Raw genomic sequence first — 57,671 nt, 5'->3', positions numbered from 1 at the left:
CATTTCGTAAGCATGCCCCATAAGTCCAAAACCTGTTACATCAGTACAAGCATTAACCTTGTATTTAATCATAATTTCCCCTGCATATTTATTCAATGTTGTCATAACTTCAACAGTATTATTATATGCTTCCTTAGATGCTTTTTCTTTTTTTATTGCTGTATTTACTATGCCTGTTCCCAATGGCTTTGTAAGAATAATTAAATCTCCTTCTTTAGCTCCATAATTCTTCATTACCTTATCTGGATGAACTATTCCTGTTACTGACAACCCATACTTAGGCTCATTGTCTTCAACCGAATGTCCCCCAACAACAACAGCTCCAGCTTCTAGGACTTTGTCTGCTCCACCTCTTAGTATTTCTCCTAATATATCTATAGATAAACAATTAGGAAATCCTACTATATTTAATGCAACTGTAGGTTTTCCTCCCATAGCATATACATCGCTTAGTGCATTAGCTGCTGCCACTTGACCAAATATATATGGATCATCCACTACCGGAGTAAAAAAGTCTAAAGTTTGAATTATTGCTATTTCATCACTTAACTTATATACCGCTGCATCATCGCTGGTTTCAATGCCAACCATTAAATTTTTATCTTCCATTTTAGGAAGTTTACTCAAAATTTCTGAAAGAGCCCCCGGCCCTATTTTAGCCGCTCAGCCAGCTTTTTTAGTCATTTCAGTTAATCTTTTATATTTCATAGGCTTTAAATTCACTTGATTTCCTCCTTTACAAAAAACATTAATGCTTTGAAATAATACAAATTTTTCTTACATTATGTATATCATTTTATTACAAGTTTTCATAAAAGTCCATTAACTAAATTTAATTCTTCTAATGCCTAACCAACTAAACCCTAATCACTTCATCTTTCACCTTTATCTTTCATCAAATTATTTAACACAAATATCATCCTTAAACTCCAAAAAAGTTTTATCTCCTATTCCACTAACATTTTTTATATCTTCAATACTTTTAAATAATCCATTTTGTTGTCTATATTCGATTATTTTATCAGCTGTTACTTCTCCGATTCCTTTTAAAGTTATTAATGATGTTTTGTCTGCAGTATTTATATTTATCAGATTTGATTCAGATGTTTTGGTACTTCCCCCTGTAATCTGTACATTATTTTCATTTACGGAAGTACTATTGGTGAATATACTAACCAAATCATCACCCATAGATTTTGCTTCTTCTGAAGAATATACAATTATAGTTTCTTCATCATATAATTTTTCTGCCAAATGAAGATTTTTTGTATATGCTGAAGGCTGAAAACCTCCTGCCATTTGAACTAAATCATAAAGTCTACTTCCTTCTTTTATTGTGTATACATTTGGATTATTAACACACCCTTTAATTTCTACAACAATTTGATTAAAATTTTCTTCATTATTAATTTTGTTTGAATTATCCACAATTATTTCTTCATTAATAGTATCGTTTATTTGTATATTTTCTGTTTGTTCTTCTTGAAATATGTCTTCGTTATTAATATTCTCTTTTTTATAACTTGGAGCTTCACTATTTGTTATAAAATAGCCTACAACTAAAAATATAGTAAATATAATTCCTATAACTATGGAACCAATTGTTTTGTTTTTATCCATTTAACGACAACTCCTACAGATATTTTACCATTCCTTAGTAATTATTAACATTTTTTTCATATAATAAACTGAATTTTTCAAAATGGTTTTGATAAAACAAGTTTTTTTTGATATACTTATACCATAATGGCTAGGAGGTATTATATGCGAAAATCTATAAAATTTATTTTGACTTTAATTCTTGTTATTAATATGTTAGCAACAACTATACTTGCAGCAGGCACTGAGCCTCCCCCAGCATCCGCTGATGGTGTTGTTTTAATGGATGCAAACTCTGGAACTATTATTTATTCTAAAAATATGGATACCCAATATCCGCCCGCTTCAACAACAAAAATCATGACGGCTTTGTTGGCTTTAGAAAAAAGCAACTTAGATGATGAAGTAGTAGTGAGCAAAACAGCTCCTTTTGCAGACGGAAGTAAAATATACATAGAAGAAGACGAAAAATTTACAATGAAAGATTTACTTTATGCTCTTATGCTGCAATCTGCAAACGATGCAGCGGAAGCAATTGCTGAGCATATTTCAGGCTCTACTGAAGAATTTGCAACACTTATGAATGAAAGAGCAAAAGAACTAGGATGCACAAATACAAACTTTGTTAATCCCCATGGGCTTTATGATGAAAATCATAGAACATCAGCTCATGATTTAGCTCTTATATTAAAAGAGCTTTCTTCACACCCTGAATACATAGAAATAGCAAAAACACCAATGTATTATATTGAACCTACAAATAAGCAAACAGAACAACGTCCTATTTGGAATAAGAATAGACTGATTCAATCTAGTGATAAATATTACTACGCAGATGCTTTAGCTGGTAAAACTGGTTACACCGTAGAATCAATGCATTCATTTGTTGCTGTTGCCGAAAGAGATGGGGTTCGATTAATAGCCGTTTTATTACACGACTCAGCTCATACATATTGGGATGATGTAAGATCTCTTTTTGATTGGGGTTTTGATAATTTTTCTCTTGCCACATTTATAAAACAAGATGATTCATTAGGTACTTACAGTGTATCAAACGAAATCTCAATTCCAATTGCTGCTGCTACAGATTTTAATTATTTAAAAGATAATAGTTCAACTGATGTACCAACCTTGAAAATACTGGATAAAGACATATCTCAACAATCTTTTAAAAAAGGTGATTTAATTCTCAAAGGACAGATTCTCTTAGGAGAAGAAAGTCTAGGAGAGCTTGATATTTGTGCAGAAGAAGATTATACTTTCAATTCCTCTATTTTTCAAAAAAATGATTCAGAAGAAAGTAAAAAAGAAAATTCCACAAATATTTTTATGTCAGTTTTAAAATATGTTGGTATTGTTTTATTAATCTTAGTTGTGTTGCTTAGAACTAGAAAAGTTATTATTGATAAAAAAAGAAAAAAAAGAAAACTAGAGACTATGAAAAAAAATATGTACTTTCAAAGATACTATAAAAAATAAAAAAATAAGAAAAAGCACCTTTACTTATAACGGTGCTTTTTCTAATTCTAATTTTTCAATTAAATTTTTCATATCATTTGGAATCTGGCATTTAATTTCCACAATCCTATTTTCTAAAGGATGAGGAAAATTAACATAATAAGCATGTAAAGCTTGTCTATCTATAAATTCTGGTTCTTCTTCACCATACAAACTATCTCCATACAATGGATGACCCACACTACTCATATGAAGCCTTATTTGATGTGTTCTCCCCGTAATAAGGTTAAGTTTAACTAAAGAAGCTTTTTCATTTTTAGAAACCAAGTTATATTCGGTAACACTTTTCTTGCCATTCTCATCTATTATTCTCTTGATACCATCTTCATTTTTGCCAATTGGTTTATCAATTATTTCTTTCGATTTAATTAATGCTCCATGCACAATTGCAATATATTCTTTTTTAAATGATTTATTCTCCATTGCTTTTGCTAGTTTCATATGAGCAAAAGAATTCTTGGCAATTACTATAACCCCAGAAGTATCTCTATCAAGTCTACTTACCAACCTAGGCATAGTTTTTATACCTTTTTCATTAAAATAATAAGCTATCCCATTAAGTAAGGTTTCTCTTGGACACTTTAGTGTTGGATGCACCACCATAAATGGTTTTTTCTCAACAGCAATATATAAATCGTCTTCATAAAGAATATTTAAATCAATTTTGTCTGGTTCTATAATACTTTTATCTTCTTCTGGCAAATCTATTGAAACTGTGTCTCCTTCAAATAACTTAGTATATAAAGTTGCTTTGCCATTATTTATCTTAACTCTTCCTTCTCTAGTAGATTTTGTACAAAATCTACTAGAGAAATCTAATACTTCTCGCATAAACACTTGTAACTTATAGCCATCATACTTTGAATCAACTTTTACATTAATAAAACTATTCAACTATTGCAACCAATTCTATTTCAACTAATGCATCCTTAGGTAATTTAGCAACTTGAACACATGATCTAGCTGGTTGATTTTCAGTAAAGAATTTTGCATAAACTTCATTAAAAGGAACAAAATCATTTAAATCCTTTAAAAATACTGTTGTTTTAATAACATTATCAAAAGAAGTTCCTGCTTCATCTAAAACAGCTTTTAAGTTCAAAAAAACTCTTTCTGCAGCCATTTCTATAGTATCATTTAAATAATCGCCTGTAGCTGGATCTATAGGAATTTGACCTGATGTAAATAGTAAATTACCTACTTTTACTGCTTGTGAGTATGGTCCTAATGCCGCTGGTGCTTTTTCTGTAGTAATAATTTCTTTATTCATAATAACCTCCTAAAGTATGTTTATAATATATTTATTGTTGATTGTAAATGATTAACTACTATATAACCTATTATACTCCAAGAAAATAAAGTTTGCTAGATTATATTTCTTCCTAGTTTCACTATTAAATCATTCCTTGCATTAATAGTATCCTTATGAATTAATTGGCCTCTATCAATAATAAATTTAATGCTATTATCAAAACTAAATAATAATCCTTCATCTAAATTATTATAAGTTTTTTCCCTAAGCAGCTCTATAGTTGGAAATTTTCTTCCTGGTTCAATATAATCCGCAAGGTAGATTATTTTTTCTAACTTGCTCATATTTTTTCTACCTGTTGTATGATAAATAATTGCATTTAAAATATCTTCATCCTCAATGCCCATTTTCTTTTTAGCTATATTTGCCGCGGCCACACCATGTAATAAGGATGGATTTGCTTTAGAAACAGAATCAATTTTATAACCCCATTCTTTGCTATGTTTAATTAAAATTTCATAATCTAAATATTTAGCACAATCATGTACCAAAGCAGCAATAGAAGCTTTTTTCTCGTCTACCCCATATTTTTTTGCAAGGCTAATAGCAGTATCTTTAACCCTTAAACTGTGGTCGTATCTTTGTTTTTTTAATTCACTTTTAATATATTCTGTGATTTTATCTTCACTCCACATAATCTTCACCTACTAATCTATTTATATAATTCTAATTTTTTAATTTCCTTTTGTAAATTCCAAGGCAATAAATAAGATACTTCTTTACCCTCACTTATTTTTTCTCTTATACTGGTAGAGGATATATCAATTATTGGAAGATCCAAAAAAATAATTTCTTTATCATATTTTCTTTCAACTAAGTTTTTTTGTGTTAATAATTCTTCTTTTTTATATCCTGATCTTGTAAAAACTACAAACTTGGAATTCTCAAAAATACCTTCAACATTTTTCCAAGAGTCTAGCTCTATTAAGCAATCCGCACCTGTTATAAAATACCATTCCGTTAAAGGTTCTTCTGCTTTAAAATGTTTAAGAGTTTTGTATGTATAACTATATCCTTCATTCTTAATTTCATAATCGCTAACGGAAAACTTTTTTTCTTTTTCAATAGCTTTTTCTACAAGTGATAATCTTATAGAAGCCTCAGTTACCTCTTTTTCACGTTTATGCGGAGGATTACCTGAAGGTATAAATAAAATACTATCTAAATCCAACCTATACATAGCTTCATAAGCAATATGAATATGTCCATTATGAATAGGGTCAAACGTTCCTCCTAATATACCTTTTTTCTTCATTGTAGATATCATTCCTTTTTTTCAGGTTTAAGTAATCTTTGTCTTTATAAGTTTCATAGTGGAATCCCTATATTATACCACAAAATGAATTTTGTTTTAATTCTAATAATATATTGCCTATATTTCTAATCCCATATGATATGAACTAAAATACTCTCCATTGATACAGAATTCTCTAGTAACTACTCCCTCTTCCTTAAATCCTAATCTTTTATATAATTTAATAGCTTTATTATTATCTTCTTTTACTCTCAAGTTAATTTTAGTTACAACAGCTCCCGACTTAGCCCATTCTATCAAATATTTAATAAGTTCAAGTGCTATTCCATTACCCCAGTACTTCTTAAGAACGCTTACGCCAAATTCGCCTGTATGCGCAATTCTCGGCCTATTACCTGCTGTAAAATGCAAATTACCTATTATTTTGCCATCAATTACCGCTATAATAAAAAGCTTATTCTCAGTTTTATTTACATTCTGAATAAAATTTTGTTCTTCTTCAATTGTAGTATGAAACTCTCCATGTCCAAAAGTTAAATTATCTGACTCTTCTGCTATGGTATTTATGTATTCTATCATTTCACTTGAGTCCTCAGGTATTCCAGCTCTTATAGAATATTCTTTCCCATCTTTTAAAATATAATTTTTATTCATTTTTATCACCTATTTCATAAATTTATATGGTTTTACATTATCATACCAACCCATTTTTCTCCAATATTCTTTATCAATATGTCCATCTTCAAAACCTTTTGTCATGCCTTTCATCATAGAAAATAATAATTTTGTTTGTATATAATCTCATAGCTTTTTACTATATGCTTTGCGAAAAACATATGGAATGAATACTGTTTTTAGTTTATAATATATAAAGCAATTAAAATTTAATTATTTGCTATACTTTAAACACAAAAATCTGGAGGAAAAATATATGTCTCAAACTTGGTATCCAATAGTTGATTATTCTTTATGCGAAAAGTGCGGAGCTTGCATTGAGATTTGTGAGCATGATGTATATGATAAAGCAAAAACCACTCCTTTTGCAGTTAATGCTGAAAACTGTGTGGATGGATGTAGGGCTTGTTCCATGGTTTGTCCTGTACAAGCTATAGAATATCCTGAAGGATCTAGCGATCATAAATGTAGTGGTTGTGGTTGCTGCTCATAAAACAAACTATAGCTAGCTTTCAGTTGACAATTAACAGTGTACAGTTGACAGTAATGGAAACCTTTCGTTCTGTCAATTGTAAATCGTCAACTGTTTTTTACACTAAAAGACTTATTATCAATAGCTCTCATAACTGCTAATATGCCATCTAAGTGATCATATTCATGTTGTATTAATTCTGATAAATCATCCTCTAATTCTAAAACACAATCTTTCCACTCCATATCTTTATAATGTATATTGCATTTCTTATATCTATTTACTTTAACCAAAAGTCCTGGAAAACTCATGCAATCATCAATAACTACCATAGTTTCATCCCCTATGAATTGAAGGGTTGGATTTATAAATATATAGGGCTTATCCACATTCATATAAATAAGCCTTTTAAATACACCTATTTGTGGTGCTGCTATAGCTCTACCACAATTGTATTTTTCACGAAAATTCATCATAGTATCATGCAAATCCTCTACTATATACTTTATATCCTTTAGCTCTTCCTCTTTTATAACTTCAGATTTATTATACAGTTTTTCATTTCCTAATAATAAAATTTCTTTAGCTGCCATAAATACCCTCCCTTAATACTTGATTCTATTAAACAATTCTAAAAAAATGAAAGTTGATTTTTCTCATAAGGTTGCTTATATGCTTTAATTATATCTTGCATTTTATAAATCATTCCAACTTTTTCGCATTCGCTTTTGAATACTTTCCATAAAAATGCTGCTTTTGGTGAACCACAACTATATTCATTTCCAAATTGCTTTATATATTTTTCTTTCAGCCCCGGAAACTGTTCATCCAGCTTTTTATAATACCAATCTCGTTGGTTTTGTCTTAAAGTTACTCCAAAGGCCCCATAAATGAATTTTGCTCCACTTTCATGGGCTAACTTTACTATACCTTTTATATTTTCTTCATCGTCCTCTAAAAATGGCAATACAGGCATAAGTAATACTCCTGCAAATATTCCTTCTTTTGAAAGTTCCTTGATTCCTTGAAACCTTTTTGATGATAAAGAAACATTAGGCTCTACCTTTTTACACAACTCATCATCGCAAGTAGTTATAGTTATTTTAACTAATACAGGAGAATGGCTTTTTATTTTCTTAAGTATATCTATATCCCTTAGAATCAAATCACTTTTCGTTACAATAGAAACCCCAAAACCATGTTTATTTATTAACTTTAGTGCTCCTCTTGTTAAAAGATATTCTTTTTCAAAGGGATTGTATGGGTCGCTCATGGAGCCTGTACCAATTATTCCTGTTTTACGTTTTGATTTAAGTTCTCTTTCAATTATTGTCAAGGCATTTTCCTTGCCTCTTACTTCATCAAAATTCTCTACTCTATAACACTCACTTCGGCTGTCACAGTAAATACATCCATGACAGCAACCTTTATAAATATTCATATTATAATTATTTCCAAACCATGAACTATTAGCATTGAAATTGGAGATAATTGTTTTTGATTTAATAAACTCCATAAAACAAACCCCTTATAAATAATTTGTTTATTTATTCTTTATGATTTTTTTTCACTAAAAATATTTCTCTATTTCCTTTATATCATTAATTTCAAATATATCTATGGTTATTATATCTATACTATCTTCTGACAAATTTCTGATTTCACTTTCATAATCCTTTGATACCTTACCAAATTTTTTGGTTAATAATTTTATTAAAGTATCTACCTTACCTTTTTTCAATCCTTCTTTTACGCCTTCTTCTTTTCCTTCTCTTATACCTTCTCTTATACCTTCTCTTATGCCTTCTTCTCTAATCATTTTCCCTATTTCTGTCACCGAAAAAACCTCCTTAAATCTTTTTTTGCTTAAATCATCTCCAAATTTTTCTAATAAAGCATATAACAAAGTTAAACTTTGTGTTTTATCTTCACTATCTTTTATTTTATCAGCCAGTTCTATGCTTCTTAATGTTCTTTGGCTTCGACCTTCTTCACTATTCATCAGTGGAAGAAATGTTAGTGTTAGAATATCTTCTCTTGTTAAATTTTCATTTTTCTCGATTTTTTCTTTTAGATATTCTAGTTTTTCATCTCCATCTATCTTTTTCATATAATAAGGTTCTATATTATATTTTATAGTCCCTGCATCAATGAAGGAAACAACATTTTCTATATCCGAGGAATATATAACTATAGTCCTAACTTTTCTCTTTTCTTTATAAAATAAGGAAGCGTCATAATATAAAAATCTTTTTATATCATCTTTTTTATCAGTTGTTTGAAATTCAAAATGAAGATAATTGCCATCATCTGTATGAAATAAATAATCTGTATAATTGGTTTTGATTTCAATATTTTTAATCTCTGTTTCAGCTGGCGCTATTATTTTTGCATCTATTCTAAAAAAATCCACTGCACTTTGCTGAAATATGTCCATAGCTTTTTTCAAAACTGTATCCTCTATTTTATTATAATCCATAATGTACACCTCTTTCCACAAGAAAATTTTTATATTGCTAGTATTTCCATGGTGTAGAATAATATACAATTTTTCGAAACATTTGTTCTTAAATATCTAAAGTAAAAAAGGGATACAGATAGGTTTATTTTTAACAAACTTATCTATATCCCTCTCAGCAATAATATTTGAATTCATTATAGAGAAAAGGGCGGGCATGGAAACCCGCCCCTACAAGTACATATTGATTGTGGTTCTAACAGCTCCTGGTTCTTTTATCATTTTTAAAAACATATTTTCAATCTTATTTCCTAATCCTATCTCATATAAATTAACTCCAAAAATATCTTTATTAGATAGAATCTCACTTAAGTCTGCTGATGTATCCCGCATTTTGATTTTATCCATGGTGTTTTTAAGAGTATCAATCATAGGATCTGAACTCAAAATCATTTCATTTCCTTTATCATCTACACCCATCAAATATCTGCACCAACTAGCTATTGCTAGTGGAATACCCACAAGATTTTTAGCATCAAGAGATTCGTCTTTAACATAAGATTTTATAGTTTCTCCAAATCTTATGCCTACCTTTTGAGATGTATCTGTAGCTATTCTTTGAGGTGTATCTGGAATATATGGATTTGCAAATCTTTCATTTACTACCTCATCAATGAATTTTTTAGGACTTAAAATTTTAGGGTCTAATACTACAGGTAATCCTTCATCATAACCTATCTTTTCAACAAGTTTTTTAAGAGTATCATCCTTCATCTCATCTGCAATTAGAGTATGTCCTAATAAACATCCTGTTACTGCTAATGCCGTGTGAAGCGGATTTAAACAAGTTGTTACCTTCATAGTCTCCACATTATTTACTGTTTCTCTATCTGTAAATAAAATCCCTGATTCTTCAAGGGCTGGTCTTCCATTTGGAAATTTATCTTCTATAACTAAATACTCACATACTTCCGCATTTACAAAAGGAGCCATATAAGTATTTTTAGAAGTTATAACTACCTCTATATCTTCAACCCCATCTTTTTCTAAAGCTTCTTTAACCACCTCTGCAGGCCTTGGAGTTATTTTATCTATCATTGATAAAGGGAATGTTATTTTTTTTTCATCAGTGATATAATCTACAAATCCTTTTTCTACAAAACCTCTATTTTGCCATTCCTTAGCTATAGTAATTACTGCTTCTTTTACTTTATCTCCATTATGAGAGCAATTATCCATGCTTACAAGAGCCATTGGGTATTTTCCTTTTAAGTATCTTTTGTAAACAAGAGCAGTAACAACACTCATGGCATGAGTTGGACTAGCTGGTCCTTTTTCAAGATCACTTTTAACAAAGGAAAAGAATTGTCCTGAAAAATCTTTAAGCGCATAACCTTTTTCAGTAATAGTAAAACTAGCCATTTGCAAACTAGGATTTTCAAAAGCTTTTACAAGCCTATCATAATCTCCATTGTCCATTTTGGTAGTTATACCTTCTACGATACTAGCAACCACAGTTTTATCAAAGCTTCCATCACTATTCATTAGAACAACTAAAGCTAAGTTATCACAAGGTTCATATACCTTTTCAATCACTTCATAATCAAAAGTTTCTACAGCTATTATCCCAGTATCAGCCAATTTTTTATCAAGGAGATTTTGATGTGCTTTAGCCACAAATCCTCTAAATATATTTCCAGCTCCAAAATGAACCCATGTAGGATTTTCTTTTGTACTAGCTTTTATTTTATCATAATCAAATTTTGGCAAAATTATATTTGCTTTTTCCCAACACTGAGTATTTTTTAATTCATTTAAGTTTAGTTTCATTATTTGTTTTTCTCCTTTTCAAGAGTGTCCCATATCCCAAGAAGGTACATAACTCCTAGAGCTCTATCATATAAGCCATATCCTGGTCTACAATTCTTTTCTTCACCCCAAAGATGTCTTCCATGATCAGGTCTAGCATAGCCTTCAAAGCCAATTTCATGATAAGCTTTAACAACTTCTACAATATCTACACTTCCATCACAGGCTCTGTGAGAAGTTTCTATAAAATCTCCATTTTCAAAAACTTTAACATTTCTGATATGAGCAAAGTGAATTCTATCTCCAAATTCTCTTATTATAGCTGGAATATTATTAGAAAGATTAGGACCTAAAGATCCTGTACATAATGTAAGTCCATTATATGGGCTATCTACAAGCTTTAAAAATTTCTCAATATGGTCTCTACTTCTAATGATTCTAGGAAGACCAAATATAGGCCATGGTGGATCATCCGGGTGTATTGCCATTTTAATATCCTCTTCCTGACAAACTGGTATTATTCTTTCAAGAAAATACTTTAAATTATCAAAAAGCATATCTTCACTTATACCACTGTAATCATCAAAAAGTTTTTCAAGGTGGGCAAGTCTTTCTGGTTCCCAACCAGGCATAGTTTTTTCTCCAGCACCTTCTAATATTCTGTCTACAATAGATTGCGGAGAAGCTCCTTCTACTAATTTCTTTTCATAAAACAAAGCATTAGATCCATCCTTTGTTTCTTTATAAAGATCAGTTCTAGTCCAATCAAACACAGGCATAAAGTTATAGCATATTACTTCAACTCCTACTTTTGAAAGTTTTCTTATTGTATCTATATAAATGTCAATATACTTATCTCTTGAAGGTAAGCCCATCTTTATGTCATCGTGAACATTTACACTCTCAACCACAGCTGGGCTAAGTCCTTTTGCTGCTAATTGATCTGCCACCTCTTGTATTCTTTCCATTTCCCATACTTCACCGGCAACTTTATCATGAAGAGACCATACTGCTCCCATAACGCCCGGTATTTGTCTTATATGGTCTAGGGTTATATCATCATTACCTTCCCCATACCATCTCCAGGTCATTTTCATTTTTCTACTCCTTTCACTACTATGATATTTTAAAAATAATGCCTCATTAAAACAATCATTAGTTCAATAGTTCAATCATTAATTCCTAACATCTATGCCAAAATACTCTTTTGCATTATTGAAGCAAATGCCTTTTATTATTTTCTCTAGCATAATATTATCATCAGGATATTCGCCCTTCTCCACCCATTCTCCAATCATATTACATAAAATTCTTCTGAAATATTCATGTCTTGTGTAAGAAAGAAAACTTCTTGAATCAGTTAGCATACCTAAAAATCTTCCTAAAACTCCAAGATTTGAAAGAGCCTTCATTTGGCTTTCCATTCCATCTTTATTATCATTAAACCACCATGCAGTTCCAAATTGAATTTTACCTGGTATTCCATCTCCTTGGAAATTTCCAGCCATTGTACCTAAAACATAATTATCTTTTGGATTCAAAGTGTATAGTATAGTTTTGGGTAAACTATTGCATGAATCCAAGGAATTAAGAAGTTTAGACAAATTTTCTGCAATAGCCAAATCATTTATAGAGTCAAAGCCCACATCAACACCTAATGCATTATACATTTTGCTATTATTGTTTCTCATAGCTCCTAAATGAAGCTGCATAGTCCATTCTTTATTTGAGTACATTCTACCAAGTTCATTCATTGTATAAGTCTTAAATTTTTCTTCCTCTATTTTTTCAACATATTCATTGTTTAAAGCCTTGCTAAATATTTCTTGTATTTCACTGAAAGTTCCTCTCTCATAGAAAACCGCACTTAATGAATGATCAGAAATTCTGCATCCAACTTCATGAAAATACTCAACTCTTGATTTTAATCCATCAATAAATTCATCATAAGTATTTATTTCATTACCCGAAACCTGTGATAATTTCATCACCCATTCCTTAAATAAAGGACTATTTATTTCCAAAGCTTTATCTGGTCTAAAAGTTGGTAAAACTTTAGTTTCAAAATCATCAAGATTAGCTATCTTTTTATGATATGCAAGATCATCTGTAGGATCATCTGTGGTACAAATACCTTTAACTTTTGATTTTTCAATAATCCCTCTTGCACTAAAATGCACTTTTGCTATAACTTCATTAGCTTTATCCCATATAATCTTAGCGTTTTCTTCACACAATACCTCATAAATATCAAAATATCTTTGAAGTTCTAAGTGTGTCCAACTATATAAAGGATTTCCTATAAGGTATGGCATAGTCTTAGCCCATGCCTCAAATTTTTCGTAATCACTTCTATCTCCTGTTATATAATCCTCAGTTACCCCATTACTTCTCATGGCTCTCCATTTATAATGATCCCCATAAAGCCAAGCCTCTGTAATATTGGTAAATCTTTTATCTTCCCATATGTCCTTAGGATCTAAATGGCAATGATAATCGAATATAGACATATCTGCTGCATAATTTTCAAATAACTCAATTGCTTTATTATTATAAAGCAAGAAATTTTTATCCATAAACTTATTCATATCATAATCACCTCTTATGTAAATGGTACCATATAAAACTTTGCTTTATTTGTTTAAAACATTGCAAATATTGCTGTATAATATATGTATATAGAATATCTACAAAGAAAGGTGGATTTTATGGAAACTAATTCTTCACTCCAGCATATTAATAACAATTTATGGTTCCATCATAGTATTGACAATGCCCCTTATGAATATTCCACCCATGTTCACGATGGTTATGAAATATACTTCCTCATTTCAGGAGAGGTTACCTCCTACATTGAGGGAACTTGTTACTCTCTTGTAAAAAATGATATTTTAATTATTAACAACAAAGAACTTCATAGGTTATTTATAAATTCAGACACTATATATGAACGCAAAGTACTTCATTTCAAACCTGAGATTTTAAATATACTTGATTTTAACAAATATAATTTGCTATCTTGCTTTGAAAACAAAAAATTAGGTCACAACAATTTACTTAAGGCAACAAATGAGGATTTAAATGAGCTTGATTATATATTAACTAAAGTTGAAATATGCAGCAAAGTAAATAATATTGAAAACCAGTTACTTTTAAAAACATATCTCATTCAATTGCTTATACTTATAAATAAGCTTTATGCAAAACAAGAAATAGGTTCCAATTTTATATCTAGCGATGATTTAACTTCAAATCTGCTAAATTATATAAATCTAAATCTTGGTTCTAAAATCACCCTTGACTTGCTTGAGGAAAAATTTTTCCTTAATAAATATTATCTAAGTCATTATTTTAAAGATAATACTGGATTTACTTTGATGGAATACTTAACCTATAAAAGAATAATGAAAGCAAAAGAACTTATGTTAAAAAACAAGCCTATTAATCAACTTTATATGACAGTAGGATTTAAGGATTACTCAAATTTCTACAAATCTTTCAAAAAAATAACCGGCTTATCTCCTCGTGAGTACAAGAAAAAAAACTAGTTTAAAGTTAAGTAAAACTTCATTACTAATAACCATTTATCTGTCCCTATCATATTTTAGTATAGATAAAGTTTTTAATACTAAAGGGGCGCTATTTTTATATGAACAATTATTACATTACACTTAACACTTTACCCATTGGTAAAAAATGTAGAGTAAAGAAACTTATTTCTCATGGACTTTTAAGAAGAAGGCTTTTAGACTTGGGATTGATTGATGATACTATTGTAGAAGCTTTGCATAAAAGCCCCTCTGGAGATCCAGTTGCTTATCTTATAAGAGGAACTGTTATCGCTCTTCGTTCTGAAGTAGCTTCAACTATTTTAGTAGAGACCCTTTAATTTATTATTTATACTTCTATTTATAAATTATATAAATATCACTGTTTTTCAGGAGGTAATTTATGGGTCTACCCAATAAAATAAATGAAATAAACGTTCTTGAAAAAGAACTTAGAATTGATAAAACTTCTTCTGAAGATAAAATTATTGCTTTAGGCGGTAATCCAAACGTAGGCAAAAGCACTATTTTTAATAATCTAACAGGTTTAAAACAACACACCGGCAACTGGCCTGGCAAAACTGTTACAAATGCTCAGGGCAATTATGCTTATAAAAATACTAATTTTATTTTAGTTGATATTCCCGGCACCTACTCTTTGATGTCAAATTCCGTTGAAGAAGAAGTTGCTAGAGATTTTATTTGCTTTGGCAATCCAGATGCAACAGTAATTGTAGTAGATTCTACTTGTTTAGAAAGAAATTTAAATCTTGTTTTACAAACACTAGAGATTACTTCTAAAGTTGTTGTATGTGTTAATTTAATGGATGAAGCAAAACGAAAGGGAATATATATTGATTTAGATAATTTATCTAGTCAGCTTGGAGTTCCTGTGGTAGGAACCAGTGCTATTAGTGGCAAAGGATTAAATGAATTAATGGATAAAGTTCTTCTTATTTCATCAAATAAAATCAATCCAAATATTATCAAGATTTGTTATGATTCTTCTATAGAAAAAGCTATAGCTAAGCTTGAAATTGTACTTTCATCTAATCTGCAAAACAAACTTAATGCTAAATGGGTAGCTTTAAAACTTATAGATGGAGATGAAACCTTACTAACTTCTATTAATAAATATCTTAACTTTAATCTTACTAAATATGAGGATATGATGAATGAAGTTTATGAAGCAAGAAATTTTCTTAAATCTGAAGGTATTGATGCTGATGCATTAAGGGACTCCATTGTTTGCCACCTAGTTAAAACGGCTGAAAAAATTAACAGCACTGTGGTTTCTATTAAAGATACAAACTATAATAAAACAGATAGAAAAATAGATAAATATCTAACCTCAAAAAAATTTGGAATTCCAATTATGATTCTTCTTCTTGCTTTAATATTTTGGCTTACTATTACAGGTGCAAACATACCTTCTCAAATAATTTCCAGTGGATTATTTTGGGTAGAGAATAAACTTACAGATTTTTTCACTTGGTTAAATGCACCACCATGGTTACATGGATTATTAGTTGAAGGGATTTATCGAACTCTTGCTTGGGTAATTTCGGTTATGTTACCCCCCATGGCTATTTTCTTTCCCCTCTTCACATTACTAGAAGACCTTGGATATCTACCTAGAGTTGCTTTTAATCTTGATAACTATTTTAAAAAAGCTTGTGCTTGCGGAAAACAAGCTTTAACAATGTGTATGGGTTTTGGGTGTAATGCTGCTGGTATAATAGGGTGTAGAATAATTGATTCTCCTAGAGAAAGGCTAATTGCAATTATAACCAACAACTTTGTTCCTTGCAATGGAAGATTTCCTACACTTATAGCAATTATAATTATGTTTTTTTCAGGGGTAATAAAAGCTCCCTTTCAATCCGTAGTATCTACCTTAATTCTAACTGGAGTAATTCTTCTAGGAATTATGATTACATTAATAATATCCAAAATATTATCAAAAACGATTTTGAAAGGATTGCCCTCCGCTTTCACTTTAGAATTACCTCCCTATAGAAAACCACAGGTAGGTAAAGTTATTGTTAGGTCCATCTTTGATAGAACTTTATTTGTATTGGCCAGAGCAATAGTAGTTGCTGCCCCTGCAGGTCTTGTTATATGGATAATGGCCAATCTTTATATAGGAAACATAAGTATTTTAAGTCACTGTGCTCATTTTCTTGATCCCTTTGCTAAACTTATTGGCTTAGATGGTTATATTTTAATGGCTTTTATTTTAGGATTTCCTGCAAATGAAATAGTTATTCCCATTTTAATTATGAGCTATATGTCAACTGGTTCCTTGCTTGAACTTGACAGTTTTGATCAATTAAGAAGTCTTCTTGTAGCTAATGGTTGGACTCCTTTAACTGCTGTATGTGTAATGCTGTTTTCTTTAATGCATTGGCCTTGTGCTACCACATGTTTAACCATAAAAAAAGAAACTCAGAGTTTTAAATGGACCCTTGTTTCTATTCTGGTGCCTACTGTTACCGGTATTATTATTTGTTTTATAGTTGCAAATACATCAAGGTTAATAGGTTTGATGTAACCTATTAACCTTGATGTATTAATATAATATATCACTCATTATCCTTCGCAGGTTTCTCTTTACACCACTTTTTGCAAAAACCAGCTTTTTTACTGCACATAACTTTGTGGGAGCCACAAATAGGGCAAAGATATTTATCCTGTTCATAATTTATTTCATAAGTATTACCACAAATAAAACATTTAAACTTGCAAAATGTTGCCCTATAATTACCTCCACTAATACTTATAGCATTTCCTTCTGTTAAAGCAATGGCCATTTTTTTTCTTGCACTATCTATAATATTTTGAAAAGTTTGTCTTGATACTTGCATTCTTTCTGCACACTTCTCTTGATTTAAATCCTCAATATCCTTTAATCTCATAGCCTCAAGTTCTTCTACTTTTAAAACTGTTTCCTTCATATTAATTTTTGCTTTTCCTAATGGAATAAAGTAAGTGTTTTCCGGAAAGAATTCTACTCTTCTTGCTTTTGTGGGTCTTGGCATTTTAATCCCTCCCTGCACTTACTACATAATCCTGTGAACATAATATCAGCGTCATTGATTTCTATATCATTTTCCGCTTCGATTTTGCTATTTAATTTTATATAATCAAAATTAATATTTTCACTATATACATCAATTATACTATTACACTTTTCACATTTAAAATGAATATGCAAGGGATTACCACTAAATATTTTCATTTCATAGAAACTTGCTCCATTAATGTTTATCTCTTTTACTATTCCTAATTGATTAAATAATTTTAAGGTCCTATATACTGTAGCAAGTCCTATATTCTCAGATTTTATTTTTTCATATATTTCTTTTACACTTAAGTGGATTTTACTACCTAAAACAATGTTTAAAACCAACTGTCTTTCCTTTGTGAATTTATGCCCATCTCTAGCTAAAATTTTTTTGAACACTTTAGCATTTTGATTTAGGTCACTACCCACTATGACTATCCATTACAATTTCCTTCGTGTTGATGCTCTTTACATACACTTCCAGTTGATTCTAATTCACCTTTTATAAATTTTTGTGCTTGTTCATCACATGATCCTTGTGCTCCAACCACAACTTCAATACCTTTATCGTTAAACAATTGCTGAGCTGTTTCACCCATTCCACCTGCAATAATAACATTTGTATTTAATTCTTTTAAGAATACTGGTAAATATCCTGGTCTATGTCCTGGATTTGCCACAAAATTCTTTGTTAATTCTTTTCCCTCTTCTACTTCATAAACTGTGAACCCTTCACAATGTCCAAAATGTCCACTTACAAAATTTCCATCACTTGCAACTGCTATTTTCATTTAAAATTCCTCCATTATATTTTTATTTTATAAAACACTTTTTATATGGTTCCACATGATTTCAATAGCTTTTTCAGCTATACTATCTTTATAACAAGTTATAGGTTTTAATTCATTAATTGATTTCATAACTGTTTCATCATATGGAATTTTACCAACTAATTTTAAATCCTTACTTGCTACAAAATTCTCAATTTCCATAGCAACTTCTTCATTTATATCGTATTTATTTATACATACCATAGTAAAAATTCCAAAATGCTGGCATAAAGCTACTACTCTCATCAAATCTTCAAGTCCCGATTTTGTAGGTTCTGTAACAACTAAAACTGCATCACTCCCTGTTATAGAAGATATAACTGCACATCCAATGCCTGGCGATCCATCTATTACCGTTAATTTTTCATTATCATTGAATCTTTTACCGTTTTTTCTTAAATGAGTTATTAATTTTCCTGAACCGTCACTACCTATTTCCATTTCTGCTCTTGAAATTATTCCTTTATCCAGCTTAGTAATAAATGTTTCTGCTGTTTTTTCATTTTTTAACTCTATGGCATTTTTGGGACAAACTAATGTGCAAGCACCACACCCTTCGCAAGCAAAAGAATTTATTTTTAAATTCTCTATAGCATGAAATCTGCATATATTTTGACATTTTCCACACTTAACGCAAAGTTCCATATTTATAATGGCTTTTTTGCCACCTATAAATTCTGTTTTTTCGATATCCTTTCCCTTATAAAAAAGATAAAGATTAGGAGCATCCACATCACAATCAATTCTTATAACTTCTTTAGCAAGTTCAGAAATTGCTGTTGCAATGGTAGTTTTCCCTGTGCCACCTTTTCCACTTAAAACAACTAATTCCAAGATAGCACCTCCTTTACTTCCTTTGAAAGTTTATCAAATAGATCTTTATGTTTTGAATCATCATACAGTATTTCTCCTTTAGAATAAAGAATTGCTGTTTCTCTTCTATAAGGGATTACCCCCATCAAATTTATTTTTTCTTCTTTGCAATATTTTTTTATAATATTAGCTTTTCCATCATCTTTATTTATGACTATACCAAAAGGTATATCATACATCTTCACAAGTTCTACAGCCATTTTTAAATCATGGAGTCCAAATTCTGAAGGTTCCGTAACCAGAATAGCCGCATCAGCATATTTCAAAGAATTTACCACATTACAAGAGGTTCCTGGAGGACAATCTATTAAATTAATTTCTCCAGTTAGCTTTGCATGTAACTGTCTTATAACTGGTACTGCCATAGGCTCGCTTATATTCAAAACCCCTCTGCTACAACTTATATTCCTTGTAGTGCCTTTTTCAATCTTACCTATTTCTCTTTTCTTGTAAGTTATAGCTCCATATTTGCACACAATTTCACAAGCACCGCAACCATGACATAATTTTTGAAAAAGTATAATATCCTCTTTTACTTTTGCAAGAGCATTAAACTGACAAGCAGTTACGCAAGCTCCACAAGAAATACACTTATTATCATCAATACTTGGGTACTCAACCATAACCTTTTGTGTTTCCTTTATTTCAGGTTTTAAAAACAAGAAACCATTTGGTTCTTCCACATCACAATCTATATAATTCGACTTTAGCGCAAGAGCAAGATTAGTAGAAACTGTAGTTTTACCGGTTCCCCCTTTTCCACTAAGTACTGCAATATTCACTATATACTCATCTCCAATCTAATGGTTTCCCCCATGATGTGCCGGACCAGAGATACTTATCTCTTCAAGTTCCCCATTATTGTATTTTTCAATAGCAGAAATAATTTCAATACCAGCACACTTATAAGCCTTAATTCCTGCTTTTTCAATAAGTTCAAAAGCATTAGGCCCTAAATTTCCTGTTATAATAGTATCTACTTTTTCCTCAATTAATTGATTAGATGCAACTATACCTGCGCCACCACTAGCATTTTGACCTTCATTTTCTAAAACTTTAACTTCTTTAGTTTCAGTATCATGAATTTGAAAATATTCACATCTTCCAAATCTAATATCTAAGTTATCTTCAGTGGTTTTTCCATTTGCTGAAATTCCTATTTTCATTTTTATTCCTCCATATCTTTTATTATTTTTGTTACTATAGGATTAAAAAATGCTTGAAGACTTTCATCTATTGATCCATATTCTTGCTGAGCCAAATCACTTACACTATTTAACATTGGCAACTCTCCTAAAAGTTTTAAATCCATTTCTTTTAAGAATTTTTGAGTGCTTTCCCCATTAAATAATTGTATTTTTTTACCACAATCTGGACAAGATATATAACTCATATTTTCAATAACCCCTAGTACATTAACATCCATCTTTCTTGCCATTTTTACAGCTTTTGAAACTATCATAGAAACAAGATCTTGAGGTACAGAAACCATTACAATCCCATCTATTGGCATTGTTTGCATTACTGTTAAAGCCACATCCCCAGTTCCAGGCGGCATATCAATTACTAAATAATCTAGTTCTTCCCAATAAACTCCTGTCCAAAACTGTTTAACTATGTTTGAAATTGCAGGACCTCTCCAAATTGCAGGATCATCTTCATTTTCTGTTAATAAATTCAATGATACAACTTTTATACCATCCTTTGTTTCAACTGGAAGCAACATATTCTCTGCTCCAATGGCTTTTTTATCTTTTAATCCAAGCAATCTTGGAACACTTGGTCCTGTTATATCCGCATCTAATACTCCCACACTATATCCCATTTCTTTTAATTGTTTTGCTATAAGTACAGAAATTGAAGATTTACCTACTCCTCCTTTTCCACTCATAACTCCAATTATCTTTTTTACATTGTTTAAAGGATTGTTTTCAATCATACAACTTCCTTTATCCTTTGAACATCCTTCATTTGATGGACATGTATTACATTCTGCCATTAAAATCATCTCCTAATATGTATATGTATATTGGCATTTGCCACTTTCATAATACTCCTATTTTTTCTTATTGTCAAATGCCAATAACCTTTTATTTCATATAACCAAAAGATTATTCCTAAAAAAATCACTAAAATTCACTTATTTTATATAATCATGCTATGAAAATAGGATTTATCTGTTTTTGAAGTCATATAAATGGAAGTCACATAAATTATAAATATATTGACCACATTTTTAGATTATGATAAACTATAGAAAAGGTTTTCTATAGAATTCTAAACAACTTTTAATTAGGAGGATTTGAAATGAATGATTTTACAAAAATTATCTTTTCATCATTTATAATTTTATTTTCTAGTACAATTCAAGGGTTAGTTGGATTTGGATTTGCCTTGATATCACTACCCTTATTAACTCTTATGTTTCCCCTATCAGATATCGTACCACTAATTGTGGTGTGTAGTTTATTTACAAATATAACAGTGGTACTCTCCACATTGAAATTTATAAAGATAAAAGAAATATGGCTAATGATTATAGCTGGCTTAATTGGAATACCAATAGGCGTAATTGGTCTTAAATATCTAAATCCTAATTTGTTAAAAATAGTCATTGGATTTCTTATTGTTACGACTTCAGTAATTATGATGAAAGGATATAAATTAAATTTTAGGAATAAGATGGTTGCATTTTCAATAACAGGACTTATAAGTGGTATCCTTAATGGAGGATTATCAATGAGTGGTCCCCCTGTGGTATTGTTTTTAAGTAACGAAGGATACAATAAAAATAGCTTTAGGGCTAACTTGACATTTTATGCCATTGTTATAAACATATTCACTATTATGACCTTTGCCTATAACGATATGTTGTCAACGGATTTTTTTCATTTATTGAAAACTAATATTGTTGCACTAATAATTGGCTCCTTATTGGGGATAATCATAACAAAAAAAATAAAGGACAAAATTTTTGATAAAATTGTTTTATATCTTATAATAGTTATGGGCTGTATAACTGTTATAACTAATATATTTACAGTATAGATATTTTCAACCAAAAGACTGTGAATAAATTTGGGTTTCAAATTTATCCACAGTCTTAAATTTAATTAGTAATTTGCAATATTTTCATAAGTTTTCTTTTATACTCCAAGAACTCTGAAGTAACAACTATGTCTTTTCCCCTTACCTTTTTCTTTAATAGATGCAAATCCTGAAGTATTGTGTTGAATAATTGCTGCTATACACACTACTGGTGCCTCTTCAAGTCTAGCAAAAGTAACAGCTTCTTGATAACTTATACCAAATTGAGCCGTGTTTGCAGCTGCCATTTTAAAGTATCTAAATTACGTTATACAACTAATTTTCTATTAAAGCAGTAAAATTGAACAAAAAAAGAAACATTATTAGAAACTATCTGTAATATTTCTGGACCTGATTTATTTGGAATAAAATTATCAGTAGAAACTAGATATGTTTCACACATATCAATTATAAACTCACAAAAGAGTTAAAGTATGAAATCATTGCTTCATCAACAATTTCATCCTCGCTATTGGGACTTCTTTTTAAGCATTCTCTAATCCGAACTAAAAACACTTTACTTTCAGAAAATTTTTCTTCTAGTTTTTCTTTTTTATATTTATAATAAACCATTTTTATATTCCTCCATAGATTTTAAATTCAGTTCTTTAATTATTTCTAAATACTCTCTATCTCTCTTAAAACAAGAATATCCAAGTATATAATCTAAATAAGCTTCTTCTAATATAATTATTTTATCTTCACTTTCTATTAAAATTTCACTAAAAGGATATATAAAATCATTAATAAAGGTATAATGTATATCCTTGTGGTTAAAATAACCTGGACTTATATTCAGGTTTGTATAAAGTAAGTTGTTAATTTTAAAAAGAAAAAGATTTTTCCTTCTATTAGCGTTGGAAAAATCTTTTTCTTTTACTTAAAACCTATTAATGTCATATTCTATATTGTATAATAATAAATACTATTATGAATCAACCTATCACCCACCCAAAGTTACATCCTGATCATCATACCACTTTAAAGCGTCATAGAAATGTTGTGGTTTAAAGCTAGGCCAATAGTCGTCTATCACATAAAAGTCTGCATAAATGGATTGTACAGGTAAAAAACCACTAAGTCTTCTCCTCCCTCCCCATCTAATGATAAGATCAACCCTAGAAATATCATTTGACATAATATTATTAGTTATATTCTTATTTTTTTCATCGGCTTTTTTTAAATAATTCAAATCCCACTGCCAACCATAATTAACTAAAAAATTAACTTTAATACCTCCTTTTCCAAAAATTTTTCTTTTTGTATAAGGCAATAATTCTTTAGGAAACATTGTTGATTCTGTATTACCCACTACTAATAATGAAGCATCTTCTTTGGAAAGTAATTTAACCGCATTTATACACGCTTCCGTAAATGCTACTCGTTGCTCTGCTGGTCTTTTTGTATTATCAGTTGTAAAGCCATAAAAAGTAATTTCTTTAACCCCTTCCTTTTGACACAACTTAAACAAAAATAATCCTGGATCAATTCCTATTTCATAGCCTTTATCCTTTGTCATTCCATTTATAACTGCCCACCTTCTATTACCATCTGGAATTATACCGATATGTTCTGGAAGTCTCATAATATCACCTCAATAATAAATGATTTTTGTTAATTATTCCTTAATTCTTTCTTATTTATATTATTAACAATTCTCAAAATATTATTTACAACTATACCATTTTATTCTCTAAAGTGCGCAATAAAAAAAAAGCCGCAGTTATCTGCGGCTATACTGGTAATTCTATTTTTGGTTTGTCTTTTGATTTTTTATAAACTACAAATACGCTTCCAATTGCTTGAACGCCTTCACAATTTATTTTTTTACACAAAATATCTGATGCTTCTCTTGCTTCATAATCAGAGTTATTTAAAACTTTGATTTTTATTAGCTCTCTAGATTCAAGTGCTTGATTAACTCCTTTAAAGAAATTATCATCAAACCCATTTTTGCCTAGGTGAAAAATTGGTTCCAATTTATGTCCAAGACTTCTCAAATAACTACGTTGTTTGTTTGTTAACAATTAAGTTCCTCCTTACATGTATTCAAATTCAAAATCATTTAATCTTACAACATCTCCATCTTGAATTCCCATTTCTACAAGATCGTTTAAAACTCCTTTGTTCTTAAGAACTTTATGGAAATATCTTAATGAATCTGGCTCATTTATATTTATACTCAATAGAGCTCTATCTACAAAACTTCCTGATACAACATAAACGTCATTCACTATATTAATTTCATAAGTAAAGCGTTTTTCTTCTTGCACAAAAAACTCACTTTCATCAATTTCAAGTTGTTTTACCGGAATAGTTGAAAGCAATTCAACTGCTTCTTTCATCAAGTCTTCTACCCCTAGTTTTGTAGCTGCAGAAATCTTAAATACTTTATCATATCCCATTTTATTAAGCTCAGCTTTGAAATTTTCAAAGACTTCTTCGTCAAATAACATATCACTTTTATTTGCTGCTATAATTTGGGGTCTATCTGTTAACTTTATGTCGTAATTATGAAGTTCTTTGTTAATCTTTTTGAAATCTTCTAAAGCATCTCTGCCCTCTATTCCAGATATATCAACCACATGTATTAAAATTCTTGTTCTTTCGATATGTCTTAAGAATTCAATTCCAAGCCCTACACCTTCTGAAGCTCCTTCAATAATACCAGGGATATCTGCCATTACAAATGCTGGTGCTCCCTCTACTTTTACCACTCCAAGATTTGGTTGCAAAGTTGTAAAATGATAGTTTGCAATTTTAGGTCTTGCTTTAGAAACTGCAGAAATAAGAGTTGATTTTCCAACATTAGGGAAACCAAGTAATCCTACATCAGCTAATAGTTTTAATTCTAAAAATATTTCTCTTTCTTCTCCTGGCATTCCAGGTTCACAAAATTCTGGTGCCTGTCTTGTAGGAGTGGCAAAATGTTGATTTCCTCTTCCGCCTCTTCCACCTTTAGCAATTATATATTGATCTCCTTCATTAGCTAAATCAACTATAATTTTCTTAGTGGCATCATCTTTTACTACTGTACCTACAGGAACATATACTAAAAGATCTTCACCTTTTCTTCCTGAGCACTTACTTCTTGATCCATCTACTCCTGTTTCGGCAACAAATTTTCTTTTATATTTAAAATCCAAAAGGGTTGTTAGTCCATTGTCTGCTACAAGGATTACACTTCCGCCCTTTCCACCGTCTCCGCCTTCTGGGCCACCTCTTGAAACATATTTTTCTCTTCTAAATGCAACACATCCATTACCACCATCACCTGATTTAACGAATATTTTGGCTTTATCTAAAAACATTTAGTACACCACCTTTAACTATATTCCATGATATAGTTTAATCTTTTTCAATTTATTTCTCTATCTATATTTAATTATGTCCAATAACAGATAAAAAAGCACCCTAATAAGGGTGCTAATTATTATTCTGCGATTGCTGCTTCAACATCTACTGGATATACACTAGCTTTTTTCTTATCTTTACCAAGTCTTTCGTACTTAACTTTACCATCAACTGTAGCAAATAGTGTATCGTCTCCGCCTCTACCAACATTTGTTCCTGGGTGGATTTTAGTTCCTCTTTGTCTAACAAGAATGCTTCCTGCTAATACAAATTGTCCATCTCCACATTTAACACCAAGTCTTTTAGAATGAGAGTCTCTTCCGTTTTTAGAACTACCCACACCTTTTTTGTGTGCGAATAACTGAAGGTTCATCAATAACATATTTACACCTCCTCAATACTTACTTTTATATAATCTTCGTAGTTTTTCATACTATCAAAACCAACAAGCAAAGTTCTTAATAGAACTTGACTTTTTTCAATATCTTCTTCTGATCTACTTTCTAAATTTATGCTTAAATATCCACTTTCATCATGGATAAAAAAATCAATATTTTGAACTAAATCTATTTTAAGTACTTCAATAATGCCATTTAATATAGTATAGCTCATTGCAGATACAGCACTACATAAAATATCCTGACCTTCCTCGCCGAAACCAGTATGGCCATTTGCAGTAAAAGATATTATATTACCGCCTTTTTTCTTGAACAGAACATTAGTCATTAAGATTACGCCTCAATTTTTTCGATTTGTAATTTAGTGTATGGTTGTCTGTGACCATTCTTTTTTCTGAAGTCAAGCTTAGCTCTATACTTGAATACAACAACTTTTTTCTGTTTTCCTTGCTTTAAAACTTTAGCAACTACTTTAGCGCCTTCAACTAATGGAGTACCAAATTTGAATTCACCTTCGTTACCAACAGCAAGAACTTCATTAAGTTCAATAGTTGTTTCCTCTTCAACGTTCAATTTTTCAACGAATATTACATCGCCTTCTTGAACTTTGTATTGTTTACCACCTGTTTTTACTACAGCGTACATTAAAACACCTCCCTAACCAGTCTCGCCACAATAAGGTACATATAAAATATGTTTAAATTTAAACCCAGAGTGTGCGGCCTACAAAAGCCATTGTATCACAGCAAAATAAGTTTGTAAAGGAGTTTTTACTCATTACAGTCATAAATTTTAAGATGTTTGATTTTATTTATTTGACTATTAAACAAAAGTGGCTCTATTTTATAATTATTTAAATTTTCAATAAAATTTACATATACAGTTTTATCAAAAGCTTTAAGTTGTTTTATAAACTCAACTACATTCCCTTGAACATCTTTTTTGTAAATTTCATCTAATTCAATATAAATATTCTGGAAGTCAAACTTTTCTTCAATATCCACCATCTCATTTTTCATCATATGAAGTAAATAATGTAGTTTTATTCTATTTCCCTTGCCTCTACATAAACCACATTCCTCTTCTATATACTCATATATTGTTTTTCCTCTTCTTTTTCTTGAAATCTGAACTAAATTCAATTTTGTAGGAGGAAATATCATAGTTTTCTTTTTATCATACTTAAAACCATCGATAAGCGCAGCTGATATTTTTTTCATATTATTGAAGTTTGTCATTCTTATAAAATCAATTATAATAATTCCGCTGAGATTTCTTAACATAATTTGTTTAGAAATTTCTTTGGCAGCCTCAAGATTAGTTTCAAAAGCTGTTTTTTCCATATCTTTTTCATTGATATTTGATGCAGAGTTTATATCGATAACATGCATAGCTTCTGTTCTTTCAATTACAATATTCCCCCCATTTTTAAGAGGTACTTTTGTATTTCTTAGTGAAAGAATTTCCTTTTCTATATTATGTTTACAAAATAAATCCACTTTTTCTTCATATAATTCTACATCAACTATTAAATCCGGTTTTCCTATTATATGATTTTTTATATATTTATAATCCTCTAAATTATTAACTACAACCTTGCCAGTATTATCACCTATTATATCCATAAGTATTCTACCTAATATACCTCCACAATCAAATAGGATTCTAGGTTTTAGGGAGTGTTTTCCATCTATCATAATCTTTTCATATATTAAATCCAAATTTCTAACTTCTTCATTTACTGCTTCTATATCAACATTTAAAGAATTAGTTCTTATCATAACTCCTGCCTCTTTTGGCATAAATAAATTAAATTTAATATGTTCTTGATAGTTTTTATCTTCTAAAAGTTTTTTAGAAAAACTAACTCCTTTTTTACTTATCAATACTACATATCTTCCTGGAACACTTATATTTGTGGTTACTTTTGCACCTTTCTCCCCTAAAGCTTCTTTCATGATTTCCACCACAATATAATCTCCGGTTTTAATATTTTTATTAATTTTATTAAGCACCATATAAGCATTCTTTTCATGTCCAATATCTATAAATGCACTATTTAAAGCTGGTATTACATCTTTAACTACACCCACATATATTTGTCCTGGACTAGGTCCACTAAATTCTTCTTCAAATAGACATTCTTTAAGCGTTCCATGTTCTCTTAAAGCAATCCTCAAATTATTATCTTGTCTTTCAATAAATATTTCTTCCAAAAAACCACCTCATTATCAGTCTCATATTTCTTTATGTATACTATATCCATCATTAAACATTTTAATTATAATTTTTATTAACAATTTTGAATCTTCCAAAGCTAAATGTCTTCCAGCAGGTTCAATATCCAAATTATTAAGAGCCTTATCTAATGATACTTTATATTTAAGGTTATAAAATTTTCTATATTCCTCCGCCAAATCAATATAATCATCATACAAAAAAGGATTTTTTATTTTGTTGTCTTCAAAAATCATTTTTATCATTCTATATTCCACCTTGCCCCAAGACATCCAAATTGTATCATAAGGTTTGTAAAGCTTACCTAAATTACTTAAAGCTTTTATTAATTCTGTCCCATTATTAATTTCCTCAACAGTAAACCTATTTGGCATAACACACTTATTTTCTTTATCCTTACATTTCACGAAAGTTTTAGGTTTAACTACTGTGCTATATTCAATTTCTTTTTCGTCACCTTTTAAAATTGCTCCTACCTCTACAATTTCTTGCAAATGGGTTTTAGCCTTATTTTTAATTACTTTAGTGGATACGAATTCGAAATCAATGGCCAATAAATCAAAAGGAACAAAAACCATGTCATCTTCCCTAAAAGTGTAAAAACTCATAAAAGTCCTTCCTTCATTGCATTTTAAATATACTAATATTAATTATAACCTAAATTGTAAATATAAAAAAGGCAATTTTTTCTAGTTTGCATTATGCTTTTCTCTCAAATATAAGACTCTCTAGTTGAAAACCAGAGAGTCTTATAAATATCTACTTTAAAAATTCTATTAAAGGAAGTAATTTCCCTTTTTTAGTTGCATACATTTCTAGTCTACAAATATCTACAAAAGCTTCTTTATCAACAAAATCAGTATTTTCTGCAATGAAATCCGCTAGTAATCTTGCCGATAAATTTTGCTCGCTACCACAAGCCACAAGCACCTCTATAATCAATTGATTTTCTTTCAATTGAAAATCAAACTTATGAATCAAAGGCTTTATATTAACCTCTTTTGTAGTCTTTTTAGACTTCTTTACAATATTCCATTCTGTTTCTTTTACTAATTTTTTTATTTGTTCTTCTGTTTTAACACTATCTTTAATTTTTATTTTAATCCTATAACTAGCCATTTCAACAGCTGCCATAGCTTGAGGCTTTTTCTTTACATTTATAAACTCTTCAATTTTTGTTGCATCTAAAAATCTCATACTATTTGGAGAACTTTGGTTTAAAGAATTAATTAAATCCTCTATTTCCATTTCTTCTGCTAAAGACAAATCCATATATTCCCCTACCGAATAAACCCCAACAGACAAAGGTTGTGCTAAAGACATTACTAAATGAGGGTTAAATCCACGAGAATATTCTGCTGGAATTTCACTTCTTCTAACAGTTCTCTGGATAGTTCTCATAAGCTCTAAATGTCCAACAAATTTAATTTCACCTTCTTTAGTAAACTTAATTAGATATCGCATTTTCAAAGCACACTCCATTTCTAAAGTTTTCATTAGTATTTACACCGCAACTTTGGCAGTCGCCTCTGCAATCCATTGTAAGTTCTTCATTTTTAGCTTTTTCATTCTCTTTTATCAAGAATTCTTTAGTAACACCTATATCAATGAAATCCCATGGAAATACTTCCTCATAAGATCTTTCTCTATGAGCATAAAAGTCTCCATCCACTCCACATTCTTCTAAAGCTTCTCTCCAAATATTAAATTTAAAATGTTCTCCCCATCCATCAAATTTAGCACCTTTTTCGAAGGCTTTTACTAAAACATCACAAAGTCTTCTATCACCTCTAGCAAAAATAGCTTCAAGATAACTTACTGGTGATTCATGCCAATTATAATTTATTGGTTTATCCTTATTAACTGCATTTCTAATAAGTTTAATTTTTTCTTTCGTTACATCCATTCTATCTTGTGCTGCCCATTGGAATGGAGTGAATGCTTTAGGTACAAAAATCGCACTAGAAAGATTAACCTTTAATCCTTTTTTTCTTTCTTCTTTAGGTACACTATAATATTGTGCTACTACTTTTTTGCCAAGGTCAGCAATACCAAGCACATCTTCTTCTCTTTCATAAGGAAGTCCAATCATAAAGTAAAGTTTAATAGTAGACCATCCTGCTTTAAATGCTGCTATTGATGATTCCATTAAATTTTCCTCTGTTACTCCTTTATTAATAATATCTCTCATTCTTTGAGAACCTGCCTCTGGCGCAAAGGTTAATCCAGTTTTTCTAACCTTTTGAATCTCTTTTACCAAATCAACAGAAAAAGAATCTATTCTAATAGACGGAAGTGAAACCCCTACTTTATTATCGCTATGTTTTTCTACTAAAGAAAATACTAAATTTTCAATATCTGAATAATCACAAATGCTCAAAGATACTAATGAAACTTCATCATATCCCGTAGCTTTTATTAGTTCTTCAGATTGTTCAAGTAACTTTTCTGCTTTCTTTTCCCTAAGTGGTCTATAAATCATCCCTGCTTGGCAGAATCTACAGCCTCTTGTACATCCACGGAAGGTTTCAAGAGTTACTCTATCATGAACTACTTCAATGTATGGAACTAATAATTTATCTGGAAAATCAACTTCATTAAAATCAGTAATAAATGCTTTAGTAACAACTGCTGGAACATCTTCATATAATGGCTTGAACTCTTTTATAGTATTATCTTCATTGTAAGTTGTTTCATATAAACTAGGAATATAAATTCCTTTAATACTAGTTGATTTTCTTAAAAATTCTTTTTTAGTAAGCTTTTTTGCTTTACACTCTTTGTACAAATCCATTAATTGATCTAACTGCTCTTCTCCTTCTCCTAAAGCAAATATATCTACTATATCATGTAAAGGTTCTGGATTATAAGCACAAGGTCCTCCGCATAAAACAATAGGGTCATCTTCTGTTCTTTGAGAAGCTCTTATATTTATATCAGCTAAATTTAGCATATTTAAAATATTTGTATAACTCATTTCATACTGCAGTGTAAAAGACACAAAATCAAATTCTTTTATTGAATCTTTAGTTTCCAAAGTGAACATAGGAATATTATTTTTCCTCATTTCTGCTTCCATGTCAGGCCATGGTGCATAAGCTCTTTCAGCATATGTGTCTTCTCTTTGATTTAATGTATAGTATAAAATTTTTGTTCCTAGATGAGACATTCCTACTTCATATACATCGGGAAAACAAAAAGCATATCGTATATCTACTTTTTCTTTATCCTTTATACAAGAATTCAGCTCTCCTCCAATATATCTTGCAGGTTTCTCAACCTTAAATAGTATATCATCAGATACTCTGTTCATTATTCATCCTCCTATGTTTAGTTACATTCCTTATTTTATCATAATGTTTATAAAAGTAAAGAACAAAGACTTTTTTAGTTTTCAGACCATTGCTCCCACTCTTCTATAGCTTTTTCAGAAAGTTTACATAAGTCTTCATTACTTTCTTTTTTTGACAAAAGAATATACTGTTCTATAGAAATATTTCCATTTGATTTTAAAGCAGATATTACCTCTTCTTCATATATCATTCCAAAATACTTCATATCATCATCTAATACAATGAATATATTGTACTTATTTTTATCCAAAATACTCATTGCTTTCAGTAAATCTTCCTTATAATTAATGGATATGCTTTTGTTTTCAATGTACCCTTTGTCTAAAAACCTTACTTTCTTCTTAATAATATCAGCCATAATAATATAAACAATCCTTTCTTTTTCTTTATAAGAAGCATATAAAATAAATATACCCATTACACATATAGATAAATTATCTACTTCAAACAACATCAAAAACGAAAAAGCAAATAAAAATGAAACACCAATAATTTGACTTAGCCCTACTACTATACTATTAGCTTCTTTATAAATTGTTCTTCTCGCTAAAATATCTCTACATATCCTTCCTCCATCCAAAGGGAATGCAGGAATAAGATTAAAGATGCCTAAAGAAAAATTAGTCAAATAAAGTTGTATTAAAAATTCTGATTTATAATAATGATTCATTACAAAAAAAATCAGTCCACAACAAATATTAAACATGGGACCAGCTAATGATATTACTAAATCTTCCATAGGTTCTGCATCATTTAAATCTTTTAACTTTAGCAGGGTTCCAATGGGCATAATTTCGATATAAAAACCATTAAATCCATATCTTTTTGCTGCTAAATAATGAACATATTCATGACATATAACAAAAAACAAAGAAATAAACATGCTCCCTTTAAATCCTAATATAATAAGTAATACTATATATGGTATAAATAGCTTATTTATTTTAATCAATTAATAACCCCCGATAGCCCTATAACTAAGAATAAATTTTCTTTATACTCAATATATGTAATTAAGCTATCACTTGATAAATTGAACTTTTCCTTTATGTTATTCAATATAGGCTCTATTTCTAATGTTTTACTTTTTAAATTATTAAGCCAAATTTCAATTTTAGATGTTATATTTATTTTTGAAGGATCACTTATAATTTCTTGTGCCTTCAATTCTATTGCTTTGAAATCATAACTTTCATTAACAATTGTCTTACAATAATTATATGTAGAAATAGTCCTAGGGGTAGAAAAAGATTTACTTGCTATCACTAACAAAAATAAAATTAAAGTTCCTGCAAATTCCTGAATAATTCTTTTACCAATAGATTTATTACTTCCTATACCAGACCCTAAATGCAATTTATTATTTGTTTTTTTACCTTTTATTTCCAAAGTATTGGTGCCAGTTAAATTTCTATAGTAGTTTTCATATTCAGTATTGTAGTGGCTCATAAAATCCTCCTGTTTAAGTTCTAATATATATATATTTAGAAAAGTCAATTTATATGCAATAAAAAAAGAGCCTAAGGCTCTTTAACTAAACTTCTCTTGTTGTTATAAGTGCTTTAACTACAACTTCAGCTGACCCCAAATTTGTTGCTAATGGGACACAGTGTACATCGCATATTCTTAGTAAAGCACTTACATCTGGTTCGTGTGGTTGTGCTGTTAATGGATCTCTTAAAAATATAATAATATTCATTTGACCTGTAGCTACTGCTGCTCCAATTTGTTGGTCTCCTCCAAGAGGTCCTGATAAAAATCTAGTGATACTAAGTCCTGTAGCTTCATTTATTCTTGTACCTGTTGTTCCAGTTGCGAATAATTCATGCTGTTCAAAAACATTCTTATACCTTTTTACAAAATCAATTAATTCATCTTTTTTTCCATCATGTGCTACTAAAGCAATTTTCACAATTAATCCCCCTAGAATATTATTTTTTTCCTTCTCATTCCAATGTTCAGAACCAATGCAATTCCAATATAATTTGACAATAAAGAACTTCCCCCATAACTCATTAACGGCAAAGTAATTCCAGTAACTGGCATTAAACCAATTGTCATACCTATATTTTGTATTAAAGAAAAAACAAAAGTCGAAACCACCCCTATAGCTACAACTGATCCAAATAAATCTCCAGATTCCTTAGCTATTTTTATCATTCTATAAATTAGAATTCCATATAAAGTAAGAAGGAATAAAGTACCTATAAACCCCCACTCTTCTGCTACAACGGCAAATATAAAATCTGTAAATGCTTCTGGGATAAGATTACCTTCTAATTGAACTCCTTGGCCATAGCCTTCACCAAACAACTTTCCTGAACCTATTCCAATCAAAGACTGTTGTAATTGAAAAGTAGCTCCTTGGCTAAATTCCTCTGGAGTTAAGAAAGATGTTAACCTAGTTTTCCAATATGCAGGCATAATAGAAGAATTCCAAAGAGCAAGTACTAGTCCAATTATTCCTACAAATCCACCAATTATAACCTTCAAATCCAAACCAAAAATAAAGAATATTCCTAACACAATAAAAAAACTTACCATAGTCATACCCATATCTGGTTGAATTACTATTAAAGACATTGGAATAAAAGCGTAAAAAACTAATTTAAAAAAGTTTTTTGGTTCATTTATTTTTCCTTCCATTTGTTCTAGCAGTAAGGCTAACATTAAAATCATGCCTAATTTTGCAAATTCAGAAGGTTGAATAGCCCTAGATCCAATACTTATCCAAGCTGTTGCACCTTTTGTTGTTTTTCCTAAAACAAAATCATTAAGAACCAACAAAAAAACTCCAGTCCAATATATAATTGGAACATAGTTTTTAATCAACTTATAATCAACTAGTAGCGTAAAATAAACCACTGCTAAACTCAGCAATAACCAATTAAATTGCAATTTTGCATAATACATTGTTTTTAAAGCACTGTTAATATTTAAGCATCCAAATAAAACTATAATTATTGTCACAGTTATTAGCACAAAGTCTAAATGGCTTCTTAATTTTTTATTTATGGTTAATTTCTCAAACAAATAAATCCCTCCAATATAAATTTGATTATATCATAAAAGAGGGACTATACAATATATATTTACATTTAATTTACGGTTTATTTACCTTCTAATAGTTTCATTTCTTTTATTGGTATGCTTGCAATTAATGCTGGAAAACACTCTTCTAACTCTTCCATACTTGCAAGTTTTACTTCTACTTCCTCATTATCAATCACTACATATTTTTCTATTACCTCTAATATATCCTTTTTCATCATTTCCAAAACAGCAGGAGATATTTTTGCTCTGTCATGAATAAGAATAAGTTTAAGCCTATCTCTTGCCACATCTTTTGAATTTTTATTAGAAAATACTTTAAACAGCTCCATCATAGCCTCCTCAAGTTTATGCTTATGTTACTTTCCACTATTTATTTATGATTTGAAAATCTTCTTAAATGCTGCTACAAATGCTGAATCCGAACCTTGTAAAGGCATAAAAGGAACTTCTTCTCCAACAACTCTTCTAGCAATATTATTAAATGCTATTCCCGCATTTGCCTTTTCATTTAAAACTACAGGTTCCCCTTTATTTGTTGCTACTGTTATTTGCTCATCTGTTGGAACTACCCCAATCAATTTAATGGCAAGAGAATCAATTATATCACTTACATCTAGCATTTCACCTTTTTTAACCATTCTATAGTCAAGTCTATTTACAATTAATTGATGATTTGCTAACCCTTTAGCATCTAACTTTCCTATAACTCTATCTGCATCCCTTACAGACGTAACTTCTGGATTAACAACAATTAGAGCTCTATCAGCACCAATAACTGCGTTTTCAAAGCCTTGCTCTATACCAGCTGGGCAATCAATTATTACATAATCAAAGTCTTTTTTCAATTCATTTACTAGCTCTAACATTTTATCAGAGCTTACATCAGTTTTATCTCTTGTTTGGGCTGTTGGTAATAAGTATAATTCTTTTACTCTTTTGTCTTTAATAAGAGCTTGATTCAATCTACATCTACCTTCAATAACATCTAATAGTGTAAAAACAATTCTATTTTCTAAGCCCATCAAAACATCTAAGTTTCTAAGACCTGTATCCCCATCTATAACCACTACTTTATTGCCCAATTTCGCTAAGGCCGTTCCTAAGTTTGCAGTGGTTGTTGTTTTACCAACCCCACCTTTTCCTGATGTTATAACTATTGCTTCACTCATTGACATTCCCTCCGTTTAAAAGTATTTATCAGGCAAATAAGGTTCTACAACAATTGTATCCCCTTTTATCTTTGCAATCTCTGGATATTTGGGCTTCTCTCCATCCGGTGATATAGTTAATACCCCCGAAATTTCTAGTAATTGAGGTTGTAAAACAAAGGCTCCTACAACAGACTTCTTTGAACCATTAACCCCTGCATGAACATTTCCTTTCAAACTCCCAAAAACAAAAACATTCCCACCTGCAAAAATTTCTGCACCTGGACTTACATCTCCAATGATAACTAAATTTCCACTATAATTTATCGTTTGACCGCTTCTTATAGAATTTCTTATAAATTTGGTTCTACCTTCATAAATTCCTGAAAAACTCTTTTTGGTTTTCTCCTTGGAATCATCCAAAATACACTCTTTTATAAGAAAATCATTAAATAGCATTTCTTTCAATTTTGATACATTTCTTTCATTTATTAAATTCAAATCAATTGTAATGACAAAAGTGGCATCCTTATAGAATCTTTTACCATTAGAAAGCTTAGTTCTCAAAAAATTCATCATATCATCAAAATCTTTGAATTTGTTCATATCAATAACAGCGTTTAATCCATCTTTATTTCCTTTGATTATCAATCCATCATTTACCATAGAAATCCTCCAATACGCCCTATGTTATAATTTCAACATAAATCTCTTTTTTCCTTCAACAAAATCGAATTTTTTAAAAATTTTAATGAAATTTATATAATTTTATTAATCTTAGGGAGTATTTTTTTCTTATTTTGTTTTAATTTGAAATTTAAGGGTATTATTCAAAATAAAAACCCCTAAAATAATTCTTTAGGAGTTTTTATTTCTAATCTTCACTTATAATTCTAGTTGAACCATTATCATAATTCACCTCAAGGTTATTGTTCGCTTCTGTATTTTCATTTTGAGCTGTTCCATTTGTGGAATTTGTATAATTATAAGTAGGAACATACCCTGGATATTGTGTCTTTAAAGTTTCCTTAAAGTATTCTTCATAAACAGCTTTTGCAATTCCTGCAATTTCACCACCGTGACCCCCGTCGAAAATAACAACCGAAATTGCTATTTCTGGATTTTCAAGTGGTGCAAATCCCACATATACCCCATAAGCAGTTCTTCCTATTTTTTCTTGATATGAAGCAAAGGTTGCAGACCCAGTTTTCCCTGCTGTTTCAATAGGAAAGTTATTAAAAACACTGTAGGCTGTTCCACGTTCTTCTCCATCTACTCTTCTCATACCTTCTTTAACTTCGTTCAAAGTAGACTCACCTATATCAATTTTATTTAGTACCTTTGGTTGAAACTCTTTAATTGTTTCTCCTTGTGGATTAATTATACTATCAACTAAAGATACTTCATATCTGGTTCCTCCATTAGCTATAGCTGCTGTGTAAATAGCCAGTTGAAGAGGGGTGAATTGATTAGTTCCTTGACCAATAGAAGCACTGATTAAATTATTTGAATTGCTTATTTCAGATCTAGCATTGTAAATAGATGAAAATATAGCTGATGATATATAATCAAATTGAGTTGCAACCATTTTATCAAAATCATCATTAGTAGCTTTTTCTTTATCATAAAAGCCTTTAAATTCATTATCAATCTTTATTAAGTCCGTTAATAATTTTTCAATATTCTTTTTTACGGAGCTTTTCTCTCCATTTAATTCTTTTAATGTTCCTTCGTCATTTATTTTTTCTGCTACATAATTCTTTATTTCATCTTTTATCTCAATAATTTTTTCGTCATCATTACTATCCACATTTAGGTTAACCCCAATAAATGTGGGATCACCAGATTCCATACTTCGACCTTGAATCAAATTAGTATCATATAGAGTTTTTATATAAATAGCTTCCATAGTTTTTTTATTACTTGCATAATTATAAACTTGACCAAATTTTTCCGAAATCTCTATTCCTGTATAAGGTGAACCTCCTTGCGGAACCCCCAACCCAAATTGCCAAGCCCATTTTGCAATAGCATCTATACCATTATTTAAATCTTCATCATTCTTATATTTTTCATATAATCTACTGCCCATTTCATAAAAAAACCAGTTGTTTGAAACCTTTAAAGCATCATAAATATTAAAAGATTGACCAGAATGTAAACTTGTATTTTTCTTTGCGGTTTTATCCGCATAATATTTAAGATAATAATGACCATCCCTTATAGTTTCATTAGGCGACACAACATTTTCCTCTAATGCAGCTATTGACATCAATGGTTTAAAAGTAGAACCTGGCGGCGTCAATGCTTGCGTAGCATAATTGAATAAGTATTTAGGAAATATATCAAATTTATCTTGCCTAATACTATCATTGTCTTCTATACTTTCATCTACTGGGAATAATTTATTTACAATTTCAGATACTTCATTACCATTGTAAACCTCTCTTGCTGCAGAACTTCTCTTTAGTAAATTAGTTACATATTCAGTGCCCAAAGCCTCTAAATCTGGATTAAAATACTTTTGTTGTAATTCTGGAGTTAACATACCCGCCGTTGATAAAATATTAGGATCATATCCAGGTTTACTAACCATAGCTAATATCTTCCCTGTATTTACATCAATAACTACCGCTGCTCCTCTAGTAGCATTTGTAGTGTCAACATTATCTGACCCATGAGTTCCCGCTCCTTGTTGAACAGTAAGTGCTTCTTCCAAAGCTTTTTCTGCCACTGTCTGTAGATTCATATCTATAGTTAGTTTTACATCATTACCAGGATAAGCTGGTTTTTCTGCAATTTCTTTTACTATTCTTCCTTGCTTATTTATTTCCGCAAAAACAACGCCTTTTTCTCCTTTAAGAGTAGATTCAAGAGCTCCCTCTATACCTGCTGCTCCAATATAATCAGAATTTGCATCATACCCTTTTTCTTCATACTCCGTTTCCTTCAAAGGGCTTATCTTAGATAAATATCCAATTGCACTTGAGGCCATTTCGCCATATGGATATATCCTATTCATATCAACATCCACCACTATTCCAGGTAAATCAGCATACATTTGATTGATAATAAGCGCAGTTTCTTTATCTATATTGCTTGCAATAGTTACACTCTTACTTCCACTATAACTATTCATTTTTAATCCATCTTTTACTAATAAGTATTCTCTTTTAACTTCATCACTCAAAGTAACATTCTCAATAGAGTATTCATCCAATAATTTTATTAATTCTGTATCTTTTCCATTATTATATAATGCACGAAATAAATTATTCATTTTTTCTTCATTATCTACATTGTTTATTTGGTATTTTTCTAACAGTTCATTTAATATAGTTACATAATTTGTAGATAACTCATCATATAAATTTTTGTATGCTTCTTTCTTTTCCACATACTCTATGCCATAAAGTTCTAACATAAATTGGTAGGTATCTTCTGTTGAAAACTCCAAAACTGCTTTATCTACTATTTTTTCTTCTTCATCTGTTAAATCTTTTATATTTGTTTTACCTTCAATCAATCCACTTTTAACAATAAAATCATCTATTCCTCTGTCTTTTTTAAAACGTAGTTCTCTGGCCTTAATTGTATCAGGATTAGTGCTGTTAAATTCAAATCTAAGAGGATTAACTTTTAACGCCAAAGAATCTTCTATTTTAATATTATGTTCATTTAGAACACCAAATAAAAGTTCCATAGTCTCAAAAATATTTTCTTTACTTTCCTCTGTTTCAGTAAATGTAATAGAATATCCTTGCTTATCTTCTGCAAGAACAATGCCATTTCGATCTAATATAGATCCTCTAGGTGCATCCTGCTGAATCTCCCTATTTATTCTATTAATTGCTTGCTCTCTATATTCATCCCCTCGAACTAATTGTAGAAAAACCAGTCTTGAAATTATAACCACGAAAATTATTACCACTACAATTCCAAACGAAAAATATCTATAATTTTTTTTACCTTTTGTTTTCTTCATTTAAAATCCTCTCTTCTTTATATTCCAATCCTTAGTCATAAAATTCTTTTGACTTAGCTTAAAAATAAAGTTATACATAAAAACAGCCACCATACCTGTATATACACTCCTGTATACAATCAAAGTATTATCCGTTTTTTGATTTATAATAAATAAAAGAATAACCACTAAAACACCTTTAACAAGAGATAAAGAAAAATTAGTTATAATAGGTATTATACTCTTATCCTTATAAATTAAAGCGCCTACATTTGAAGCAACAATACACATCAGCATATTAGTTAATAAATTTATTCCAAATGCATTAGTAAAATAGATATCCTGTAATAATCCAGTAAAAACTCCTATGGTTAAAGCTTCCCATTTTTCATATATAATTGCATAAGATAAAGCAAAAGAAAATAACAAACTTGGATAAACCCCTTTTATAGCTAAAAAGGGCATTAATGAATTATCTAAAATAAATAATAAAAAGCAAATCAAAACTATAATAATTTTTTTTTTCATCCCATCACCTTAATATTCTATATTCCTTGTTTCCTTTGGAACAACCACAAAAATCTCTTCAAGTTTATTAAAATCTACAGCTGGCTCAATTAATGCGTTCTTCAGAAGTTTGCTTTTGTCATCTTCTATACTAATAACCTTGCCAATTATTATATCTTTAGGATAAACTCCTCCAAGTCCTGAAGTAGAAACAATATCATTTATGGCCACTTGAGAATCCATAGGCAAATAATACAGCTTAGCTAGTAAATCATCACTATTTTCTCTATATCCCTTAACAATGGAATCAGTTTCTCTTGTGCTATCTATCAAAGCCGCAACAGCTATATTTTCATTTATTAAAGTTTCAACTATGGCCCAATTAGTTCCAACTGAATTTATCTGACCAACTAGTCCATCTACTGTAATTACCACCATACCTTTAGCTAAATTATCATTAACTCCTTTATTTATTACAAATCCATCCAGCCAATTTTCTCCGCTCTTCCCAATTATATCGCATCCAATGTAGTTAAATTCATCTCTTTGTTCTGCAAAATTAAACATTTTTTTTAAATTCTTATTTTCATTTGCAAGAGAATCATATTTCTTTTCTTTCTCTTTTAAAACACTATTTTCTTTTCTTAATAATTCATTTTCAGCTTTTACTTCATTGAAATTAACAACAAATTGAAAATTAGTAATTATGCCACTGTTTATATTGTAAATAAAACCCTGCACCGGATTGATAAAGGCTCCAATACCATTTTCTATAAAGTTTTTATTACCATTATTTCTTGTATAAACTATGCTACATAAAAAGGTAACTGACAGTACAAGTACAGTTACTGTCAGTTTATTCTTCAAAAATGTCTTCATCATAATATCACTATCTTCTCTTTCTAGATAATTTATTTATACTATCAACATATTTTCCAGCACCCACTGCTACACAATCAAGTGAAGCTTCTGCTATATTTACAGGCATATGGGTTTCTTTATTTATAAGCTTATCAAGTCCTCTAAGCATTGCTCCTCCACCAGTAAGCATAATTCCTTTATCCATAATATCTGCAGCAAGTTCCGGTGGTGTTTTTTCCAAACTAGTTTTTATAGCTTCTACAATAGCATCAACTGGCTCTTTTAAAGCATTTCTAATTTCATTTTCTCCTATAGTAATTACTTTAGGAAGTCCTGTGATTAGATCACGTCCTCTAATATCCATTATTTTTTCTGAATTTATATTATCTTCATTCATATCCATTTCTTCTAAATTGCCTTCACTGTTGTCTTGAGTTGGATAAGCAGATCCAATATTTATTTTAATAGCTTCTGCTGTACGTTCTCCAATCATTAAACTATATTGTTTCTTTATATATGAAATAATTGCAGCATCTAAATCATCTCCTGCAGTTCTCAAAGATTGACTTGTAACTATTCCACCTAATGAAACCACTGCAACTTCTGTTGTTCCACCACCAATATCTACCACCATGCTACCTCTAGGTTCATCAACTGGAAGCCCTGCTCCAATAGCTGCTGCCATAGGTTCTTCCATAAGATAAACTTCTCTAGCCCCTGCTCTTTTTGTTGCTTCTTCAATAGCTCTTTTTTCAACTGCTGTTATTCCTGATGGGTAACACACTACAATTCTAGGGCTAGCAAAAGCTGATTTTGTTATAGCTTTTGTTATAAAATGTCTTAACATTATTTCAGTAATATCAAAATCTGCAATAACTCCATCTTTTAAAGGTCGTATAGCAACAATATTACCAGGAGTTCTACCAATCATTTGCTTAGCATCATCTCCAACTGCCAAAACCTTATTAGTTAATTTATTTATTGCTACAACTGAAGGCTCCCTAATAACAATTCCCTTACCTCTTACAAAAACCAATGTATTTGCTGTTCCTAAATCTATTCCCATGTCCTTTGATATTCCAAATAAACTCACAATAATTCTCCTCTCAAATTAAAAAATCCCTTTTTCTTTTAAACTTATATATATTCCATTACCAATAATCAAATGATCAAGAATTTCAATTCCTAAAAGTTTACCACATTCTATTAATCTTTTCGTAATTTCAATATCCTCTTTACTTGGTGATGGATCCCCTGAAGGGTGATTATGACAAATTATTATAGATGCGCTACTTTTTTTTATTGCATCCAAAAAAACTTCTCTCGGATGTACTATTGAAGAATTTAAGCTTCCTATAGAAACATCTTTCACTGAAATCACAATATTTTTAGTATTCAGCATTATAACTTTTAAATGTTCTTCCCTTAAATATCTCATTTCTTCCATAAGAAAATCAACCGCATCTTTTGGAGATTTTATTTTAATAGTTTCTCCTGATTTAAAAGACTTAAATCTTTTAGATAACTCAGCTATGGATAAAAGCTGAGCCGCTTTCGCTTCACCTATACCATTAATCTCCATAAACTCTTTTACTGAAAAATCCAACAATCCATTTAATCCACCTGTTTCCTTTAATAATCTATTACAAAGATTAATTATATTCTCAGATTTGGTCCCGCATCTTAACACAACCGCTAACAACTCACTATTAGATAGTTCTCCTGCTCCATATCTAATAAGTTTTTCTCTCGGTCTTTCATTACATGGTAAATCAATAATTTTAAGGCTATTATACATAAATACCTCCTTAAAGATTTACCCCCATCCCCTTTAACATACTATTTAGCTTATTTATGGGAAGTCCTACAACACTGTAGTAACAACCTTTAATTTCCTCCACAAAAATACCAGCTATCCCTTGAATTCCATAAGCTCCAGCCTTATCCATAGGATCACCTGTATCCACATATTTTATGATATTTGCTTCACTAATCTGTGAAAACTTAATATGTGTAGTGACAAAATCTGTTGAAATCTTTCCTGTAAAAGAATCTATAATAGCTATTCCTGAACAAACTTGATGAACTTTTCCACTTAAAGATTTAAGCATATTTATTGCTTCTTCTTTACTCTTAGGTTTACCTAATAATTTATCATCAATGGCCACAATTGTATCACAACCAATTATTATTGCTTGTTGTTCAAGTTTATCTAAAACGTCAAGAGCTTTCCCTTTAGCGATTTCCATCACAAAATTTTCTAATTCTCCTGTGAATTCTACACTGCTTTCATCGAAATCACTTACTATTACTGTGAAATTTTCGGTAAGTCTACTTAGTAATTCTCTACGTCTCTCTGAAGCAGATGCTAAAACTATATTCAATATATCACTCCTTGGTAGTACTAGTACTCCTTCAAAGTATAAACCTATTTTGTAATAATATTCATAAAAATCCAATTATAATAACTTTTAAATTCATAAATATTATGATTTCCTACAAATTGCTTTGAAAGTATATCTATTTTCTAGTATAGTTTAACATTTAATAAAATCTTAAACAAGTAGCTATATATAGTTTTTTCAAAAATTTCATAACTTTAATTTATAATGTGTTTTTAATCTACTTCTTAATGAAAAAGTGGTTACTTTTCAAAGTAACCACTTTTCATTAAGTCTTATATTGAATTTTCTACCTTTATAATATACTTATATAAATATTCTTTTAAAGTTTGTATATCTTCTTTCTTTATCTCTTCTGGAAGACTATCACAATAAGTTTTTAATTCATTTAAATTATTATAATTAATTTCAGTTTCCTTTATTTCAGCCAAAGAGTTTAACCAAGTTTTCATACTTTCTGTTTTAATTGCTGTGGCTCCATTTTGCTCAATTTCATTAATCAAACTAAGATTAGCATCTAAAATCAAAGATATTTGATTTTCACAACTATTCTCCTTTGAAAAATTTATATTATGAGTACTAAATTCTATATTTGCACTGGTCAATTTTACTGTTATTGCATCTAGTGTATCCTTTTTATAAACTCCTAGCACAACTTTGTTTATTTCATTTTCGCTTATAATAAAAGCTGCTCCAAATCCATTTAATTCTTCCTTTAACTTCAGGGCATTAGCATTGTCTCCAAAAGCACCGCACTGCAAAATTTTAAACATTCCATCCGACTTACCTGTAGCTGTTGAATCATCTGAGGCATTGTCGCCAGCATCTTTATTACTTTCGTCAATAGGTTTAATAACAGGTTGTCCTTTTTCATCAATTTCGGAACTTTCGGTACCTTCTATTTTATTTTCACTAGTGGAAGATACTTCCCCTCCTGTATTGATAGATGGCATAAAAATTTTAAATAAAACAGTTCCTAAAAGGGTAGAAATAATTATTACTCCAACTAATCCTAATAAAAATCCTGAAAAATCATTTTTCCTTTTATTAAGATCATATCTTGTGTATTTCATTTTATCACTCCTCACAAACAAGAATTTAGCTAGATAATCAAACTTTAACTAAAACCATAGCTATTTATCTATATATAAATACTATTAAAGTGAAGTGAATTTTATGAATAAAAGTAAAAAAAAAAGCCTGAATTTTTCAGGCAATTCCACAACAATGTTTATATAATCATTTAATAAATAATCCTTCTGCCACCACAAAATTTAGCTCCATAGTACGAATCATTTAAACTACTTATTTTAACCACATCTCCAGTTGAAGGTGCATGTATGAAACTACCATTTCCTATGTAAATTCCTACATGAGAATGTGGTCCCGAGGTATTAAAAAACACTAAATCACCCATTTGTAGATTATCTTTTGAAACAGAAGTTCCCATTTCATATTGATATCCCGTATAGTGTCCCAAGTTATACCCAAACTTACCATAAACATAAGCTGTAAGACCTGAGCAATCAAATGAATTAGGTCCTGAAGCACCCCAAACATAAGGTCGTCCAAGAAAATTATAAGCATATTCTACAATGCTAGCTCCTAATGTTTTTCCTCTAGACATCATGGTCCGTTCAACTAATGACTCTGGGACAATTAAAACTCTTTCTGAATTAAGAGTCGTTGACAACATAGACATACTCTTAGATTTATTCATTAACATATCTGCTTTTGCAGTATCAGATCCCAAACCCAAAAAAATTGTAACAGCCATAATAAAAATTGAAGATATAAACATCTTGCTAAAATACTTATTCATTTTTTTCCTCCCATACGTTACTTAAAGCTTGTACATAACAATGTTATGAAAACCAACTCTTATCAAGAGTACTTTACAATACTATTGTTTAACAACCACTTTATAATGGTATATTATTTATTATATATATATATACAAACTTTGTCAAATACTCATTTGTAAACTTTTCCATAAAACATAATAATAAAAAAAGGCAGCCTATTAAAATAAGCTTACCGATTTTTATCATTATTATGATTAATATTCTGAATACATCAGAGTTAATCTAATGATTCTTCTAACAATTTTATTTGAAGCCTCATAAGGTACCCCATACATATTTAAATATCTAAATACACCAGGATTATACCTCCTAATACTTCTCAAAACCATATTAACTTGTCTTTGTGTATCATATTTATCATCATATTTTTTTTTCTTACGCATAGGTTCCACAACTTCATCTTCTGCAATATCTTCATCTAAACCACTTTGCATGTTATATCCTGCCATCTGTTGTGGCATCATTTGATTCAATGCCATATTTTGAAAATTATAAGCATTGATTCTTGACGGGTCCATTTCCTTTCCCATATCCCCCATGTTCATATTAGACATAAAAAAAGGCATCATGGGCATAGGCATCATTTCATACATACTATCAAAATCTTCATTCATTTCCATCTCTTCATTGTAATCTGAATCCATACACAAACCTCCATATAAATTTCTTTATAATTAAATTTATGCACTACTATTAATATAAATACTATTTTATTTTATTTTCTTTTGATGTAAACTCTTCAGGTGCTAAGGTAGACATTGATATTATAGTTTTAATAGCTTCATCAACCGTTATATCAACTTTCTCTACAGAATCTATATCTACAAAAACCAAAAATCCATTTGTAGGATTAGGTGTTGTTGGTATAAAAACTGCCACTTTCTTTTCATCATTTATAGCAATATTGTCATTAGTAATAAAACCCATGCTTTTTATACCATCTTTAGGAAAATCAACCATTACAACCTTTGAAAATCTATTGTTTGATGATGAAGAAAAAGTTTTACTAAGTTCTTTAATTGATGCATATATTGAGTTAACTATAGGCAATTTATTTATTGCTCGTTCAAAATAATCAAATATTTTCTTACCTATTACATTGCTAGTAACAAATCCTATCAAAAGAATAATTCCTATTGTCAGTAGGAAACCAAGTCCAATATAGTATTTTCCAAATACAAAAATTATAATTTTTTTGGAAAAGGAATCTATAAACAGAAATATTGTTTTTAAAATATAATAAGTAATAGCTATAGGTACACTTGCTGCAAGCCCTGATAAAAACAAATTTTTTACTTTTTTCATTTAAGTCACCTTCCGTCAAGATAATTATTATCAATATAAATATATCATATTTTCTCTAAAAATAGAAAATAATAATAATTTAATTTACTAATAAAATTTTAAATTAATCTAAAAAAATAAACCTATAACTAGAAATTTCCCAGCTATAAGTTTATTCTTTTCTATATTTTTAATCCTCTATCAAATATCTTTTCTCTAGCTTTCTAAAAACTATTACTATAAAGAAAGTTAGTGTTAAATAAATAGCTCCAGCCACAACAAATGGGACAATAGTGAAATCCCTATTAACCACTTCTTTAGTAGCTTTCATAATTTCTGGCATACCTATTACCGTCACCAAAGCTGTATCTTTCACCAAATTTATAGCTTCATTACTCATAGATGGAAGTACTCTTCTTATAGTTTGAGGGATAATTATTCTAGTCATTGTTTGTTTATAATCCATCCCTAGCGCCTTTGAAGCCTCATATTGTCCTTTATCAATTGATTCCAATCCTCCACGGAAAATTTCTGTGAAATAAGCTGCATAGTTTAAAATAAACGTAATTGCTGCTGCTGTAAATTGACTTAAACTAATGCCTATAACAGATAATCCGTAGTAAGTGAAATATAATTGCAACAATAAAGGTGTTCCTCTTACAACCGTGGTATAAGCGGTAATAATGCTTGTAATCCATTTTATTTTAGATGTTTTACCTAGTGCAAATATTACCCCTAAAGGTATTGATAATAGTATTGTAATTCCATAAATTTTAAGTGAAAGAGCTGCACCTTTTAATATAAATAAAGTAATATTTAATAAATATGCCACTAATTTTCCTCCTGCTATTTAACGATGTCTTCTCCAAACCACTTTTCAGATATTTTCGCTGAAGTCCCATCTTCTTTCATCTCTTGTAATATTTTATTTACTTCTTCTGCTAAAAGCAACTCGCCTTTTCTAAATCCTATTCCATACTCTTCTCCACCAAAATCTTCAGAAGCAACTTTGTACTCTCCAGCTTTTTTGCTCATGTAATATCTTCCCACTATCTCATCAATTACAACAGCATCTGTTCTTCCTGCACTCAAATCCATCAAAGCTTCTGTATAGTTAGAAAATTCTCTTAATTCTTTAAATGTATCCAAAACATCGCTTTCACCTGAAACAGCGTCTTTACCACTACTACCAGCTTGTACACTAACTACCTTGTCTTTTAAATCTGCCTTAGTATCAATAGTTGAATCTGCTAAAACTATAATTACTTGTCTATTTTCTAAATAAGCATTTGAAAACTCAATATTTTCTTTTCTTTCTTCTGTAATAGTAAGTCCATTCCAAATACAATCTATATCTTTTTTATCTAAACTTAAAACCTTTGAATCCCAGTCTATGGCCTGTAATTTTAGTTCAACACCCATTCTACTTGTAACTTCTTTAGCCATATCTATATCAAATCCAACAATTTCTCCACTTTCATCTTTAAATCCCATTGGTGGAAAACTATCGTCTAATCCCAATATAAATTCTTTCTTTTCTTGAACATACTTCAAAGACTCATCTTCTCCAGAATTTTCACTTTTGCTACATGCTGTAAATATACTTGCTACTGATAATACAATTGCAATACCCAAAACTATTTTTTTCTTCATAATACTTCCCCCTAAATTCATTTCCTTAGTTTTAATTGTAATATATTCTTTTCTTCTGCTTTATTATACTTTAGCGCGCTAAATTTGTAAAGTGTTAATGAAAAAAAAATAAGTCTATTTAGGACTTATTTTTTTCATTTCTTCTTTTTCTTTAATTAATTCTTGTATAAGATCGTAAAATTTCCATTTTATTGAATGGACTGTTATTGATGCAAATATAGGTCTAATCCCAATTTCTTTTTTAAATCCATTCACATAATCGTATATATTCTTATCTGATAAATTACTAAATACCACTACTTTTTCTATAATCACTGGATTATTAAATACATTTGATACTTTTCCATTACCAAGAGCTAAATCTCCTAAAGTGTTTTGCACCATGTTTTTATCTACATAAATTATTTCTTCAATTTTCATTTCACCAGTGAATTTTTTAACCTTTATCAATTCTTCTTCATTGAATCCATATACTAGAATAGATTTTTTGCCTTCAACTGAAGTATCATCTAGCTCATTAACTTTTTTAAAACTCATAAAATCTCATCCTTTCAGCAATATTACCTTAATTATAGTATCCCAGCTCAACTATTAATTTATTATACTACTAATTATTATAAAATATCAAATATTTATTTTTATCTTGTTACCACATAAATAAAGGATAGCCTAAGCTATCCTTTAAGTATTAAATAAAATTTCAATTTACACCATCTCTTTTAGTTTCATCTTTGATAAAACTTAATACCCATCCACACTATTTATCACTGCTTGTTTGTCCATATTTTTAGAACTATCTAAAATTATTTGCATTCTATCAAAGTTAATATGTGGCAAATTATATTTTAATTCTTCTTTGATAGACTCCTTTGTAAAACTACAGCTTGGATTAATTGTGATGTGAATTTTCTTTAAAGTTTTTATGTTTTTTTCTTTGCAGATTTCTTTTACTGAATCTGTAATGTTCTCATGTATCATTGTGCAGTACATAAAATTACCCCCCATTAAATAAACTTCTTTACATTTACTATTATACTACTACTTTTGTATAATATGTATAATTTTTTATATTTTTTTGTATATAGTTCGATAATAAATACAAATCAATTTATTTTAATCAGGTTTTAATTTTTTTCGATTCTTTTAATTCCTTCTTTTTCTATATATTCACTTTTACTAAATCCTTTTTTAAAACATCTAATTTGTTGATATAAAATTCCTTGCCTTTCATACTCTAAAACATCTATTCTATCACCGCTAAAAATTATTGGCTCTTCAATGTTTTTCATAAATACCTTTAATTCCATATTTTGTATTCTCCTTTATTTTCTTCAAATTTTTTCAAGAATTCGCACACCAATTTTTCTTCTATAGGTTTGCTTACATAATATCCTTGCATAAAATCACATTTATACTCCTTTAATTTCATTAACTGCATTGGCATCTCAACACCTTCTGCTATTACCTTTAACCCCACCTTATGTGCAATTAAAATAATAGATTCAGTTAAATCTTTAATAGTGCTTTCATTATCATTTGTTATTATATCATCTATAAATGATTTATCTATTTTCAATGTGTCAATAGGTAAGTTTCTAAGATAATAAAGAGAAGAATATCCTTTCCCAAAATCGTCTAAGGAAACTTTTATTCCCATAGATTTTATTTGTTCAAGTTTAGCTCTATTTAAATCAAAATTTTTCAAGACTGCTGTTTCTGTGATTTCAATAGCTACAAGCTTAGGATCCACTTCAGTTTTTTCAAGTATATTCTTTATATTTTCAAGAAAATCTTTCTGCATCAATTGAACTGCAGAAACATTCACTGAAATAATCAACTTGTTCTCATATTTTTCATTAATCTTTTTACAGAAAATACAGGATTCTTTTAAAACCCAATTACCTATTTGAACTATCCTTCCCATTTCTTCAGCCACTTCAATAAATTCACCCGGAGATACAAAACCCAATTTTGGGTTAATCCATCTAATTAAGGCCTCGAATCCATAAACTCTTCCGGATTCTATGTCAATTTGAGGTTGAAAATTAAGAAAAAACTCTTTGTAAGTGAAAGCATTTACTAATTCACTACGTATTTCCATGTTTCTATTCAATTTAGCATTAATAGATTCATCATAGATAGCACTACAGTTTTTCCCATTTTCCTTCGCCTTATACATAGCCGCATCTGCATTTTTCAATAATTCGGAATAATTTTTCCCATTTTGCGGATATATAGCCACCCCTATACTAGCTGTTATAAAATACTTATTTCCTTCAATATCTATTGCTCTATCAAGTGTTTTTCTTAATTTATCAGTCTTATAATTCAAATCAAAAGTATCTTGATAATCCTCTAAAATTAGTACAAATTCATCTCCACCCAACCTGTAAATTGATGAATTTCCCAAATCTAACTTAATTAATTCCTTGGCAATCTCTTTCAAAACTTTATCTCCTATAGAATGTCCATAAGAATCATTAACAAACTTAAAATTATCCAAATCTAAAAATATCACTGCAAATTGTTTCAAATAATCTGTTTTAATCTGAGTTAGATTTCTTAATTTAATTTTCAAACTAGTTCTATTAGTAAGACCTGTCAAATTATCATAATAAGCATATTTGTGAATCTTTGAATATTGACGTTTTAGCTCATTTTGTGATATTGCCAATTCTTGAAAAGTATCATTTAATTCCTCATTTTTATTAAGTAACTCTTTTTCATGTTTTTTTCTAATATGTATATTAGTCATTAAGTATATTATTAGTAGGGATAAAAATATAAACAAAGCTATTATTCTATTCACTATTTTTTTATTATTTTCGTAAAAAGAAATTTTTTCATTTATTAAAATAGTATTTTTAGGTAATAAATTCATACTTATATTATTCTCTTCTAATTTTTTTACATCAAAGATGTACTTATTATTTTCTTCTGTTATTAAAGGATAGTTTTTTATAGACTCACCATTAAGCACGCTATTAACTATTTTTCCAGCCCTTTTTCCTTGTTCATAATGGCTAATAACCTTTCCTCCCAAAACACCTTCTCCTATTCCATGTTCCCATAAATGATAAATAGGAGCTTGGCAAGATTCATTAATAAGCTCTAAACTTTCATTAAAACTTTTATCATTGCCTAACTTATCTGTATAAGCTGATAAAAGTAATACAATATCATCTTTATTTATTTGTTCTATTTCTCCATAAAACTCTTCAAAAGTCATTTCACTTAAATTTATATCAGTAAATTCATAAGTTTGGAATTCTTTTTTGGTAGTATAATAAAGCTCCAAATCCGACCTGCTAGTTTCGGTTCCATCTGAAAGAGCAATAATCTTTTTTGCACCTTTATTCAATTTAGTTGCTATATCTATTGTGTCAAACATCGATATACACTCTTCAACACCTGTTATATTAGGGTTTATGGATGCATTAACTGCCTTTTGATGATTATTTATACCTAAAAACACTATAGGAGTATCTTTAAATAATTCTTCATTATATTCCATTGCAAAATCTAAAGCATTATCATCGGTAACTATCACCAACTCATATTTTTCTAATTGTTCTAGTTTATATTTAAGGGAATTATAAAAATTAGATAAATTAGTTTCCGTCTCAAATCTTTTAAAATCCATAAACTCTACATCAATTAAAACTTCAGAAGAATTAAGTTGAGATTTCACTCCTTCTATTTGATTTTGGAAGGTGGGAAAACTATAGTTGTATGAACTAATCAAAAGAATTCTTTTGGTATGAATTGCCTTCACCTTTAAACCCGAAAAAATACTAATTATCATTATTACAATTATAAGAACAATAAAGTAATTAATTATCTTTATTTTATTTTTAATCATTAGCTATATTCCAACCCTTCAACTTTTACCCTTTTTTTAATATACCCCCTTATTATAACATATTTTATCACTTTTTGTAATCTGACAGTAATGATTTTCTATATAAATATATTATTATTAATTTTTTTGTTAAATTTTTATTTTGATTGAAAGCTGTCAAAGTTTTTTCTAGCCTGTTTTTCTATCCATATTTTGTAGATATTATACCATTAAACCCATTATTTTTTATGACCTATTTCATATAGATTTTAATTTTTACATTCAAAAAAAAAAAAAAAAAACAAAAGAGAAGGAATAAATCCTTCTCTTCAAAATACATATAATATCTCCGAAAAACCGCTACCCTATAATTGACACCTATCCTCGTGATAGGTGGGTGTTCTCAATGGTGAATCTATCTCTTAAAAGCCGTCTAAGGGTCTCATAATAAGTTCATATTATCATCAAAATATTGAACTCCCTTGCTTGAACTGTAGGTTCAATACAAGAGCTCACGCATAATCCAGAAATTTTAACTATTTAATTTTTGTGTTTCTCTCTATATTTAATATAGCAAACTTTTTTCAAAATTTCAAGTGGAATCTTTTGGTGCAGATGATGGGACTTGAACCCATACGAACATTTGTTCACTACCCCCTCAAGATAGCGCGTCTGCCATTCCGCCACACCTGCATTTAATTCATGTATTTAAGTATATAATTATTATACACCGAAACCCAATTATGTCAACTAATTATCTGAAATATTGAGAGATTATTTTTTCTAAAATATCTCTAAATTCTCCTTGACAATAAAGAAATTTATATACATTATAATTTACTTCTACTCTTTTTATATATTTATCAGTTTCTCCAAATGGTATATTATGAAGTTCCTCACCATCTAAAGAATATTCTTCATTATCTAGCCATTTATTAACATTACCTCTACCACCATTGTATGCTGCTAAAATTAATTTGTTATTATCGCCAAACTCTTTTTTTAAGTTATTTAAGTACCAACAACCCAATTTTATATTAAAATCTGGCTGAAAAAGTTTATCATCCGAGTAATCTTCAGTACCCATTAGCGAGGCTGCCCACTGAGCAGTATCAGGCATAATTTGCATCAAACCTCTAGCTCCTTTAGGTGATTCTGCATTATAATTAAAGTTACTTTCCGCTTTAATTATGGCAAAAACAAAGTAAGGATCAATTTCATATTGCTCTGAATACTCTACTACCCACTCCCAATAAGTTAAAGGATAGAAATACTTAGCTATACTCTTTCCACTAATGCCTACTACCAAGATCATTAATCCAATTATTATTATTCTCTTAAGAAATTTCATTTTTTCACCTTTATTAAATTCTGTTTAATGTTTATCAGAACATTGTTTAATTGTTTTACCGATAAATCCCTTGATCCTGAGTTGTCTATAATATAATCAACAAAAGTTTTTTTATCTTCCATACTCATCTGAGAATTAATTCTATTAATAGTATTTTCTTTGGTAAGGCTATCTCTTATCATAACTCTATTAATTTGAGTTTCCTTGTCTACCCAAACCAAAATATTCACATCCATTGTTTTGTGTAATTCATGTTCTATTAATGTAGGCGCATCAATAACAATAATTTCTGTGTTTATTTTATCATATTCAAGAACTCTTTCATTTATTTCCTTTATTATAAAAGGAATAATAATTTTTTCTAAAGTTTCTTTTCTCTCTTTTTTTTCGAAAATAAAATTACCAAATTCTTGCCTTTTAAGTTGCTTGTCATCATCAAAAAAGCAAGCTCCAAAAGTACTTTTTATATTTATAAGCACTTCTGGATAAAGCCTAAGTACATCTCTAGAAATTATATCTGCATCTATTACAGGTATATTCTTTTCCTTAATCATATTAGAAATGGTGCTTTTTCCACTTCCTATGCCACCCGTCAATCCAACTTTAATCATTTTCCCTTTAAAACTATTTTGTTTCATACCAATTTTCCCCTGTGTTCATATCAACTTCTAAAGGTACTGAAAGCTTTATTACATTCTCCATTTCAACCTTAACAATGTCTTTTACTTTCTCTAACTCATGTCTTTTAACATTTAAAATCAATTCATCATGTACTTGCAGCAATAAAGTAGATTCTAATTTTTCCGTGCTAAGCCTATGGTATACTTTTATCATAGCTAATTTAATAATATCCGCTGCAGATCCTTGGATAGGAGTATTCATTGCTAAACGCTCTCCAAAAGCTTTTACAATTTTACTTGAAGCTTGAATCTCTGGTATCAATCTTCTTCTATTTAAAATAGTAGTAACATATCCGTCCTGAATTGCATTTTTAATAACATTATCAAAATAGCCTTTAATTTTAGGATATCTTTCAAAATAAGTTTCTATATATTCCTTCGCTTCTTTTCTAGAAATATTCAAATCCTCTGATAAGCTAAAAGGCCCTATGCCATAAACTATACCAAAATTAACTGCTTTGGCATTACTTCTAAGCTTTGATGTTACTTCTTCATAAGGTACTTTAAATACTTCTGCCGCAGTTTTTCTGTGAATATCGCTATGGTGAACAAATGCATCTATAAAATTTTCATCCTCAGATATATGAGCAAGAACTCTTAATTCGATTTGCGAATAATCTGCTGATAAAATTATATCTTCTGGATTATCCGACACAAAAACTTTTCTAACTTCTCTCCCCAATTCATATTTTATAGGTATATTTTGCAAATTAGGTTCTGTGCTTGAAAGTCTTCCCGTTGTAGTAACAGTTTGATTAAATGTAGTGTGTATCTTTCCATCTTCTTCAATTACATTTTTTAAACCTTCTACGTAAGTGGAATTTAATTTAGTTATTTGTCTATAATGAGATATTTTATCTATAATAGGGTGTTTATCTCTTAATTTTTCTAGCACTTCTGCATTTGTAGAATATCCCGTTTTAGTTTTTTTGATTACTGGCAAATCTAATTTTTCAAATAATATTTTTCCTAATTGTTTAGGAGAGTTTATATTAAATTTTTCTTCAGATATATCATAAATTTCTTTTTCAACTTTTTCTATCTCTAAGCTTAATTTTACCCCTAAATCATTTAGAATTTCTTCATTAATTCTAAATCCGTTGGCTTCCATTTCTCCTAACACCTTTATTAATGGATGCTCCACATCAAAATAAAGGGAATTCATATCTTTTTCTTTAATATTTCCGAGGTAATACTCATAAAGTTTATCCATATATTTTATTGTTAAAATTTCTCTATTCTCATTTCTTGTAATAATAGCTTCCTCATCTAAATCCTTGTCCTTTGTATTTCTCAAAACAAATTTCTCAAGATCTTCATTGTAGAAACTCTCTAACAAATCCAACAAATCATAAGATTTTCTAGCTGGCTCCAAAAGATAAGCTGCTATTTCCATATCAAATAAACAATTATTAAAATCTACATCTATTTTTCTCAAGATTTTATAAGCATTCTTTGTTCCATGAGATATTATCTTTATATTGGTATTTTGAAAAATACTTTCAGCTAATTTTTTAAACTTTATTTTGATTTTTTCACCATTCTCCAAATTATTTAATTCAGTTTTATTCACTTCATAATATTCTTCTTCAAATTTCAAATAAATTTTGGTGAAATCTGATTTTGTAAAAAAGTTTTCATCATTATAAAAAAAAGAAACAAAAATTACACCTTTAAAATCTTTTATTTTTTCTGTTAATTCCATTAAGCTTTCTTCGCATTGAACTTTCTTAATTGAAATTTCCACATCAATTTCAGAAACACTGTTTTCTTCTGGTTTTATTTCCGCTATATCATTAGAATCTTCCTTATTATCACTTTCAAATCTGCTCAATAAAGATTTAAACTCCAATTTTTTAAAAGTTTCTTTAACTTTGGTAACATCATAGTCCTCTTTTGACTTTATATCCTCCAAAGACATTTCTATAGGAACATTAGTTACAATTGTAGCTAATCTTTTACTTAAAATAGCTTGTTCTGCGTATTCAATCAAGTTTTCCTTTAATTTTTTGCCTTTAATATTTTCCACATCTTCTAAAACTTTTTCTATACACCCATACTCTTTAATCAATTTAAAAGCTGTTTTTTCTCCCACCCCTGGTACTCCAGGTATATTATCAGACTTATCACCCATAAGACCTTTGCAATCTATAAATTCAATAGGCGTAACCCCATATTCCTCTATCATTTTATTTCTATCATAAATTGTTTTGTCAGTCATACCTTTTTTATTGATTACAATTTTAACATTATCTGTTGCAAGTTGAAGTGCATCCCTATCTCCAGTTACAATATAAACCTCTATATTATTTTCCTCTGCATAAACAGATAAAGTACCAATAATATCATCCGCTTCAAAACCATCAATTTCAAAAATATTGATAGCCATATCCTTTAAAATTTCCTTTAAAATAGGAAATTGCTCTCTTAATTCAGAAGGCATTTTCTCTCTTCCAGCCTTATATTCTGCAAAATCCTTTTGCCTAAAAGTAGGAGCTTTTTTATCAAAGGCCGTCACTATATAATCCGGCTTAATTTCATCTTTAATCTTTAACATCATATTTATAAAACCATATATTGCATTTGTGTGAAGTCCTTCTGAATTAGTAAACTGTGGCAACCCAAAAAATGCTCTATACATCAAACTATGTCCATCTAATATTAATAATTTTTCTTTATTCATATGTACCTCCAAAATTTTTTACTACTCTTAGTTTACTCATTTATTTCATTTATATCAAGCCAAATCTTCCAACTCTTCTAGTTCTTCCAACTTATCTAAAAAAAAATTCACATTTTCCCACACGTTTTCAATAATATATGGTAAAATATACCTAGGTTTGTTTTGAATTTTTATACGAGGAGCATTCCTGTTATGAAGTAAAATGAAATTTGAAAAAAAGAGCACCTGCTGATAAAATACGGGGTATAAGACGTTCGAACGTTTATCCCTAATTAAAAATTATCAGTGGAGGTACTCAATATGAATTATACACAAAATGAAAAGATTTTGTCAATTACAGAAAAAACTTTAGTTATAGGAATTGATATCGCAAAGGAAATTCAATATGCGAGAGCATTTGATTACAGGGGTATAGAATTTAGTAAAGTACAACCCTTTGAAAATACTTCACATGGATTTAAAATGTTTGAAGAATGGGCTAAATCAGTAGCTAAGGAAAATCAAAAGAAGACTATAATTGTTGGCTTAGAAC

At 29.6% G+C, this 57,671-nt stretch carries 64 protein-coding genes, 1 tRNA gene, 1 other RNA gene and 1 pseudogene (1 of these 67 running past the window's edge); 7 read left to right on the top strand and 60 right to left on the bottom strand.

Translation table 11 applies throughout. The features are described from left to right. Both selD and BUB83_RS16475 read right to left on the bottom strand, forming a co-directional pair. Positions 1-708, bottom strand: the 5' portion of a protein-coding gene (selD, locus tag BUB83_RS16480; protein WP_084133638.1) for a selenide, water dikinase SelD. Its footprint begins 324 nt before the window's first position; the window shows 708 of its 1,032 coding nt (coding positions 1-708); the start codon lies at positions 706-708; its stop codon lies beyond the left edge, outside the window. A gap of 192 nt (positions 709-900) precedes the next feature. Further along, a complete protein-coding gene (locus BUB83_RS16475) occupies positions 901-1,620 on the bottom strand; it encodes a ComEA family DNA-binding protein (RefSeq protein WP_073339743.1) in 720 nt (239 codons plus the stop codon). 144 nt (positions 1,621-1,764) lie between these two features. On the opposite strand from BUB83_RS16475, the gene BUB83_RS16470 reads away from it, so the two are divergent. Next, positions 1,765-3,078 (top strand): D-alanyl-D-alanine carboxypeptidase family protein, encoded by a 1,314-nt coding sequence (locus BUB83_RS16470; RefSeq protein ID WP_073339742.1) that lies wholly within the window; start codon positions 1,765-1,767, stop codon positions 3,076-3,078. 24 nt (positions 3,079-3,102) lie between these two features. On the opposite strand, the gene BUB83_RS16465 is transcribed toward BUB83_RS16470, so the two are convergent. The 5 genes from BUB83_RS16465 to BUB83_RS16445 form a co-directional block, all read right to left on the bottom strand. Beyond that, a complete protein-coding gene (locus BUB83_RS16465; RefSeq protein WP_073339741.1) occupies positions 3,103-4,011 on the bottom strand; it encodes an RluA family pseudouridine synthase in 909 nt (302 codons plus the stop codon). After that, positions 4,004-4,387: a RidA family protein gene (locus BUB83_RS16460; RefSeq protein ID WP_073339739.1), complete on the bottom strand. Its 384-nt coding sequence runs from the start codon at positions 4,385-4,387 to the stop codon at positions 4,004-4,006. The genes BUB83_RS16465 and BUB83_RS16460 overlap by 8 nt, the downstream gene beginning before the upstream one ends. A 95-nt stretch (positions 4,388-4,482) precedes the next feature. Continuing rightward, a complete protein-coding gene (gene yqeK, locus BUB83_RS16455) occupies positions 4,483-5,064 on the bottom strand; it encodes a bis(5'-nucleosyl)-tetraphosphatase (symmetrical) YqeK (RefSeq protein ID WP_073339738.1) in 582 nt (193 codons plus the stop codon). A 17-nt stretch (positions 5,065-5,081) separates the two neighbouring features. Continuing rightward, positions 5,082-5,684, bottom strand: coding sequence for a nicotinate-nucleotide adenylyltransferase (nadD, locus tag BUB83_RS16450; protein ID WP_073339736.1), 603 nt, complete (start codon positions 5,682-5,684; stop codon positions 5,082-5,084). A 117-nt stretch (positions 5,685-5,801) separates the two neighbouring features. Further along, positions 5,802-6,338: a GNAT family N-acetyltransferase gene (locus BUB83_RS16445; RefSeq protein ID WP_073339735.1), complete on the bottom strand. Its 537-nt coding sequence runs from the start codon at positions 6,336-6,338 to the stop codon at positions 5,802-5,804. 277 nt (positions 6,339-6,615) lie between these two features. Between BUB83_RS16445 and BUB83_RS16440 the strand changes: the two genes are divergently transcribed. Continuing rightward, positions 6,616-6,852, top strand: a complete 237-nt coding sequence (locus BUB83_RS16440; protein ID WP_073339733.1) for a 4Fe-4S dicluster domain-containing protein — start codon at positions 6,616-6,618, stop codon at positions 6,850-6,852. Positions 6,853-6,938: 86 nt separating this feature from the next. Here BUB83_RS16440 and BUB83_RS16435 read toward each other — a convergent pair whose 3' ends face one another. The 6 genes from BUB83_RS16435 to uxaC form a co-directional block, all read right to left on the bottom strand. Next, positions 6,939-7,424 carry a peptide deformylase gene (locus tag BUB83_RS16435; RefSeq protein WP_073339732.1) on the bottom strand — a complete coding sequence of 162 codons (486 nt, stop codon included), beginning with the start codon at positions 7,422-7,424 and terminating at the stop codon, positions 6,939-6,941. A 38-nt stretch (positions 7,425-7,462) separates the two neighbouring features. After that, a complete protein-coding gene (locus tag BUB83_RS16430) occupies positions 7,463-8,347 on the bottom strand; it encodes an SPL family radical SAM protein (RefSeq protein WP_073339730.1) in 885 nt (294 codons plus the stop codon). Between the two features lie 54 nt (positions 8,348-8,401). After that, positions 8,402-9,310, bottom strand: coding sequence for a DUF4351 domain-containing protein (locus BUB83_RS16425; RefSeq protein WP_073339729.1), 909 nt, complete (start codon positions 9,308-9,310; stop codon positions 8,402-8,404). A 210-nt stretch (positions 9,311-9,520) separates the two neighbouring features. Continuing rightward, complete coding sequence (locus tag BUB83_RS16420; protein WP_073339727.1) at positions 9,521-11,119, bottom strand: mannitol dehydrogenase family protein; 1,599 nt, start codon at positions 11,117-11,119, stop codon at positions 9,521-9,523. Further along, entirely contained in the window at positions 11,119-12,195 is a 1,077-nt protein-coding gene (gene uxuA, locus BUB83_RS16415) for a mannonate dehydratase (protein WP_073339725.1), read from the bottom strand. Before uxuA ends, BUB83_RS16420 begins: the two co-directional genes overlap by 1 nt. Before the next feature lie 78 nt (positions 12,196-12,273). Continuing rightward, positions 12,274-13,686, bottom strand: a complete 1,413-nt coding sequence (uxaC, locus tag BUB83_RS16410; RefSeq protein WP_073339724.1) for a glucuronate isomerase — start codon at positions 13,684-13,686, stop codon at positions 12,274-12,276. A 120-nt stretch (positions 13,687-13,806) separates the two neighbouring features. Here uxaC and BUB83_RS16405 point away from each other — a divergent pair, with 120 nt between their 5' ends. The 3 genes from BUB83_RS16405 to feoB all read left to right on the top strand — a co-directional run bounded on the left by BUB83_RS16405 (position 13,807) and on the right by feoB (position 17,200). Further along, positions 13,807-14,646 (top strand): AraC family transcriptional regulator, encoded by an 840-nt coding sequence (locus BUB83_RS16405; RefSeq protein WP_073339723.1) that lies wholly within the window; start codon positions 13,807-13,809, stop codon positions 14,644-14,646. A gap of 101 nt (positions 14,647-14,747) precedes the next feature. Continuing rightward, on the top strand, positions 14,748-14,987 hold the full coding sequence (locus tag BUB83_RS16400; protein WP_073339721.1) for a FeoA family protein: 240 nt from the start codon (positions 14,748-14,750) through the stop codon (positions 14,985-14,987). Between the two features lie 62 nt (positions 14,988-15,049). Beyond that, positions 15,050-17,200 (top strand): ferrous iron transport protein B, encoded by a 2,151-nt coding sequence (gene feoB, locus BUB83_RS16395; RefSeq protein ID WP_073339719.1) that lies wholly within the window; start codon positions 15,050-15,052, stop codon positions 17,198-17,200. 31 nt (positions 17,201-17,231) lie between these two features. Here feoB and BUB83_RS16390 read toward each other — a convergent pair whose 3' ends face one another. Genes BUB83_RS16390 through BUB83_RS16360 form a run of 7 tightly spaced genes read right to left on the bottom strand, consistent with a single transcriptional unit; the run spans position 17,232 to position 21,415 of the window. After that, positions 17,232-17,687, bottom strand: coding sequence for a DUF134 domain-containing protein (locus BUB83_RS16390; RefSeq protein ID WP_073339718.1), 456 nt, complete (start codon positions 17,685-17,687; stop codon positions 17,232-17,234). Continuing rightward, positions 17,657-18,142 carry a Fur family transcriptional regulator gene (locus tag BUB83_RS16385; protein ID WP_073339716.1) on the bottom strand — a complete coding sequence of 162 codons (486 nt, stop codon included), beginning with the start codon at positions 18,140-18,142 and terminating at the stop codon, positions 17,657-17,659. The genes BUB83_RS16390 and BUB83_RS16385 overlap by 31 nt, the downstream gene beginning before the upstream one ends. A 5-nt stretch (positions 18,143-18,147) precedes the next feature. Further along, positions 18,148-18,504: a NifB/NifX family molybdenum-iron cluster-binding protein gene (locus tag BUB83_RS16380; RefSeq protein WP_073339715.1), complete on the bottom strand. Its 357-nt coding sequence runs from the start codon at positions 18,502-18,504 to the stop codon at positions 18,148-18,150. Positions 18,505-18,531: 27 nt separating this feature from the next. Continuing rightward, the gene (locus tag BUB83_RS16375; protein WP_073339714.1) at positions 18,532-19,377 is read right to left on the bottom strand and encodes an ATP-binding protein; all 846 of its coding nucleotides are present in this window, start codon (positions 19,375-19,377) and stop codon (positions 18,532-18,534) included. Beyond that, entirely contained in the window at positions 19,368-20,198 is an 831-nt protein-coding gene (locus BUB83_RS16370; RefSeq protein ID WP_073339713.1) for an ATP-binding protein, read from the bottom strand. The genes BUB83_RS16375 and BUB83_RS16370 overlap by 10 nt, the downstream gene beginning before the upstream one ends. 18 nt (positions 20,199-20,216) lie before the next feature. Next, the gene (locus BUB83_RS16365; protein ID WP_073339712.1) at positions 20,217-20,582 is read right to left on the bottom strand and encodes a NifB/NifX family molybdenum-iron cluster-binding protein; all 366 of its coding nucleotides are present in this window, start codon (positions 20,580-20,582) and stop codon (positions 20,217-20,219) included. Positions 20,583-20,584: 2 nt separating this feature from the next. Then, positions 20,585-21,415 carry an Mrp/NBP35 family ATP-binding protein gene (locus BUB83_RS16360; protein WP_073339711.1) on the bottom strand — a complete coding sequence of 277 codons (831 nt, stop codon included), beginning with the start codon at positions 21,413-21,415 and terminating at the stop codon, positions 20,585-20,587. A gap of 308 nt (positions 21,416-21,723) precedes the next feature. On the opposite strand from BUB83_RS16360, the gene BUB83_RS16355 reads away from it, so the two are divergent. Continuing rightward, positions 21,724-22,464, top strand: a complete 741-nt coding sequence (locus tag BUB83_RS16355; protein WP_073339709.1) for a sulfite exporter TauE/SafE family protein — start codon at positions 21,724-21,726, stop codon at positions 22,462-22,464. A 98-nt stretch (positions 22,465-22,562) separates the two neighbouring features. On the opposite strand, the gene BUB83_RS16350 is transcribed toward BUB83_RS16355, so the two are convergent. The 40 genes from BUB83_RS16350 to polA all read right to left on the bottom strand — a co-directional run bounded on the left by BUB83_RS16350 (position 22,563) and on the right by polA (position 57,139). Further along, entirely contained in the window at positions 22,563-22,751 is a 189-nt protein-coding gene (locus BUB83_RS16350; RefSeq protein WP_084133630.1) for an ABC transporter substrate-binding protein, read from the bottom strand. Positions 22,752-22,911: 160 nt separating this feature from the next. Further along, positions 22,912-23,076: a hypothetical protein gene (locus tag BUB83_RS16345; protein WP_242950699.1), complete on the bottom strand. Its 165-nt coding sequence runs from the start codon at positions 23,074-23,076 to the stop codon at positions 22,912-22,914. Positions 23,077-23,446: 370 nt separating this feature from the next. Next, the gene (locus BUB83_RS16335) at positions 23,447-24,088 is read right to left on the bottom strand and encodes an undecaprenyl diphosphate synthase family protein (protein ID WP_073339708.1); all 642 of its coding nucleotides are present in this window, start codon (positions 24,086-24,088) and stop codon (positions 23,447-23,449) included. A 148-nt stretch (positions 24,089-24,236) separates the two neighbouring features. Next, entirely contained in the window at positions 24,237-24,530 is a 294-nt protein-coding gene (gene yhbY / locus BUB83_RS16330) for a ribosome assembly RNA-binding protein YhbY (RefSeq protein ID WP_073339706.1), read from the bottom strand. Positions 24,531-24,542: 12 nt separating this feature from the next. Beyond that, positions 24,543-25,814, bottom strand: coding sequence for a GTPase ObgE (gene obgE / locus BUB83_RS16325; RefSeq protein ID WP_073339704.1), 1,272 nt, complete (start codon positions 25,812-25,814; stop codon positions 24,543-24,545). A 122-nt stretch (positions 25,815-25,936) separates the two neighbouring features. Further along, positions 25,937-26,239 (bottom strand): 50S ribosomal protein L27, encoded by a 303-nt coding sequence (gene rpmA / locus BUB83_RS16320; protein ID WP_073339703.1) that lies wholly within the window; start codon positions 26,237-26,239, stop codon positions 25,937-25,939. 2 nt (positions 26,240-26,241) lie between these two features. Beyond that, on the bottom strand, positions 26,242-26,583 hold the full coding sequence (locus tag BUB83_RS16315) for a ribosomal-processing cysteine protease Prp (protein WP_073339701.1): 342 nt from the start codon (positions 26,581-26,583) through the stop codon (positions 26,242-26,244). Between the two features lie 5 nt (positions 26,584-26,588). Further along, positions 26,589-26,900 (bottom strand): 50S ribosomal protein L21, encoded by a 312-nt coding sequence (gene rplU / locus BUB83_RS16310; RefSeq protein WP_073339700.1) that lies wholly within the window; start codon positions 26,898-26,900, stop codon positions 26,589-26,591. A gap of 125 nt (positions 26,901-27,025) precedes the next feature. Beyond that, a complete protein-coding gene (locus BUB83_RS16305) occupies positions 27,026-28,471 on the bottom strand; it encodes a ribonuclease E/G (protein ID WP_073339698.1) in 1,446 nt (481 codons plus the stop codon). Between the two features lie 21 nt (positions 28,472-28,492). After that, positions 28,493-29,101 (bottom strand): exonuclease domain-containing protein, encoded by a 609-nt coding sequence (locus BUB83_RS16300; RefSeq protein ID WP_073339697.1) that lies wholly within the window; start codon positions 29,099-29,101, stop codon positions 28,493-28,495. A gap of 151 nt (positions 29,102-29,252) precedes the next feature. Then, positions 29,253-29,963 (bottom strand): TIGR03936 family radical SAM-associated protein, encoded by a 711-nt coding sequence (locus BUB83_RS16295; RefSeq protein WP_200801491.1) that lies wholly within the window; start codon positions 29,961-29,963, stop codon positions 29,253-29,255. After that, positions 29,941-31,806 (bottom strand): TIGR03960 family B12-binding radical SAM protein, encoded by a 1,866-nt coding sequence (locus BUB83_RS16290; RefSeq protein ID WP_073339695.1) that lies wholly within the window; start codon positions 31,804-31,806, stop codon positions 29,941-29,943. The genes BUB83_RS16295 and BUB83_RS16290 overlap by 23 nt, the downstream gene beginning before the upstream one ends. Positions 31,807-31,880: 74 nt before the next feature. After that, positions 31,881-32,798 (bottom strand): site-2 protease family protein, encoded by a 918-nt coding sequence (locus BUB83_RS16285; protein WP_073339694.1) that lies wholly within the window; start codon positions 32,796-32,798, stop codon positions 31,881-31,883. Beyond that, entirely contained in the window at positions 32,795-33,295 is a 501-nt protein-coding gene (locus BUB83_RS16280) for a hypothetical protein (protein ID WP_073339692.1), read from the bottom strand. The genes BUB83_RS16285 and BUB83_RS16280 overlap by 4 nt, the downstream gene beginning before the upstream one ends. Positions 33,296-33,380: 85 nt before the next feature. Beyond that, positions 33,381-33,758, bottom strand: coding sequence for a methylglyoxal synthase (gene mgsA, locus BUB83_RS16275; RefSeq protein WP_073339691.1), 378 nt, complete (start codon positions 33,756-33,758; stop codon positions 33,381-33,383). An 11-nt stretch (positions 33,759-33,769) separates the two neighbouring features. Beyond that, a complete protein-coding gene (gene rodA, locus BUB83_RS16270; RefSeq protein WP_073339690.1) occupies positions 33,770-34,879 on the bottom strand; it encodes a rod shape-determining protein RodA in 1,110 nt (369 codons plus the stop codon). Positions 34,880-34,956: 77 nt separating this feature from the next. Next, positions 34,957-35,229 carry a cell division topological specificity factor MinE gene (gene minE, locus BUB83_RS16265; RefSeq protein ID WP_073339688.1) on the bottom strand — a complete coding sequence of 91 codons (273 nt, stop codon included), beginning with the start codon at positions 35,227-35,229 and terminating at the stop codon, positions 34,957-34,959. A 45-nt stretch (positions 35,230-35,274) separates the two neighbouring features. Then, entirely contained in the window at positions 35,275-36,069 is a 795-nt protein-coding gene (minD, locus tag BUB83_RS16260; RefSeq protein WP_073339686.1) for a septum site-determining protein MinD, read from the bottom strand. Positions 36,070-36,084: 15 nt separating this feature from the next. Continuing rightward, positions 36,085-36,714 carry a septum site-determining protein MinC gene (minC, locus tag BUB83_RS16255; RefSeq protein ID WP_073339684.1) on the bottom strand — a complete coding sequence of 210 codons (630 nt, stop codon included), beginning with the start codon at positions 36,712-36,714 and terminating at the stop codon, positions 36,085-36,087. Positions 36,715-36,922: 208 nt separating this feature from the next. Next, positions 36,923-40,033, bottom strand: a complete 3,111-nt coding sequence (locus BUB83_RS16250; protein WP_073339683.1) for a penicillin-binding transpeptidase domain-containing protein — start codon at positions 40,031-40,033, stop codon at positions 36,923-36,925. Continuing rightward, entirely contained in the window at positions 40,034-40,540 is a 507-nt protein-coding gene (mreD, locus tag BUB83_RS16245) for a rod shape-determining protein MreD (RefSeq protein WP_073339681.1), read from the bottom strand. A 9-nt stretch (positions 40,541-40,549) separates the two neighbouring features. Further along, positions 40,550-41,398, bottom strand: a complete 849-nt coding sequence (gene mreC, locus BUB83_RS16240) for a rod shape-determining protein MreC (protein WP_073339779.1) — start codon at positions 41,396-41,398, stop codon at positions 40,550-40,552. A 10-nt stretch (positions 41,399-41,408) separates the two neighbouring features. After that, positions 41,409-42,473, bottom strand: coding sequence for a rod shape-determining protein (locus BUB83_RS16235; protein ID WP_143160572.1), 1,065 nt, complete (start codon positions 42,471-42,473; stop codon positions 41,409-41,411). Between the two features lie 18 nt (positions 42,474-42,491). Further along, a complete protein-coding gene (gene radC, locus BUB83_RS16230) occupies positions 42,492-43,178 on the bottom strand; it encodes a RadC family protein (RefSeq protein WP_073339680.1) in 687 nt (228 codons plus the stop codon). Positions 43,179-43,188: 10 nt separating this feature from the next. Beyond that, positions 43,189-43,764, bottom strand: a complete 576-nt coding sequence (locus BUB83_RS16225) for a Maf-like protein (protein ID WP_073339678.1) — start codon at positions 43,762-43,764, stop codon at positions 43,189-43,191. A gap of 293 nt (positions 43,765-44,057) precedes the next feature. After that, a complete protein-coding gene (locus BUB83_RS16220) occupies positions 44,058-44,855 on the bottom strand; it encodes an SPOR domain-containing protein (RefSeq protein WP_073339677.1) in 798 nt (265 codons plus the stop codon). A gap of 170 nt (positions 44,856-45,025) precedes the next feature. Further along, positions 45,026-45,604, bottom strand: coding sequence for a C40 family peptidase (locus BUB83_RS16215; RefSeq protein WP_073339675.1), 579 nt, complete (start codon positions 45,602-45,604; stop codon positions 45,026-45,028). 237 nt (positions 45,605-45,841) lie between these two features. Next, the gene (locus tag BUB83_RS16210; RefSeq protein WP_073339674.1) at positions 45,842-46,291 is read right to left on the bottom strand and encodes a hypothetical protein; all 450 of its coding nucleotides are present in this window, start codon (positions 46,289-46,291) and stop codon (positions 45,842-45,844) included. A 61-nt stretch (positions 46,292-46,352) separates the two neighbouring features. Further along, complete coding sequence (locus BUB83_RS16205) at positions 46,353-46,952, bottom strand: DUF502 domain-containing protein (RefSeq protein WP_073339672.1); 600 nt, start codon at positions 46,950-46,952, stop codon at positions 46,353-46,355. Between the two features lie 169 nt (positions 46,953-47,121). Further along, on the bottom strand, positions 47,122-47,763 hold the full coding sequence (locus BUB83_RS16200) for an amino acid ABC transporter permease (protein ID WP_073339670.1): 642 nt from the start codon (positions 47,761-47,763) through the stop codon (positions 47,122-47,124). A 14-nt stretch (positions 47,764-47,777) separates the two neighbouring features. Continuing rightward, positions 47,778-48,584: an amino acid ABC transporter substrate-binding protein gene (locus BUB83_RS16195; protein ID WP_073339669.1), complete on the bottom strand. Its 807-nt coding sequence runs from the start codon at positions 48,582-48,584 to the stop codon at positions 47,778-47,780. Positions 48,585-48,698: 114 nt separating this feature from the next. Continuing rightward, positions 48,699-49,121 (bottom strand): DUF3783 domain-containing protein, encoded by a 423-nt coding sequence (locus BUB83_RS16190; RefSeq protein ID WP_073339666.1) that lies wholly within the window; start codon positions 49,119-49,121, stop codon positions 48,699-48,701. Positions 49,122-49,325: 204 nt separating this feature from the next. Next, entirely contained in the window at positions 49,326-49,574 is a 249-nt protein-coding gene (locus tag BUB83_RS16185) for a hypothetical protein (protein ID WP_073339665.1), read from the bottom strand. A gap of 134 nt (positions 49,575-49,708) precedes the next feature. Beyond that, positions 49,709-49,891, bottom strand: a complete 183-nt coding sequence (locus BUB83_RS16180; protein WP_073339663.1) for a hypothetical protein — start codon at positions 49,889-49,891, stop codon at positions 49,709-49,711. Continuing rightward, positions 49,882-52,446 (bottom strand): ABC transporter substrate binding protein, encoded by a 2,565-nt coding sequence (locus tag BUB83_RS16175; RefSeq protein ID WP_073339661.1) that lies wholly within the window; start codon positions 52,444-52,446, stop codon positions 49,882-49,884. Before BUB83_RS16175 ends, BUB83_RS16180 begins: the two co-directional genes overlap by 10 nt. Before the next feature lie 321 nt (positions 52,447-52,767). Next, positions 52,768-52,958, bottom strand: a non-coding RNA gene (ssrS, locus tag BUB83_RS16170) — 6S RNA. Between the two features lie 74 nt (positions 52,959-53,032). Beyond that, positions 53,033-53,118: transfer RNA gene (locus BUB83_RS16165), tRNA-Leu, on the bottom strand. A gap of 61 nt (positions 53,119-53,179) precedes the next feature. Continuing rightward, a complete protein-coding gene (locus BUB83_RS16160; RefSeq protein WP_073339660.1) occupies positions 53,180-53,776 on the bottom strand; it encodes a lytic transglycosylase domain-containing protein in 597 nt (198 codons plus the stop codon). Beyond that, a complete protein-coding gene (gene coaE / locus BUB83_RS16155) occupies positions 53,773-54,387 on the bottom strand; it encodes a dephospho-CoA kinase (RefSeq protein ID WP_073339774.1) in 615 nt (204 codons plus the stop codon). Before coaE ends, BUB83_RS16160 begins: the two co-directional genes overlap by 4 nt. A 13-nt stretch (positions 54,388-54,400) precedes the next feature. Further along, complete coding sequence (gene polA, locus BUB83_RS16150) at positions 54,401-57,139, bottom strand: DNA polymerase I (RefSeq protein ID WP_073339658.1); 2,739 nt, start codon at positions 57,137-57,139, stop codon at positions 54,401-54,403. Between the two features lie 300 nt (positions 57,140-57,439). Here polA and BUB83_RS16145 point away from each other — a divergent pair. Next, positions 57,440-57,671: pseudogene (locus BUB83_RS16145) on the top strand (IS110 family transposase); the annotation flags it as partial.

It is taken from the genome of Clostridium grantii DSM 8605 (genome assembly GCF_900129965.1).
Taxonomy (GTDB): Bacteria; Bacillota; Clostridia; order Clostridiales; family Clostridiaceae; genus Clostridium_AF; species Clostridium_AF grantii.
Note: the sequence above shows the minus strand (reverse complement) of the source record. Positions and strands in the feature narration are given on the sequence as shown.

Bases quoted from the DNA above. Each gene is read 5' to 3' on its own strand.
- BUB83_RS16315 (WP_073339701.1), bottom strand. From the start codon at position 26,583: ATGACTAATGTTCTGTTCAAGAAAAAAGGCGGTAATATAATATCTTTT.
- BUB83_RS16360 (WP_073339711.1), bottom strand. From the start codon at position 21,415: ATGGCAGAATGTAATACATGTCCATCAAATGAAGGATGTTCAAAGGAT.
- BUB83_RS16180 (WP_073339663.1), bottom strand. From the start codon at position 49,891: ATGGAATTAAAGGTATTTATGAAAAACATTGAAGAGCCAATAATTTTT.
- BUB83_RS16445 (WP_073339735.1), bottom strand. From the start codon at position 6,338: ATGAATAAAAATTATATTTTAAAAGATGGGAAAGAATATTCTATAAGA.
- polA (WP_073339658.1), bottom strand. From the start codon at position 57,139: ATGAATAAAGAAAAATTATTAATATTAGATGGACATAGTTTGATGTAT.
- BUB83_RS16425 (WP_073339729.1), bottom strand. From the start codon at position 9,310: ATGGATTATAATAAAATAGAGGATACAGTTTTGAAAAAAGCTATGGAC.
- radC (WP_073339680.1), bottom strand. From the start codon at position 43,178: ATGTATAATAGCCTTAAAATTATTGATTTACCATGTAATGAAAGACCG.
- BUB83_RS16300 (WP_073339697.1), bottom strand. From the start codon at position 29,101: ATGAGTTTTTACACTTTTAGGGAAGATGACATGGTTTTTGTTCCTTTT.
- BUB83_RS16345 (WP_242950699.1), bottom strand. From the start codon at position 23,076: ATGGTTTATTATAAATATAAAAAAGAAAAACTAGAAGAAAAATTTTCT.
- BUB83_RS16435 (WP_073339732.1), bottom strand. From the start codon at position 7,424: ATGGCAGCTAAAGAAATTTTATTATTAGGAAATGAAAAACTGTATAAT.
- mreD (WP_073339681.1), bottom strand. From the start codon at position 40,540: ATGAAAAAAAAAATTATTATAGTTTTGATTTGCTTTTTATTATTTATT.
- BUB83_RS16220 (WP_073339677.1), bottom strand. From the start codon at position 44,855: ATGAAATACACAAGATATGATCTTAATAAAAGGAAAAATGATTTTTCA.
- yqeK (WP_073339738.1), bottom strand. From the start codon at position 5,064: ATGTGGAGTGAAGATAAAATCACAGAATATATTAAAAGTGAATTAAAA.
- BUB83_RS16440 (WP_073339733.1), top strand. From the start codon at position 6,616: ATGTCTCAAACTTGGTATCCAATAGTTGATTATTCTTTATGCGAAAAG.
- BUB83_RS16460 (WP_073339739.1), bottom strand. From the start codon at position 4,387: ATGAATAAAGAAATTATTACTACAGAAAAAGCACCAGCGGCATTAGGA.
- rpmA (WP_073339703.1), bottom strand. From the start codon at position 26,239: ATGTTATTGATGAACCTTCAGTTATTCGCACACAAAAAAGGTGTGGGT.
- mreC (WP_073339779.1), bottom strand. From the start codon at position 41,398: ATGAAGACATTTTTGAAGAATAAACTGACAGTAACTGTACTTGTACTG.
- minD (WP_073339686.1), bottom strand. From the start codon at position 36,069: ATGAGTGAAGCAATAGTTATAACATCAGGAAAAGGTGGGGTTGGTAAA.
- coaE (WP_073339774.1), bottom strand. From the start codon at position 54,387: ATGATTAAAGTTGGATTGACGGGTGGCATAGGAAGTGGAAAAAGCACC.
- BUB83_RS16350 (WP_084133630.1), bottom strand. From the start codon at position 22,751: ATGGCAGCTGCAAACACGGCTCAATTTGGTATAAGTTATCAAGAAGCT.
- BUB83_RS16160 (WP_073339660.1), bottom strand. From the start codon at position 53,776: ATGAAATTTCTTAAGAGAATAATAATAATTGGATTAATGATCTTGGTA.
- feoB (WP_073339719.1), top strand. From the start codon at position 15,050: ATGGGTCTACCCAATAAAATAAATGAAATAAACGTTCTTGAAAAAGAA.
- BUB83_RS16205 (WP_073339672.1), bottom strand. From the start codon at position 46,952: ATGAAAAAAGTAAAAAATTTGTTTTTATCAGGGCTTGCAGCAAGTGTA.
- BUB83_RS16420 (WP_073339727.1), bottom strand. From the start codon at position 11,119: ATGAAACTAAACTTAAATGAATTAAAAAATACTCAGTGTTGGGAAAAA.
- BUB83_RS16215 (WP_073339675.1), bottom strand. From the start codon at position 45,604: ATGAATAAGTATTTTAGCAAGATGTTTATATCTTCAATTTTTATTATG.
- nadD (WP_073339736.1), bottom strand. From the start codon at position 5,684: ATGAAGAAAAAAGGTATATTAGGAGGAACGTTTGACCCTATTCATAAT.
- BUB83_RS16290 (WP_073339695.1), bottom strand. From the start codon at position 31,806: ATGAACAGAGTATCTGATGATATACTATTTAAGGTTGAGAAACCTGCA.
- BUB83_RS16190 (WP_073339666.1), bottom strand. From the start codon at position 49,121: ATGAGTTTTAAAAAAGTTAATGAGCTAGATGATACTTCAGTTGAAGGC.
- BUB83_RS16365 (WP_073339712.1), bottom strand. From the start codon at position 20,582: ATGAAAATAGGAATTTCAGCAAATGGAAAAACCACTGAAGATAACTTA.
- uxuA (WP_073339725.1), bottom strand. From the start codon at position 12,195: ATGAAAATGACCTGGAGATGGTATGGGGAAGGTAATGATGATATAACC.
- uxaC (WP_073339724.1), bottom strand. From the start codon at position 13,686: ATGAATAAGTTTATGGATAAAAATTTCTTGCTTTATAATAATAAAGCA.
- BUB83_RS16185 (WP_073339665.1), bottom strand. From the start codon at position 49,574: ATGTACTGCACAATGATACATGAGAACATTACAGATTCAGTAAAAGAA.
- BUB83_RS16280 (WP_073339692.1), bottom strand. From the start codon at position 33,295: ATGAGCCACTACAATACTGAATATGAAAACTACTATAGAAATTTAACT.
- minE (WP_073339688.1), bottom strand. From the start codon at position 35,229: ATGGAGCTGTTTAAAGTATTTTCTAATAAAAATTCAAAAGATGTGGCA.
- BUB83_RS16355 (WP_073339709.1), top strand. From the start codon at position 21,724: ATGAATGATTTTACAAAAATTATCTTTTCATCATTTATAATTTTATTT.
- BUB83_RS16400 (WP_073339721.1), top strand. From the start codon at position 14,748: ATGAACAATTATTACATTACACTTAACACTTTACCCATTGGTAAAAAA.
- BUB83_RS16195 (WP_073339669.1), bottom strand. From the start codon at position 48,584: ATGAAGAAAAAAATAGTTTTGGGTATTGCAATTGTATTATCAGTAGCA.
- BUB83_RS16250 (WP_073339683.1), bottom strand. From the start codon at position 40,033: ATGAAGAAAACAAAAGGTAAAAAAAATTATAGATATTTTTCGTTTGGA.
- BUB83_RS16405 (WP_073339723.1), top strand. From the start codon at position 13,807: ATGGAAACTAATTCTTCACTCCAGCATATTAATAACAATTTATGGTTC.
- BUB83_RS16175 (WP_073339661.1), bottom strand. From the start codon at position 52,446: ATGATTAAAAATAAAATAAAGATAATTAATTACTTTATTGTTCTTATA.
- obgE (WP_073339704.1), bottom strand. From the start codon at position 25,814: ATGTTTTTAGATAAAGCCAAAATATTCGTTAAATCAGGTGATGGTGGT.
- BUB83_RS16390 (WP_073339718.1), bottom strand. From the start codon at position 17,687: ATGCCAAGACCCACAAAAGCAAGAAGAGTAGAATTCTTTCCGGAAAAC.
- BUB83_RS16380 (WP_073339715.1), bottom strand. From the start codon at position 18,504: ATGAAAATAGCAGTTGCAAGTGATGGAAATTTTGTAAGTGGACATTTT.
- BUB83_RS16430 (WP_073339730.1), bottom strand. From the start codon at position 8,347: ATGGAGTTTATTAAATCAAAAACAATTATCTCCAATTTCAATGCTAAT.
- rplU (WP_073339700.1), bottom strand. From the start codon at position 26,900: ATGTACGCTGTAGTAAAAACAGGTGGTAAACAATACAAAGTTCAAGAA.
- minC (WP_073339684.1), bottom strand. From the start codon at position 36,714: ATGGTAAATGATGGATTGATAATCAAAGGAAATAAAGATGGATTAAAC.
- BUB83_RS16210 (WP_073339674.1), bottom strand. From the start codon at position 46,291: ATGGATTCAGATTACAATGAAGAGATGGAAATGAATGAAGATTTTGAT.
- BUB83_RS16475 (WP_073339743.1), bottom strand. From the start codon at position 1,620: ATGGATAAAAACAAAACAATTGGTTCCATAGTTATAGGAATTATATTT.
- BUB83_RS16335 (WP_073339708.1), bottom strand. From the start codon at position 24,088: ATGAGACTTCCAGAACATATCGGTATAATTCCAGATGGTAATAGAAGG.
- BUB83_RS16470 (WP_073339742.1), top strand. From the start codon at position 1,765: ATGCGAAAATCTATAAAATTTATTTTGACTTTAATTCTTGTTATTAAT.